Origin of the sequence: Roseivivax jejudonensis, assembly GCF_900172265.1 — a bacterium.
In the GTDB taxonomy this organism is placed as follows: Bacteria; Pseudomonadota; Alphaproteobacteria; order Rhodobacterales; family Rhodobacteraceae; genus Roseivivax; species Roseivivax jejudonensis.
In genome coordinates this window covers 54,507-110,599 of sequence record NZ_FWFK01000005.1, presented here as the reverse complement: position 1 = coordinate 110,599, position 56,093 = coordinate 54,507, and the positions used below count along the sequence as shown (strand labels likewise).

The following is a 56,093-nucleotide window of genomic DNA, read 5'->3' as shown; positions in this document are numbered from 1 at the left end:
GAAGGACAGCCCGTAGACGCAGCACGCCGAGCCCGACAGGACCGTCGCGACCCGCTTCATCCGCAGGCCCACGCGCAGCGACCCGAAGGCCGGGCACATGCTCTGCGGCTTGTCGTGCGGGCCCTGCGGATAATCTTCGGCATACCGGTCGAGGATGTCCGACGCGCCGGCCCGGCGCGCCGCCGCGTCCATCTCCGCGCCCGCGTGACAGCCGTGCCCGTCGACGGGGGCCGCGTCCTGGCTCTCCGTCCGTCCGGTCTCGTCGTCTCTCGCTTCGTCGGTCACGTCGACCCCATCTTCTTCTTGGTCCAAATCCTCCGGGGGTCCGGGGGCAGCGCCCCCGGTCCGGCGGCGTCTCTCACGCCTCGTCGTAGATCACCTCGAGCGACGGCTTCGGCTCGGCGTACTTGCCGCGCATGTCGGCGTCGGTCGCCGGCTCGAGAACCACGCCGGCGCCGGTGTCGGAACCGTCGAAGAGGTCGAGAAGGCCGTCCTGGTCGAGCGGCGTCGGTCGCACCGGCGGGGCCAGCGACACCGCCTCGGCGAGTCCCGCGAACAGCGATCCCCAGCGCGACTCCGCCGTGCCGACGATCTGGTAGTTCGCCGATTTCTTGCGCAGGTCGTCGTCCTGCGGAATCGCGGCGAGAACGGGAATGTCGACCGCTTCGGCAAAGGCCTGCGCCTCGCCCGAGCCGTCGTCCTTGTTCACCACCAGCCCCGCAACGCCGACATTGCCGCCGAGCTTGCGGAAGTACTCCACTGCCGAACAGACGTTGTTCGCCACGTAGAGGGATTGCAGGTCGTTCGAGCCGACCAGGATCACCTTCTGCGCCATGTCGCGCGCGATCGGCAGTCCGAAGCCGCCGCAGACCACGTCGCCGAGGAAGTCGAGCAGGACGTAGTCGAAGTCCCAGTCGTGGAAGCCGAGCTTCTCCAGAAGCTCGAACCCGTGGATGATGCCCCGACCGCCACAGCCGCGGCCGACCTCGGGACCGCCGAGTTCCATCGCGAAGACGCCGCCGCGCTTGAAGCAGACGTCGCCGATCGCGACCTCCTCGCCGGCAAGCTTCTTCTTGGTCGAGGTCTCGATGATCGTCGGACAGGCCTTGCCGCCGAACAGCAGCGACGTGGTGTCCGATTTCGGATCGCAGCCGATGAGCAGCACGCGCTTGCCCTGCTCGGCCATCATGTGGCTCAGGTTGGCCAGCGTGAAGGACTTGCCGATACCGCCCTTTCCGTAGATCGCGATGATCTGCGTTTCCTTGGTGGCTTCCTGCGGAATCACGTCGGCGAGATCCTCGTTGGCCTCGTCGCGCAGCCGCTGGTCGAAGTCCTTCAGGTTGGGAACTTCGTCCTTCATGCCGTGTCCTTCCAGTCGAGTATCATCTTGAGGCAGGCGGGGTCGTCGAACGCGGTGGTATAGGCGGTCGCGGCGTCTGTCGCCGGCCGCCGGTGCGTCACGAGCCCGCCGAGCGACAGGGTGCCGCTCTCGATCAGCGCTCGGGTGGCGCCGAGGTCGTCCGCGGTCCATTCCGCGGCGATCCGCAGCCGCGCCTCCTTCATGAAGGCGGGCGCGAAGGCAAAGCTCGGGCGGTCCTTGTAGAACCCCGCGAGCACCAGCTCGCCGCCCTTGGCGAGCCGTCCGATCAACGTGTCGATAAGGGCCGCATCGCCCGACGCGTCGTAGATTGCGCGATAATCGCGGCGCGGGTCGTCTTCCGGCGCGATCACCGGGTACCCGGTGGCGCCGTCGCGCCGGCCGGCATCGGTGTCCCAGACGACCGGGGCGGGCGCGCCGGCGGCCAGCGTCAGCCGCGCCAGCAGCCGGCCGAGGACGCCGTGACCGACGATCAGCTCCGGCAGCTCGGTGCGCAGGCCCGCCAGTGCGTGGCGTGCAGTGGCGGCGAGCGCGAGAAGCGCGCCCTCGGGCCCGTGGCCGCGTTCGATGCGCGTCACCCGAGCCGCGTCGGCGACGATATGCGCGGCTGCGCCGCCGAACAGGCCGTGCGCGCCATCATAGCAATTGGCGCCGGGAACGAAGACGTGGTCGCCAGCCGTGAACCCGCTTTCGGGCCCCGCCTCCACGACTTCGCCTGCTGCCTCGTAGCCGGGCACCAGAGGGTAGCCCATGCCCGGGAACGGCGGCATCTCACCGGTCCAGAACAGCTTCTCGGTCCCTGTCGAGATGCCCGAATGGGCAATTTCGACCACCACGTCGCGCGGGCCGGGGTCGGTGAGCGTCAGATCGGCCAGGACGAGATCGCGCGGGCGCTGAAGAAGCACGGCATTGGTCTGCATGTCACCCTCCCTCGCCTTTGGCGCTGCGTCACCCGATATCGCCGTCTCGGCGCCCCTCCCGGGTGTCTAGCGCGGTTTACAGGTTAGTGTCAGATTACTCTGACAGACTTGCATGTCAATGATTCAGAACAGTCGCGGAAACAGCGCTCAAGGACGGGTCGCGGTCACGACGCGCGTGACGAAACTGCGCAGCGGGCGCGGCGCGCTGACCCGGACGAACCCGGCATCGGTCAGAAGCCGCGCGATCCGGTCGGGCGCGCGCACCGTCCCGGTGCCCATCGCCATCGTGTAAAAGGAGTAGAACACGTCGCCGGCGCGATCGGGCCTCGCGCCGCCCGACATCGGCTCGGACACAATCACCGTGCCTCCTGGCGGCAGCGCCGCGTAGACCCGTTCAAGAAGGGCGACCACGGTATCGTCCTCGTGGTCGAAGAGCACCCGCACCAGCGAGATCGCATCCGCGCCGGTGGGCAGCGCCTCATCGCGGAACGATCCGCCGACGATGTCGATGCGATCGGACACGTCGCTGCCCGCGAGGCGCTCGCGTGCGGCCTCGGCCACCGCCGGCAATTCCATCAGCGTGACCTGCAGCTGCGGGTTGGCGCGCGCGGCCGCCTCGGCGAACACGCCGGTTCCGCCCCCCACATCGAGCAGATGAGTCACACCGGACAAAGACACCGCGCCGAGCGTATCGGCGGCCACGAGCGCCTGGCTGTCGGCCATGAGCCGCGAGTAGCGACGGGCCCGCGCGGGATCCTCCGCTGCGCCGGCGCCGAAGACGTAGGGCCAGAGCTGCGCCAGTTCTGGCTCGGTGTCGCCCCGCAGGAACGCGACCGGGTCGGCAAGATCGCGGTAGAGGATCCGGTGGTGCGCAATCATCGCCTCGAGCCCCGGAACGCCGATCAGCGCGGCGCCGGACGGCTCCAGCCCGAACCGGCCATCGCGCGTGCGCCGCAAGAGTCCCAGGGCCGCCCCGGCTTGCAGCAGGCGGGCAAGACGGTCCGCGCGCACGTCGACCACGCCGGCGAGGTCGTCGGGATGACGCGGGCCGTCGGCGAGGTGGTGACACAGCTGCAGATCGACCAGTGCGAGAAGCACCTGGCTCGAGACGAAGCCCTGAACGAGATCGAAGAGGTCCGTCCCTTTGCGCCGCACGTAGCGGCGGCTCAGCGGAAAGCGGGCGGCCCAGGCCTGGAATCCCGGGCGGGCGACCCATCGCAGGACGCGCGTGCGCCAGTCGGGCCGCGGCGCGTGCGCCGGCAGGTCCGCGGGCGCAGCCACCGGCGTCAGACCCGCGCGGCCGAGGCCGCCCAGGCCGGCGTCAGCCGTTCGGCCTGCCAGCGCACCATCTGCGCCAGAGCGGCCTCGCCGGGGCAGGACGGGATCGACGCGATGGCGCCGGCGAGAATGTCGCGCAGCCGTTCGATCGCGCCGGTCTTGCCCAGTTCCTGGACCGCATTTGGCCGGCTATGCACTGCGTCCTGGCCGGCGGGCTTGCCGAGGCTCGCCTCGCTGTCGAACGCGTCGCGCAGGTCGTCAGCCACCTGGAACGCTTCGCCGATGCGCGCGCCGAGCTCGGTCCACGGCTCCGGATCCTCGCCGGCCGCCGTGGCGCCCATCTGCGTCGCAGCGACGAAGAGCGCGCCGGTCTTGGCACGGTGATAGGCCGACAGGTCGATCTCGGTCTCGCTTTCCCAGCCCTGTCCCGCGCAGATGCCGTGCGGCATGCCGCTGGCCCGGGTCAGGATCTCGATCAGGCCGACGGCGCGCATCGGGTCATGCGCCGCCGCGCGGGCCAATGTTTCGAAGGACAGGATGATGAGCGCGTCGCCTGTCAGAACCGCGATCGGCTCGTCGTAGGCGCGATGCACCGACGGCTTGCCCCGGCGGACCGCGGCGTCGTCGAAGCAGGGCAGGTCGTCATGCGCAAGGCTCGCGCAATGCATGAGTTCGAGCGCGGCGGCCGCGCTGTCGGTCACGGCCGGTTTGGAATCGCCACAGGCGCTCGCCACGGCCGTCAGGATTCGCGGCCGGATGCGCGCCCCGCCGGGCAGGCAGGCATACCCCAGAGCGCCGGAAAGCTGGGCCGGAGCTGCCGTGTCCGGGCCACCTTGCCCGCGTGCGAGCGCGGCACGTACCGCCGTCTCAATGCGGTCTGACATCCCCATTCGGCCCTCCGATAGGCGCTTGGCGCCGAGTTGTTGTCTGAAACTGACACACGTGTGTAAATCAGACTGGACAGTGCGCCCGAGGCTGTCAAGGATTGTGACATGTCCCGACTCGACACACCCCCCTTGGCCGGGCCCGGTGGCCCGGTCGTCGTCATAGGCGCCGGAATCGGCGGGCTGACCGCCGGGCTCACGCTTGCCGCCGCCGGGCGCGACGTGACCCTGGTCGATCCGGCCGCGGCGCCGGGCGGCAAGATGCGCCGCATCGACGGGGTCGAGGCCGGGCCGACGGTCCTGACGATGCGGTGGGTCTTCGACGCGCTGTTCGAGGCCGCCGGCGCAGGGCTGGAGGACCGGCTGACCCTGGTCCGGCAGGATATACTCGCGCGGCATTTCTGGCCCGACGGATCGCGTCTCGATCTTCACGCCGACCCCGATGCCAGCGCGGCAGCCATCCGGGCCTTCGCCGGAGCGCGCGCCGAGGCGGACTTCCGCGCGTTTTCCGCACGTGCCGCGCGGCTTCACGATGCCTTTCTCGATCCGGTCATGCGGGCCTCTGCCCCGGATCCGCGCGCGCTGGCGCGCCGATTCCTGTCCGATCCGGGGCTTCTGCCCGCGATGGCGCCGGGCCGGTCGCTCGCCGGGCTGGCACGCAAGAGCTTTTTCGATCCGCGCCTCGCCCAGCTTTTTGCGCGCTACGCCACGTATGTCGGCGGCGATCCGGGGCGGACGCCTGCCCTCCTGTCGCTGGTCTGGCATGCGGAGGCCGCCGGCGTCTGGGCGATCGCAGAGGGCATGTCGGGCCTCGCGGCCGAGATCGCGCGCCTGATCGGGGAAAACGGCGGCCGCGTGATCCTCGGGCGCAGCGCGACGGCGATCCTGAGCGACAGCGACGGCGTGACCGGCGTGCGGCTCGACAACGGCCGCATCCTTCCGGCCGGATCGGTGGTCTTCAACGGCGATCCCCGCGCACTGGCCGACGGCGCGCTCGGGCCCGATGCCCGATCCGCCGCGCCCGCCGCCGCACGCGCACCACGCAGTCTGTCGGCTCGAGTCTGGTCGTTCCGCGCCCGCTGGGACGGGCCGGGGCTGGTCCACCATAACGTATTCTTCCGCGGAGACCCGGCACCGGAATTTGCCGACATCGCGCGCGGTCGCCCCGCACCCGACCCCACGCTCTACGTCTGCGCCGAGGACCGCGGCACCGGCCGCGACCCGGATGCGACAGAGCGGTTCGAAATCATCGTGAATGCGCCGCCCCTCGCGCAGAACACCGCCGCGGAGGAGGAGTTCGAGGCATGTCTGACACGCACGTTTGGAATGCTGGCCCGATTCGGAGCCAGAGTGTCGCCGATGCCGGAGCCGCGCGCACTCACGACCCCGCGGGATTTCGCGGCACGGTTTCCGGGCAGCGCCGGTTCCCTGTACGGGCCGAGCCCTCACGGGATGATGGCGGCGTTTCGCAGGCCGACGGCGCGGAGCCGGATGCGGGGCCTCTACCTCGCGGGGGGCGGAGTGCACCCGGGGGCCGGCGTGCCGATGGCGGCGCTTTCCGGACGGCACGCGGCCGCGGCGATTCTGACGGACCATGCTTCGCGCTCGCCGTCCCGCCCGACGGCTATGCCTGGTGGTATGTCGACGGGATCAGCGACGATGGCGAACGCGCCATCTCGATCATCGCCTTCATAGGGTCCGTGTTTTCGCCGTGGTACCGGTGGTCCGGGCGGCGCGATCCCGAAAACCACGTTTGCGTCAACGTTGCGACCTACGGCCGGGGCGGACGCTTTACCATGACCGATCGCGGCCGCGACGCGCTGCGACACTCGGCGCAACGATTCGAGGTCGGGCCCTCCGCCCTCGAATGGGATGGCACGTCGCTGACGGTCCGGATCGACGAGATAGCGGCGCCGCCCCTGCCGGGGCGGGTGCGCGGCACGGTGAGACTCGTCCCGGCTGCGATCACGGACGTGGAGATGCCGTTGACGCCCGACGGCGCGCATGTCTGGCGCCCGTTCGCGCCGGTCGCGCGGATCGCCGTCGACCTCGAGGCGGAGGGCTGGACATGGGATGGCCACGGCTACCTCGACGGCAATTTCGGCACCCGGGCGCTCGAGGCAGATTTTTCACACTGGACATGGGGCCGCTTCCCCGACGGCGACGGCACGCTCTGCTTCTACGACGCGGACCGGCGGGACGGCACCCATTTGGCCAGCGCGGCCCGCTTTGCACCCGACGGCCGGGTTGAGACGGTGACACCTCCACCGCTGCGCCCGATGCGCCGCACGCTGTGGCAGGTGCGGCGCACCACGCGCGGCGATGCCGGCAGCACGCCGCGACAGGTCAAGCCGATGCTGGAGGCGCCGTTCTATTCCCGTGCGATGGTCGAGACCACCCTGTCCGGACACCGCACCGTCGGCGTGCACGAGGCGCTCGACCTCGATCGCTTTGCCTCGCCATGGCTGAAGCCGATGATCGCGCTCAGGGTGCCGCGGCGGCCGCGCTGGACCTTTCGCGACTGACTTGCCCCCGTCCGGCGAACCGGGTCAGCCTTGTGCCGAACCGAAAGGGGAGCGTTCATGATCCGCACACTCGCCGTGTTGCTGGTGTTCCAGCTTGCGGGGGAAACCGTGGCCCGCGCCGCGGCGCTGTCGATCCCGGGGCCGGTCCTCGGTCTGGCCGGGCTGTTTGTCCTGTTCATGATCCGGCCCGACATCGCCGACCGGATGCGCGAGACATGCTCCGGCCTTCTGGCGCACCTGTCGCTGCTCTTCGTTCCGGCGGGTGTCGGGGTGACGGCGCACCTGTCGACCTTCGGCGCGGATGGGCCCGCGCTGGCCGCAGCCCTCATTGGGTCCACGGTCCTCGCGATCCTTGCCGGCGTCGGTGCGTTCCTCGCGCTCGCGCGCCTCACCGGCGCGGCGGAGGAGCCCGACGATGGATGAGGCGGTCGCGCTCTGGTCCTATCTCGCGCGCGATCCGCTCCTGTGGCTGACGGTCACGCTCTTGGCCTACATCGCCGCCGAACGGCTGTCGGAGATGGCGGGCCGCCATCCTTTGGCCAATCCGGTTCTGCTGGCGGTGATCCTGTTGTCAGCGGTGCTGACCGTCACGTCGACGCCCTACGGCACGTATTTCGAGGGCGCGCAGTTCGTGCATTTCATGCTCGGGCCCGCCACCGTGGCGCTGGCGCTGCCGCTTCATGACAATTTCGGGCGGGTGCGCCGGACGTTGCTGCCGATGGCTGGGGCGCTGCTGGCCGGGTCGCTGACCGCGATCCTCTCGGCCCTCGGCATCGCCTGGGCACTCGGCGTCCGGGGCGACACGCTGCTGTCGCTCGCGCCGAAATCAGCCACGGCGCCCGTGGCGCTCGGCGTGAGCGAGGCGATCGGCGGCGTGCCGTCGCTCACCGCGGTCCTTGTCATCCTGACGGGAATCACCGGCGCCGTGGTGGCGACACCGATGCTGAACGCGCTCGGCATCCGGGATTGGCGCGCGCGTGGCTTCGCCGTCGGCCTCGCGGCGCACGGCATCGGGACGGCGCACGCGTTCCGCGTCAACTCGACGGCCGGCGCGTTCTCGGGCATCGGCATGGGGCTCAACGCGGTGCTGACGGCGATCCTGGCGCCGCTTGTCGTCGCGCTGATATAAAGCGCGTCTATTGCGCGGGGACGAGCGCGCCCGGCCGACGCCGCGTGTCGAGCCACGCAAGCCCGAGGACACCGACGCCCGCGGCCGATAGTGCCGCACCGACATACCCGGTCGAGGCCCAGCCATACCCGGCCGACAGGGCCATCCCGGCAAAGAACGGGCCGAGCGCGTTGGCGAGGTTGAAGGCCGCGTGGTTCAGCGCGGCAGCCAGCGTCTGCGCGTCGCCCGCAACGTCCATCAGCCGGGTCTGCAGCGGCACGACAAGGCCCGCAGTCGACCCCAGAAGCGCCACCGACACTGCCATCAGCGGCCAGGATCCCATCACCGCCGCGTAGAGCAGCGCCGTCGCGATCATGCCGAGCAGGAGCACCAGCGCGCCCCCGATCTGCGACCATGCCGCAAGGCGGCCGGCGATGACGTTGCCGACGGTCGCGCCCACGCCGAACAGCGACAGCGACGCCGGGATGGCCCACGCGGGCGCGTTTCCGGCATCGATCAGTGCCGCGGAAAAGAACGAGTAGACGGCGAAAACGCCGCCGAACCCCACCGCGCCGACTGCCAGCGTCAGCCAGACGCCGCGATTGCCCAGCGCGCCCAGCTCGCGCAGCGGGCTGGCGCCCTCGGCCGGATCCGGGTCCGGCGCGACGCGCGCGATCATGAACGCGGAGATCACCGAGATCCCTGCCACGATCACGAAAAGGCTGCGCCATCCGACAGTCTGGCCGATCGCGCTGGCGGCGGGAACGCCGATCACGTTGGCGAGCGTCAGCCCGAGGAGGACCTGCGCCACGCCGCGCGCTCGCTGCCCGCGCGGCAGCAGATCCGCCGCGAACAGCATCGCAATGCCGAGATAGGCGCCGTGCGGCAGCCCGGCGAGGACCCGCGAACCTGTCAGCAGGCCCATCGACGGTGCAATGGCGCCAAGGAGGTTCGCCGCGCCGAAGGCGAGAATCATGGCGATGAGGACGGCGCGACGCCGCAGTCGCGCGCACAGCACGGCAAGCACCGGCGCGCCGATGACCACGCCCAGCGCGTAGGCGCTGATGGCGTGACCGGCGACAGGTTCGGTCACGCCGAAATCGGTGGCGTAGAACGGCAAGACCCCCATCGCCGCGAATTCGGACACGCCGATCGCGAACGCGCCGAGGGCCAGCGAAAGAATGGTCAGCGCATGACGCGCGCGGTCGCTGTGCATGGCGGCCTCCGGGTGCGGACGATGGACGGACGATCGACGATCTATGCTGCAATGCAGCGTTAGCGCCAATAGTGGGGCCGGGGTCGCGATGCGACAAGCGGACCGGGCGCATAGGCGCCCTGACCCAGATGCAAAGATGATCGTGGATAATGGCCGGATCGGGCCTCAGCGGATGGTGATATCCACGCGCTGGGTATCGCCGTCGGTGTTCGGAATCCGCAAATAGTACTGACCCGGTTTGATGGCGATGAACTCGATCTCCATCGTGCCGGCCTGGTCGAACTCGACCGAGTCGATGCCGTAAGGCCGGATCTCGAGCCCGTTGATGACGATTTCGTTGATCCAGATGTTGCGGAAGAACCCCGCGCCTTCCAGCGCCAACTCGGCCGAGCCGTCCGCCTCGATCTCCAGCTCGTAGAGCCGGCCCGACTCGAGCTCGATCGGCCCGTCGGAGAGCGGCTGCCCTGTGGCGAGCGTCAGTTCGGGAATCTCGTCTCCCTGGTTGGTGTTCGACAGCAGGCCGGCAAAACCGAGATCATGGGCTGCGGCCCCCCCGGCGATCAGAGCCGCGGCCGCGGCAAGCGAAAATGTCTTCATGGCAATCTCCCATTCTGGACAAGGTGTGGTGCGAGCGTCGCAGGTCGCCCGCGGAGCTCGATGACGCGCGCCTGGAGCCGGTCGGCCTCGGTGCGATCATGGGTCACGAAGAGGGTTGCCGGGCGAACCTCCGTCAGAAGCGTGGCGGTCAGATCCAGCATCGCGTCCGCCGTCGCGGGGTCGAGCGACACGAAGGGTTCGTCGAGGACCAGCATCTCGGGCTGACCGGCGACGGCGCGCGCCAGCGCGAGCCGCCGTTGCTGACCCAGCGACAGCTGCATCGGGAAGGCGTCGGCGCGGTCGCCCAGCCCGACCTTGGCAAGGATCGCGCGGGCGTCGGCCTCGCTCAGATCGGGATGGATCAGGGTGAGGTTGCGCAGCGCGCTTCGCCAGCGCAGCAGCGTCGGTTCCTGGAACACGATCGCGCGCCGCTCGGGCGCCGCGACGGTGCCCTCGAACTCGGGGTCGATGCCGGCCACGATGCGCAGGAGCGTGGTCTTGCCGATTCCCGAAGGCCCCAGCACCGCGACCGTCTCGCCCGCCGCGACCTCGAAGGCGACGTGGCTCAGGATGCGCGTGTCACCGAAGCGTTTTTCACGGATATCGACGTGGATCATGCGGTGCGCCAGCGTCTGACGCGCCGTTCCCACGGTTGCAGCACGGCCCATTCGATCGTCAGCATCACCGTGATGAAGGACAGCGCGTAGACCAGAACCATCGCCACGTCGAATAGCTGAAAGTACATGTGGATCTTGAAGCCGATGCCCGACGACCTGCCGAGGAACTCGACCACCAGCACGATCTTCCAGATCACGGCGATGCCCGACCGCGCCGCCGCGGCGATGAAGGGCGCGAGTTGCGGCAGCACGACATGCCGCAGCCGGACCTGCCACCGCATCCGGTAGACCCGCGCCATCGCGTCGAGGTCCGGGTCGAGCGCCCGCGCACCTTCGCGTATCACCGTGGCGACATTGGGCACCTTGTTCAGGGTCACCGCGATGATCGCCGCCATCTCGTTCAGGCCGATCCAGAGATAACACAGCACGATCAGCACGAGCGCGGGCAGGTTGAGAAACACCACGAGCCACGGATCGAGCCAGCGGTTCACCCGCTCCGACCGTCCCATCGCCAGGCCGAGCGCGACGCCCAGCGCCATCGCCAATGCGAATGCCCAGGCCACGCGCACAAGCGTGCGCCAGAGGTGGTAGAGCAGGTCACCGGAGGCCAGCTCGGCCACGAACGGCCCGATCAGCGCGCCGGGGGCCGGCAGGACGGACGGATCCGCCGTCAGGCCCGCCGCCACCACCCACAAGAGCAGCAACCCGGTCAGCGAGAGCGCGGTGACGGCACGCGGATCGGTCATCGCTCGCGATCACTCCAGGTCGGCGAACAGGCCCTCGGGCAGGGTCGTGGCCTCGCCGACGAGCTCTTCGCCACCGAGTTCGTGCATGACCGACAGGAACTCTTCGGCCGCGCGCGGATCGATCGGCGCCTCGTCCGGCGCCCCGGCGAGCCAATCGGCCTTGAGCGTCTCGAACTGTGCATCGCTCTGTGCGTTCATCCTCGGGCGCAGCCGCTCCCATGCTTCCGGGCTCTCGGCCAGTAGCGCTTTCGCGTCCCGGCTCGCGGCGTGGAAGTTCCGCGCGAGGTCGGGGTTCTCGGCCAGGAAGTCTTCCTTCATGTAGTAGCCGAGCAGCGGCAGGTCGGGATCGAGCCCGAGCTCCGTCGCGGCGGTTTCCACGTTCACCAGCTCGCGCATTCCACCGGCCTTCATCTTGGCCAGGAAGTGCCAGAAGTTGATCGCCCCGTCGAACTCGCCCGACAGACCGGATTTGAAGATGAGCGGCGGCGCGCCGTAGACCTGCTCGGTCTCCGCCGCGAGGTCGAATTCCTGCACGCGCGTCGCGTAGGCCCGCAGGATCAGCCAGGACTTGTCGAGCGGCCCGCCGGCGATCCCGATGCGCCCGCCGGCAAGGTCCTTCAGCGATTGCGCCGCGCTGTCGTCGGGCACGAGCAGCGCGCCGACCGCCTTGGAATACGGGATGTATACGTAGTCTTTCCCGGCCGCGCGCTGACGCGCCACCCATATCCAGTCGGCCACGGCCATGTCGGCAGCGCCACCTTCGACCGCGACACGGGTCGCGCCGTTGTCGGCGTAGGGCAGGATCTCGAGCGCGAAGCCGTGCTTTTCGTCGAGACCCTCCTCGACGATGGTGGCCAGCTCCCAGTTGACCGTGCCGATCTCCAGCACCGCGGCGCGGATCACCGGCCGCTCCTGGGCGGTGGCCGGCAGGCAAAGACAGACGACCGCCACGGCGGCGGCGACAAGGCGTTTCATGATGGTCCTCCCTCGCGCGACGCATGGCAGGCGCCGGCACTCGGACCGAGACTGATCGGCCCGGGGAGGCAAGTCGATTAGACGTATGTCGGAGGGATGATGCCGCCCGCGCGGCGCCCGTCACGGCGGCGGCGCGAACGCTCCGGACGCGTCGGGCGACCGGAGCGGTTCGGGGCGCCGCGGTGGCCGCGGCGCCCGAATTCGATCAGGAGCCTTCGCCGCCCGCACCCTCTTCGGAGTACTGCTGCAGGTAGGCGATCACGTCCGCGCGCTCTTCTTCCTTGCGCAGACCGGCGAACGACATCTTGGTGCCTTCGACGTAGCCGCGCGGGTTCTCGAGATAGGGCTGGAGCGTTTCCGCGTTCCAGACGAGACCTTCCTCGCCCTTCGCGACCATAGCGTCGGAATAGTTGAACCCGTCGAGCGTGCCGGCCGTGCGGCCGATGACGTCGTTCAGCTGCGGGCCAACGCGATTCTGCGCGTCGTCGCCGACCATGTGACAGGCCTGGCACTTGCGGAACACGCGTTCGCCAGCCTCGGGATCGCCTGCGTCCTGCGCCAAGGCGGCTCCGGCTGGCAGTGCCACGGCGAACGTGGCGGCGAGCAGTTTGTTGAGCATGGTCTTCCTTCCTTGCGACATCGTCGTTTCAGCCGTTTCGGCCGTGCCACGCGGGGTGGTCACGGTCAAAAGTGTTAGCGGAACTGGGCGAAACGTCACATCCTTTCTCACACCTTGTTCCGCAAGCACGATCGTGCGCGTCGATGCGATGGGGGCTCACCACGCTCCGCAGATCAGAACCAGCGGCCCTCCGCGATGACGTCGCACTCGGGTGTCACCGCCTCGCTGCCGCCGAGGTCGAAGCTGCGGATTTCGGTCGAGGTGGCGCTGCGCGCGGCGGTCGTCGCGATCCGCGGCACCGTGCCGGAGCGGCAGGTGACAATCACCGCCGGCGGCGCAACGAACGGGGCGGGGTAGGTCCAGAGCGCGGCATCGCCCGAGACCGTGGCAAGGCCCGAGATGCGACAGACCTGCGTGCCATCGGCGAATCGGGTGTAGCTGCCGGAAGATGTCGATCCGGTCTCGATCGCCGCGCCTGTGGGCTGGCCGCCCGCCTCGCTCACGGTGCCGACGAGCGTGGCGCGGCCGTAGCCCCAGTCTGCCCGCATCAGCTTGCCGGGCGCCGCATCTTCGGGGGCGGATTGCACAGCCGCACCCGTGGCCCGACCCGTCACCGCGTCGACGACGAGCGCTTCGGTCCACGCGGTGCCGTCGGGCGACACCTTGAGAGACCAGTTGTCAGTCCCGGCAAGCCCCATTTCGGCCCGCCCGGAATAACCGCTCTGGAACAGCAGGGACGCGGTATCGCCCGCGGCGCCCTTGTTCACGGTGATCCGGTGATCGCCATCGGCATGCGTGAAGAGCACCCCCGGGCCACGCACGGACAACGGGTTCGCCGCATCCGCGGAGGTGCCCACCCCGAGGGTGTCGGGCGTGCCGGACCCGATATCGGCGGCGCGCCACGCGGTGCCGTCCCAGACCCGGATCTCGGGTCCCGTCCGCAGCGCGGCCGCCCAGCCGGGCCGGGGCGGCAGAAACAGCCACGCGCCATCTGCAAACGCCGCGAGCGTGCCCTCCGCCTGCCCGGCCCAGTCGCCGCTCGGCGCGGGCCCGAGGGCCCAGACCTCACCCTCTTCGGGCATCGGCGGCGGCGTTTCCGCCGCGAACCCGAGGACGCTGAGCCGGGCGAGGATGTCGAGCAGTGTCAACGCTTCGTTCACCGTGACGTGCTTCTGCGCCTGCGCGGGGGCGAGGTAGGGCAGCGCGAGATTGGGCGAGGTATCCGACATGGCAGGCCTTTCAGGAAACCGGAAGGATTGGCCCGAGGCTTCGCCGAGACGCACCAAGGTGGGCCTAACCGGCCGCGCGTTGCGCCAGCGCCGAGCCTCCCGATGACCCGCCGCCGCGGGCTTTCCGCGCGCGCCGAAGCCGGGTAAGGGAGAGCCGGACCCGATAGTTCGACCAAACAGGACGGCGCCCGCACCATGATCGAGATCGAGAAGACCGCCCTGCCCGGTGTGCTCATCCTGACGCCGCGCCGCTTCGGCGACGCGCGCGGCTTCTTCAGCGAAAGCTGGAACCGCAAGCGGCTGTCGGAGAACGGGATCGACATCGATTTCGTGCAGGACAACCACTCGCTGTCGGAGCAGGTGGGCACGGTGCGCGGACTGCACTTCCAGGCGCCGCCGATGGCGCAGGACAAGCTCGTTCGGTGCGGGCGCGGCGCGCTCTACGACGTGGCGGTGGATATCCGGCGCGGATCGCCGACCTTCGGCCAGTGGATCGGCGTGGAGCTGTCGTTCGAGAATGGAAAGCAACTCCTTGTCCCCAAAGGATTCCTGCACGGCTTCGTGACCCGCGCGCCGGAGACGGAGATCGTCTACAAGTGTTCGGATTACTATTCGCCGGAGCACGATGGCGCGGTGCGCTGGGACGATCCGGAGATCGGCATCGACTGGGGGATCGCTCCGGAGGATGCGGTGCTGTCGGACAAGGACCGAGCGGCGCCGACGCTGGCGGAGTTTAACACGCCCTTCGATTATCACGAGGCCCCCGCGTGATACTCAACGTATTGATTTCAAATATTGAACGCCAGGCGGAGTGCTCTGAATGAAACTTCTGGTGACCGGGGGCGCCGGGTTCATCGGCTCGGCGGTGGTGCGGCAGGCGATCCGCGACGGGCACGCGGTCGTCAACGTCGATGCGCTGACCTACGCGGCGTGCCTCGACAACGTCGCCGAGGTCGCCGACGATCCGAACTACATGTTTGAAAAGGCTGACATTCGGGATCGAGCGGCGCTCGACGGGATCTTCGCACGCCACGATCCCGACGCGGTGATGCACCTTGCCGCCGAAAGCCATGTCGACCGCTCGATCGACGGTCCGGGCACGTTCGTCGAAACCAATGTGATGGGCACCTTCCATCTGCTCGAGGCGGCGCGAAGCCATTGGACTCGCAAGGGAAAACCCGACGGCTTCCGGTTTCACCACATCTCGACCGACGAAGTGTTCGGCTCGCTCGGGCCGGATCCGGAGACCGATGGACAATTCACCGAGGCCACGCCCTATGACCCGCGCTCGCCCTACTCGGCGTCCAAGGCGAGCTCCGACCACCTCGTGCGGGCATGGCACGAGACCTACGGCCTGCCGATTGTCCTGACCAATTGTTCCAACAATTACGGGCCCTTCCACTTTCCCGAGAAGCTGATTCCGGTGGTCATCCTGAACGCGCTGGCCGGGGCGCCGATCCCGGTCTACGGCGCGGGCGATAACGTGCGCGACTGGCTCTTCGTGGAGGATCACGCGGATGCGCTGCTGACCGTGGTGCAGCGCGGAGAGGTCGGGCGCAGCTACAATATCGGGGGCGAAAACGAGGTCCGGAACATCGACCTGGTTCGTAAGATTTGTACCATCCTCGACGAAAAACGTCCGGGAAACCGCGAATACGCGGAACAGATCGTCTTCGTGTCCGATCGGCCCGGCCACGACCTGCGCTACGCGATCGATCCGACCCGGATCCGCGACGAGCTCGGTTGGCGCCCGTCGGTGACGCTGGAGCAGGGGCTCGCGCGGACCGTGGACTGGTACCTCGAGAACGAGGAGTGGTGGCGTGCGTTGCAGGACCGCGACGGCGTCGGCCAACGGCTTGGTACCGGCGGTTGAACCGCGCGCACCGAGGGGCAAGGAAAGGCACGCATCCATGACCATTCTCGTCTTCGGCCGGACCGGGCAGGTGGCGACGGAACTCTCGCGCCACGGCGGCGACCGCGTGCGGTGCCTCGGGCGCGACGAGGCCGACCTGACCGATCCCGGCACCTGCGCCGCGGCGATCGCGGGCGGCACGTGGGAGGCTGTCATCAACGCTGCCGCCTGGACCGCCGTGGACGCCGCGGAGGAGCAGGAAGGCGACGCGCTGAAGATCAACGCCGGCGCGCCCGAAGCGATGGCGCGCGCGGCGTCCGCCGCGGGCATTCCGCTCGTGCACATCTCGACCGACTACGTGTTCGACGGCAGCGGCACGGCGCCGTTCGCGCCCGACGCGGCGACCGCGCCGCTTGGCGCCTACGGGCGCACGAAGCTCGCCGGAGAGCAGGCGGTGCGCGACGCCGGTGGGACGCACGCGATCCTGCGGACATCATGGGTGGTGTCGGCGCATGGCAAGAACTTCGTAAAGACGATGCTGCGGCTCGGCGCGGAGCGCGACCGGCTGACCATCGTCGCCGACCAGGTTGGCGGGCCGACGCCGGCGGCCGACATCGCGCGCGCCTGCCTCGGCATTGCGGACCAGCTGATCGCCGATCCGGGCAAGACCGGCATCTACCATTTCGCCGGCGGCCCCGACGTCAGCTGGGCCGACTTCGCGCGCGAGATCTTCGCGCAGGCCGGACTGTCGCCCGAGGTTGCCGACATCCCCTCGTCGGAGTTTCCGACACCCGCAGCGCGGCCGGCCAATTCCCGCATGGACATGGGCACGACGACCGCGACTTTCGGCATCGCGCGGCCCGACTGGCGCGCGGGCCTCTCCGACATCCTGACCGAGCTGGGAGCGAAGGCATGACGCAGCGCAAGGGTATCATTCTGGCGGGCGGCTCCGGAACGCGGCTGTATCCGATCACGATGGGCGTGTCGAAGCAGCTTCTGCCGATCTACGACAAGCCGATGATATACTACCCGCTCTCGGTGCTGATGCTCGCGGGGATCCGAGAGATCTGTGTCATCACCACCCCGGAGGACCAGGAGCAGTTTCGCCGCGTCCTCGGCGACGGATCGCAATGGGGCGTGTCTCTGACCTACGTGGTCCAGCCGTCACCGGACGGGCTGGCGCAGGCCTTCATCCTGGCGGAGTCGTTCCTTGCCGGGGCGCCGTCGGCGCTGGTCCTCGGCGATAACATCTTCTACGGGCACTCGCTGCCCGAACTTCTGGCCGAGGCCGATCGGCGGGAGACCGGCGGGACGGTCTTCGGTTATCACGTCGCGGATCCGGAGCGGTACGGCGTGGTCGATTTCGACGCCGACATGAACGCCACCTCGATCGTCGAAAAGCCCGAAGTGCCGCCGTCGAACTACGCGGTGACGGGGCTCTACTTCCTCGACGGCACGGCGCCCGATCGCGCCAGGCAGGTCACACCCTCCGCGCGGGGCGAGCTCGAGATCACCACCCTGCTGGAGATGTACCTGCACGAGGGGCAGCTTGACGTGAAGCGGATGGGCCGGGGCTATGCCTGGCTCGATACCGGCACGCACGAGAGCCTTCTGGACGCGGGCAACTTCGTGCGGACGCTGGAGAAGCGACAGGGGCAGCAGACCGGCTGTCTCGAGGAGATCGCCTTTCATGCCGGGTGGATCGACCGGGCCGCGCTGAAGGAGCGCGCCGAGATGTTCCGCAAGAACGATTACGGCCGCTACCTGCAGCGAATCGTCTGAAGACCGCGCGCGCTCCGATGACCGACCGTCCCGATCCGCCCGAGGTCGCGATCCTGATGGCCGTCTACAATGGCGGCGCGCATCTGGCGGAACAACTCGACAGCATCGCCGGGCAGACGCATGCGCGCTGGCGGCTCTTCGCGGCGGACGACGGATCGAGCGACAACAGCCGCGCGGTTCTGCAGACGTTCGGAGAGTCGCACCCGGTCACGCTGTCGGACGGGCCGCGCCGGGGCGCGGCGGCGAACTTCATGTCGCTTCTCACGCATCTGCCGCAAGACGCGCCGCGCTGGGTCGCCTTTGCCGACCAGGACGACATCTGGCTTCCCGACCGGCTCGAACGTGGGGTCGCGGCCCTCGCACAGGTGCCGGAGGATCACCCCGCACTGTTCTGCTCGCGCAGCTGGATCGCCGATCCGGACGGCCAGCCGCTGCGGCGGTCGCCGCCGCGGCCGCGGCCGCTCGGCTTCGCGAACGCGCTGGTGCAGAACGTCGTCGCGGGCAACACGCTCTTGATGAACCCGGCGGCTCGGACTCTCCTGCAGGCCGCAGCGCAAGAGCCGGACGCGGTGATCGTGCACGACTGGTGGTGCTACCAGATTATCGCGGGCGCCGGCGGGACGATCGTGCACGACGATGCGCCGACGCTTCTCTACCGGCAGCACGGCGGCAACCAGATCGGCGCCAACGACAGCGCGCTGGAGCGGATGAAGAGGGTGCGCATGATCCTCGACGGGACGTTCCACGAATGGAACAGCACGAACATCGCGGCGCTGCGCGCCTCGTCCGGGCGTCTGACGCCCGAGGCGCGCCGCCTTGTCGAAGAGTTCGCTGCAATGCGGGCGGCGCCGCTGGTGCAACGGCTGATCGCGCTGCGGCGGCTGGGTCTCTACCGGCAGAGCCTGCTGGCGACGCTGGCACTCTGGATCGCGGCGGTCCTGAACCGCCTGTGACACGCGCGAGCGGAGCTTTGCGCGCGCCACGTTGACCTTGACGCCCGGCTCGGCCAAACCCGGCGGCGCATCGAACGGGATCGAAGGACCGGCCATGAAAATCGCGATGATCGGCACCGGCTATGTTGGCCTCGTCTCGGGGGTCTGCTTCTCCGACTTCGGGCACGAGGTCGCGTGCGTCGACAGCAACCCCGAGAAGGTCGCCAAGCTCGAGCGCGGCGAGGTCCCGATCTTCGAGCCGGGGCTCGACGTGCTGATGGCCAAGAACGTGGAGTCCGGGCGCCTCACCTTCACCGGCGATCTGTCCAAGGCGATCAACGGCGCCGGCGCGGTGTTCATCGCCGTGGGCACGCCGACGCGGCGCGGCGACGGCCATGCGGACCTCACCTACGTGATGGCGGCGGCCGAGCAGATCGCCAGGGCGGCGACCGACTACGTGGTGATCGTCACCAAGTCGACGGTCCCGGTCGGCACCAACGCGAAGGTGCGCGAGGTGGTCGCCGCGGCGAACCCCGAGCTCGACTTCGACGTGGCCTCCAACCCCGAGTTTCTGCGCGAGGGCGCGGCGATCGACGACTTCATGAAGCCCGACCGCGTGGTCGTCGGCGTGGAGACCGAGCGCGCCGGCAAGGTGATGGAGGAGATCTATCGCCCGCTCTATCTGCGCGAGTTCCCGATCGTGACCACGGACCTCGAATCGGCGGAGATGATCAAGTACGCCGCGAACGCCTTTTTGGCGACGAAGATCACCTTCATCAACGAGATCGCCGCCCTGTGCGAAAAGGTCGGCGCGAACGTGAAGGAAGTGTCGAAGGGCATGGGCCTCGACGGGCGCATCGGCAAGACCTTCCTGCACGCGGGCCCGGGCTACGGCGGGTCGTGCTTTCCCAAGGATACGAAGGCGCTCGCCCGGATCGGTCAGGAGCATGCCAGCCCGATGCAGATCACCGAGACCGTGATCAAGGTCAACGAGGAGACAAAGCGGCGGATGGTCGACAAGCTTCTCGATCTCTGCGGCGGCAGCTTCAACGGCAAGACGATCGCGGTGCTGGGCGTGACCTTCAAGCCGAACACCGACGACATGCGCGATGCGCCGTCGCTGACGATCGTGCCGGCAATGGTGGGCGGCGGCGCAACGGTGCGCGTGACCGATCCGCAGGGCCGCCGCGAGGGCGAGGCGCTGCTGCCGGGGGTCGCGTGGCACGACGATCCCTACACCGCCGCGGCGGAAGCGGACCTGTTGGTCGTGCTGACCGAGTGGAACGAGTTCCGCGCGCTCGATCTGTCGCGGATCGCGCAATCCATGCGTGGCAAGCGTATGGCGGATCTGCGCAACGTGTATACGCTCGAGGATGCGCGCGCCGCCGGCTTTACCGCCTACGACAGCGTCGGGCGCGTGGCCGGCGCCGCGATGTGAGCCGGCCGGTCGTCGAAACCCCGCGCACGGTCCGGTCACGCCGCATCCGCGCATCAGGAACGGGACAAATGCAATGAGCGCACCGGTGCTCGTCGTCATGGCGGTGTTCCGGCCCGATCCGGAGCATCTGGAGGCGCAGGTCGCCTCGATCGCGCGCCAGCGCGACGTGACGGTACGCCTGATCGCGGTGATCGCCGACACTGTCTCGCGGTCGCTCGTGGCCGAGGTCGCGGGGCGGCACGGCCTGAACCCCGTGCTGGTCGATGTGGATTCGGAGCTCGACGCCGTGCGCGCCTTCGAGGCGGGGCTCGGCGCGGCGGTCGAGTTGGCGCGGACGCTCGACGACGAGCCGCTGATCGCGCTGGCCGACCAGGATGACATCTGGCACGAGGACCGGCTGTCGCGTGGCGCGGCGGCGTTGTCCGGCACCGATCTGCAGATGGTGCATTCCGACGCCCGGCTCGTGGCGGCCGATGGCACGACCGAGATCGCGCCGTCGATGTTCCGCTTCGAACGGCGGCAGAAGCGGCCGGGATTGCGCGGGCTGCTCTACCGCAACGTCATCACGGGCATGACGTCGATGATGCGGCTGCGGGTGGCGGAACTGTCGCTGCCGTTTCCGCCGCAATCGGGCGTGCATTTCTATCACGACCTGTGGCTCGGGCTGATCGCGGCGGCGACCGGCGGAGTCGGGTTCGTGGACGCCCCGCTGGTCGAGTATCGCCAGCACGGCAAGAATGCACACGGCGCCATCGACCGAACACGCGGCTGGCTGCGCGGCGCGGCCGGCAAGCCCAAGCTGCCGGACATGATGTCGCTGCGCCGCGAGGCCGCGGCCTACGCGCTCGCCCGCTATCTCGCCCATGCGACGCACAATCGTATCGTGGACGCGGTTGCCGACGGGCGCCTTCCGGCCGGCACCGCGCGGCTGCGCCCGCTGCGCCCGTACCTGCGGCGCACCTTCGGCGCGGGCATGCACTTATGGGACGCGGCGAAGCTGGCGGCGCGGGGTCATCTGGGGCTCGCCCGGATCGCGTCGGGGTTCTGGGTGGCGAGCACCGGCCGCACGGTCTGGACCATGCGCGAGGCGCTCGGCCCGGGCCGCGACGCGGCCATCCGGGGCTTTGACACCCGGCTTTACAGCCTCGCGCCCGGCATGCCGCCGCCGGCTCCGAAGAGCCTGGCCGGCCAGCGCAAGGCGCCGGAGCCGTACGAGGCGCAGATCGACGAGCGCAAGCTGCCGCGCTGGGTGCCCGCGTTCGACGCGCCCGAGCCGGCGTTTACCGTCCTCGTGCCGACGCTCAACCCGTCGGAGGTCTTCGCGGGGATCGTAACGGCGCTCGATTTCGGGCTCGGGCTGGCCGCGCGGGGAATGCGCGTGCGGTTCGTCGCGACCGACCTGCCGATCTCCTCGCCGGCGGCGTCGCGCGCCTTCGTGCTGCGCCGATTGGCGCGGGAGGCCGCCGCGTCGGGCGCGGGCGACCGCGTGTCGCTGCATTGCGGGGTCCAGTCGGACACCCTGCCCGCCCATGCCGGCGACGTGTTCATGGCCACGGCGTGGTGGACCGCCCACATCTCCGACACGCTCATCCGCCGGCACGGCTATTCGGTGCCGCGGTTCGTCTACCTGATCCAGGACTACGAGCCGAACTTTTATCCGTGGGGCCCGGAATACGCGGACGCGGCCGAAAGCTACGGCTTCGACTTCGAGCCGGTGTTCAACACCACGCTCCTGAGGGACTATTTCGCGCAGCAGGGCTTCGAATTTGCCGAATCGGGCGCACTGGCCTTCCGTCCGTCGATCGACATCTCGCGCTACGCGGACAGCCCGCGCAGCGGCGGCAGCCAACCCCGGCGCCTGGCGCTTTACGGGCGGCCGGAAGTGCCGCGCAACATGTACGCGACATCGGTCGAGGCCCTCGCGCGGTTCCTGCGCGACCGGGAGCTCGGCCCGGACGATATCGAGCTGGTGTCGATCGGCCTGCCGCATGCGCCGCTCGAGATGCCGAACGGCGTGACGCTCGAAAGCCTCGGCAAACTTCCCTACGAAGATTACCCTGCCTACCTGGCGGGATCCGACCTTGGGCTGTCGCTGATGTATTCGCCGCATCCCTCGCACCCGCCGATCGAGATGGCGGCCTCGGGGATGCGCGTGGTGACGAACGGGTTCGGACCGAAAGACCTGTCGCGGCTGACGCCGGCGATCCTGTCGGCGGATCCCGAGCCGCGCGCGCTGGCCGCCGCACTGTCGCGCGCGTGGGACATGCCGCCGGTCACGGCGGACGAGCGGCGGATCGACCTCGGGCCGCTCGGCCTGTCGGTCGACGAAGCGATCGATCGGCTGGCCGCGCGGGTGGCGCCGATGCTCCTGCGGAACGCGGCATGACGCGGCGGATCGTGCTGCATATCGGCTCTCCGAAGTGCGGCTCGACCTACCTGCAGCGGGTTATGCTGAAGAACGCGTCGGTGCTGACCGAGCACGGCGTGCGCTACCCTGACCCCGGCGACGGGCACCCGGGCAATGCCGGTGCGCTGCCCGAAGTGTCGCGCGCCGAGATCGACGGCTGGTTCGCCGACGGCGTCGAGACCGTGGTCCTGAGCCACGAAGACCTGTTCTCGAAGGCGCGGACGGCGCAGCGACTGATGAAGATCGCCGGCAAGACCGGTACCGAGGTACAGGTGATCGCGTTCCTGCGCCCGTTCTCGGACTTCCTGTTCGGCGACTATTCACAGTTCATGAAGCAGCACTTTCCGCGCTACCTCGCCTCGCGCAATCCCTACGACGGACGCAGCTTTCGCGACCTGATCGTGCGGCGGGTCGACAAGCTCAATGCCGCGCGGTTCCTGACGAACTGGCAGCGGATCGCCGGCGACGCGCCGATCCGGGTCGCCGGACATCGCGAGATCAAGCCGGTGGTGGAAGAGCTGATCGGCGCGCTTCCCCTCGACTGGAGCGTCGAGCGACACGAGACGAACCCGTCGCTCCGGATGGAGGACTGCGACCGGATCGCCGCGGCGCTGCGCCGGCCGCACGTGCCCAACTCGGTCATCGAACAGATGTACCACGCCGCATTCTTCAAGGTCGACCGGCCCGATTCGGGTCGCAACGCCGCACGCCGCGCGGTGATCGAAGAGATGTTTGCCGAGGAGAACGCGCAGATCCTCGAGGCCTTCGGCTACGACAACCGCCTGAAGCCGGACTAGTCAGCCGGCCTTGGCCTTGTGGGCGCGGACCAGCTCGGAATGGTCGTGGATCGCGGCCTCCACGTCCTCGTAGAAGGTGAATTGGCCGTCTTCGAGAATCGCGGCGTGGTCCGCGAGCTGGCGCACCTTGGGCATCGAGTGCGAGACCATGATCGCGCCCGAAGTCTTCATCCGCTCCTTGAACACGGCGTCGGACTTGGCGTTGAAGCTGGCGTCGCCCACGGCGGTGACCTCATCGACGAGGTAGGTGTCGAAGTGGATGCCCATCGACACGCCGAAGGCGAGGCGCGAGCGCATCCCCGAGGAATAGGTGCGCACGGGCAGGTTGAAGTGATCGCCAAGCTCGGCGAATTCCTCCACGAAGGCGGCGAGCTCATCGGTGTCGACGCCGTAAACCCGGGCGATGAACCGCGTGTTCTGAAGCCCCGAGAGTTCCCCGTGGAACGACCCCGCGAAGCCGACCGGCCATGACACCGTCCCCTGAGCGACGATACGGCCGGAGTCGGGATCCATCGAGCCCGACAGCATCCGCAGCAGCGTGGACTTGCCCGCGCCGTTCCGGCCGAGGATCGCCACGGTGCGGTTCGTGGGAAAGACCGCGTTGATATGGTCCGCCACGACCTTGCGCCGGCCGTGGAGGATGAAGGTCTTGCAGAGATCGCGAAGCTCGATCATCGCCGCCTGTCGCCCGGATCCCGCGCCCGCTCAGCGGCGGTCGCGCAGGGAATAATAGATCATGGTGCCGATCGACCACGTCAGGAACAGCGAGCCCGCGACGAGACTGAGCAGCACCCAGCGTCGCGGGAACTCGGCGGTTTCGGCGAGCGTGGGCGCGACGTAGCTGGCGAGGTAGCGCGACTGTCGCTGCGCCTCGGCCAGGGCGCTGTCGCGCGCGGCGCGTGACGAGACGTAGGCCTCCTCGGCGAATTCCTGGTCGGCGCGCAGCGCCTCGTATTCCTCGAGAAGCCGGGAATAGGAGCGGCCGTTGGGGCCGGTTTCCTCGGAGCCGCCGACATCCTCGGCCATTTGCGAGCGTTCGCTGGAGATCTGGCCGCGGATGGAGCGGATGCGCCTGTCGATATCGGCGATCCGCGGATCCGACGGGTTGCTTTCGAGGATCGTCCCACGCTCCACCAGCGCCTCGGCCAGCTGTTGCTGCAGCGCATTGACCACGCCCATCTGGCCCTGGATATCCGCCAGCGGGTCGATGATGCCGGTGCGGTTGCGGAACGCGGTGGTGGCCTGCCGCGCTTCGCGCAGGCGATCCTCGGCCCGGGCGAGTTCGTCCTCGGCATAGCGCATCGCGTCCTCGCGGGCGATCTGGGAGAGCTGATTGATCATCTGGCTGCTCTCGTCGAAGATCACCTCGGAGATGCGCTGTGCCTGGTCGGGTTCGAAGGCGAGCACGCGCACCTCGATCAGACCCGAGCCGCGGTCGTAGAAGACCTTGACCATGCGCTGCCAGTAGGACCAGAGCGCCTCGATCCGCGCATCATCGCCGAGCGTGAACACCGGGTCGCCGTCGATCGCGTAGAATTCGCGAAGCGGCAGGCGGTCGGACACGGCGCGCACCATCTGCTGGCTGCCGATGAATTCGTAGAGGATGTCGGTGTCCGACGAGGACGATCCCGACAGCTCGGTGATGCCGCCCAGAAGCTCCACCGCCGAGCCGATCTCCTCGGTGCGGACGGAAAAGCCGACGCGGCTGGCGTATTGGTCGTGCGCCACGGAGAAGAGGTAGTACGCCGCCACGAGCGCCGGGACGACGACCCACAGGATGAAGGACAGCCCGAGAAGCCAGTGACGCCGGCGGGGTTCCGCCGGGCGCGCGGGCGGACGCACCGGCGCATCGCCCTGGGGCGGGACACCGGCCTGGTCAGGGCGGCGGCCGGTCTTCATCGGGGTGGGCTGGCCCTTCAGCCAGCCGGGCACCTCCTGGGTCCCGGCGCGGCTCGTCTCCTGTGGACGATTGGCGGCTCCGGCTGTGGGTGTGGGCTTCTGCACGTGGGGATCATCCTTCCCTGATGCCATGCGGCGCCGGCTCGGGCGTCGGCCGCGCCTTCCTCTAGCAAAGGCGATGCCGCTATGCCAGAGAGCGCTCATGTCAGATGTCTCGCTTCCGCCGCTGCCCCGCGACCGCGCCCGCCCGCCGGCGCGGCGCTTTGCGACGGGCCGGGTGATCGCGGCGCTGATGCTGCGCGAGATGTCGACGACCTATGGCCGCTCGCCGATGGGCTATCTCTGGGCGATCCTGGAGCCGGTGGCGGGCATCGGGCTTCTGACGTTGGTCTTTGCGACGGGGTTCCGCTCTCCGGCGATCGGCACGAATTTCGCGATCTTCTTCGCCTCCGGCGTCCTGCCGTTTTTTGCCTACATGGATCTGCAGAACAAGATCGCGATGGCGCAGCGCTTCTCCAAGCCGCTGCTGGCCTATCCGGGCGTGACCTTCATGGACACGATCATCGCGCGCGCGATCCTGAACGCGATCACCCAGACGCTGATCGGGATCTGCCTCTTCACGGGCATCATCGTGCTCTACGATCTCGACATGATCCTCGACGTACCGGACATGGCGATGAGCTACGCGATGGCGTTCGCGCTCGGGATCTCGGTCGGCACGCTCAATTCGTACTTCCTGACCATCTACCCGATCTGGGAACGGGTGTGGGCGATTCTGAACCGGCCTCTGTTCCTGATCTCGTGCATCATCTTTCTCTACGACCAGATCCCGATGCCCTATCGCGACTGGCTGTGGTGGAACCCGATCGTGCACATCGTCGGCGTGTCGCGCGACGGGGTCTACGCCACCTACGATGCCAGCTATGTCTCGAAGCTGTACGTGTTCGCCATCTGCGCGGTCTGTTTCGCCGTGGGCCTCGTGCTGCTGCGTCGCTACAACCGCGACATGATCAACATCTGAGGCGTGGGACATGGGCTGGCGCGGATATGCCGACCACCAGCGCAAGGCGGTCTTCTTCTGGTCGCAGAAGGCAGCGTGCACGACGCTCTGGCGCGTTCTGGCCGACAACATGGCCGAGCCGCCGGCGCAGAAGAAATACTTCCACCAGACCTCGCAGCCGCTGGCCGACCTGCGACCGCTGATCGACCGGGACGGCTATGCCGCGGTGATCGTGGTGCGGCATCCGACGATCCGGGCGATCAGCGCCTACTTCAACAAGTTCTGCGTCTACCAGGGGCGGCCGCTGTCGACGCGCCGGCAGCTCGAACCCTTCGCGCGCGATCTGCACGATGCCTACGTGGCGCGGACCGGGGCCTATCCCGACGCCAACACCATGAGCTTCGAGGATTTCCTGACCGAGATCGAGGCGCTGTTCGCCGACCGGCCGGGGCCGGACGTGCCGGTGAACGGGCACTGGGACACGCAGATTCCGCCGACACTCGCCCGCGATCGCAGCTTTCGATACGATCACGTGGTCCATGTCGAGCGGCTGGAGACCGAGATGGCCGCGCTCGGGCGGACGCTGGGCCTGCGCTATACCCCGCAGGTCGAGAACCGGACGCCGGTCGCCGAGAGCGATGCGCATGACGGCTATCTCGGCCGGGTCGCGGCGCAAGAGGTGTCAGGCTATGCCTTCGGCTACGCGAATTTCCTGTCGGAGGAGACGATCGCGCGGATCGCGCGGCTCTACGACGTGGATTTCGCGACCTTCGCCTACCGGCCGGATCCACGGTTACGCGGCGGCCCGCTGGGGCCGCCCGCGCTGTCGGACGCGTTGCGCGCGCGGGTCGGGGGGATCTTTGCCCGCGCGCGCTGAGCGGTCCGGTCAGAGGAAAACGAAGTCCTCGATGGTCAGGTCCGCGGCGGACACGCCGAGCAGCACGACGGTATCGCCGTTGTAGCTGAGCACTGCCGCCGTTTCGCCGCCGGCGAGTTCGTCACGAACATCCAGCGAATCGAGTCGGCCCTGAAGGCCGCTGCCCGGCACGAAGGGCACGTTGTCGAAGCGCAGTTGATCGACGCCGTCCTCGAAGTCGGTGACGAAATCTACCGATCCGTTGCCCGGCTCGGCATCGCTCCAGACGAAGAGGTCCGCACCTTCGCCGCCCGAAATCGTGTCATTGCCGACGCCGCCGTTGATGGTGTCGTCGCCAGCACCGCCGGTGATCGCGTCGTCGCGTCCGCCGCCGGCGAGGAAATCGTCGCCGTCGCCGCCGAAGACGACGTCGTTGCCCTCGCCGCCGCCGATGGAGTCGTCGCCTTCACCGCCGACGAGCGTGTCCTGGCCGAAACCTCCGCCGAGGCTGTCGTTGCCCACGCCGCCGAACACGAGGTCGGTGCCCTGGCTGCCGCCGGCAGTGTCGTCGCCCTCGCCGCCGACGGCGGTGTCGTTGCCGGCGCCAAGCGCGAGAACGTCGTTGCCGAGGCCGCCCTCGGCGTAGTCGTCGCCGAAGCCGCCGCCGAGCGTGTCGTTGCCGGCCTCGCCCTCGAGCTGGTCGTTGCCGAGACCGCCGCCGATCGAATCGTTGCCGTCACCGCCGAAGACGAAATCGTTCCCGTCGGAGGCCGCGATCTCGTCGTCGCCGGCACCACCCAGCAGGACGTCGTCGTTTTCGCGCCCGCCGAGCGTGTCGTCGCCGGCGCCGGCCTCGATCCGCTCGGACGCAGTGCCGCCGATGATCTGTTCGGCCTCGTCGGTTCCGGACAGCGTGGTCTCGGTTGCCGGCTGGGTGTCGTAGGGAGTGTCGGGCACCTCCGGCGCATCCTCGAACGCGGCCGGCAGGCCGAAGTCGACGGGCGCGGACTCGCCGATCTCAACCCCGAAGAAGTCCGTCGCCGCGACGGTGTCGCCCGGAGCGATGGGCGCGTCCTCGATCGCGATGGTGTCGGTCGCGAAGAGTGCGGTCTGCAGGTCCTGCGCCGACGGAACGCCGGTCACGATGGGCTCGCCCGCGAGCGTGAAGATGTATCCGCTGACCGACAGTTGCTGTGCGTTGGCGCTGTCGGCGTCGATGACGAAGGCGAGCGTCGAGTTCACGCCGTCGAGGACATAGGGCGTGAGGTAGAGCTCGTAGCGATCATCGAGCAGATCGATCGGCGCGCCGTCGAGGCTGACGCGGTCGAGCCGGCCGGCGCCGACGTCGAGAAAGGCGCGAAGCTCGTCTTCGGCATCCGGCGAGAAGGTGATCGCAAGGTTGTCGCTGCCCTCGAGCACGAAGTCCGCCGCGCGCGGGGTGGAGATAACCTCGCCCCGGACGTTGGAGACGAACTGGATACCGGAAATCGTAAAGGTGGCCATGAGTGTAACCTTTATGGATAGATTCGAAATTACTTGAGCTTAGCGCACAAAAGCGGTGCGCGGAGAATAGCAAATCTTCGTCCCCGCGGAAGTAATTTTCCGCGAGAGGCATGGTTTGCGCAGGATCGGAAGTGTGTTGTTCGCCCGGGCGCAATAATCTGCGCCCGGGCGGAGGTCTGGATCAGACGAAGAGGAAGTCGTCGACGCCCAGGGCATCGGCCGATACGCCGAGGAGAACGACGGTTTGTCCTTCGTACTCGATCTCGGCCGCGGCCTGTCCGTTGAAGGTCGTGTCGTCGATCGACAGGGTCTCGACCCGGCCGGCGAGGCCCGAGCCCGGCGCGTTGGCGACCCCGGCGAAGAGGAGTGTATCGACCCCGTCCTCGAAGTCGGTCACCACGTCGACGTCACCGGCGATGTTGTCGGTCGAGATCCAGTTGAACTGGTCCGCGCCGCTGCCGCCGGTGAGCGTGTCGTTGCCCGAGCCGCCATTGATGGTGTCGTTGCCTTCGCCGCCATCGACGATGTCGTTGCGGCCGCCGCCGGCGAGGAAGTCGTCATCGTCGTCGCCGCGCACGGTATCGTTGCCCTCGCCGCCGCCGATCGAGTCGTTGCCGTCGCCGCCCTCGACGAGATCCATGCCAAAGCCGCCGCCGAGACTGTCGTCGCCGGAACCGCCGCCGACGCTGTCGCTGCCGTACGAACCGCCGATCGTGTCGTTGCCTGCGCCGCCGATGATGCCGTCGTCGCCGGCCCCGGCCGCGAGCACGTCGTCGCCGGCACCGCCGTCGATCCGGTCGTCACCGACACCGCCGCCGATGGTGTCGTCGCCGGTTTCACCGGCAATCGAATCGTTGCCTTCGCCGCCGCCGATGGAGTCGCGGCCGCTGCCACCGGTGATGGCGTCGTTTCCGACCGAACCGGCGATGTTGTCGTTCCCGCGGCCGCCGTCGAGCACGTCGTCACCGTCCTGGCCGAAGACGCCATCGTCGCCGAAATCACCGTCGATGGTGTCATTGCCGCCGCCGCCGGTCACGGTGTCATCGTTCACGGTGGCCGTCAGCGTGTCATCGCCGTCGGTGCCCTGCACGCTGTCGCCCGGGACGCCGCCGCTGCCGCCGGCCTCCAGCAGGTCGTCGACGTCGAGCCGGACGTCATCGAAGATGAAGGTCTCGATATTGACGTAGGTGTCGGTGCCCGCCGCGGAGGCGATCACGATGGACCCGTCTGCGTTCTCGGTCACCTCGGCGTTCTCGAGTGTCGCGCCGACGACCACGCGGTCGTCGCCCTCGCCGCCGTCGATCAGGTCGTCGCCGAGATCGCCCTCGAGCCGGTCGTCGCCGTCGTTGCCGTTCAGCGTATCGTTGCCGGCATCGCCCTCGATCGTGTCGTCGCCACCGCGGCCGGACACCACGTCGTCGCCTTGGCGGCCCTCGAGCCGGTCGTCATCCGACGAACCGCGGATCGTGTCGTTCACGCGGCTGCCGCGCGCTTCCTCGATGTTGCGGAGCGTGTCGACGAAGGCGACCCCGTCCCGGCTGCCCTCGGCGCGGCCGAGTTCGAGGTCGATGACCATCTCTTCCATGCGCGAGCGATCGTAGCGGATGCGGTCGATGCCGCCGCCGCCGTCGATCGTGTCGTTTCCGCCGTTGGAGATGAAGCTTTCGCGGCGCGCGCTGCCGGTGATCTCGTCGGCGAAGTCGGTGCCGCCGAATTCCAGCCGGCCGTCGCCCGACACGTTGATCGTGTCCTCGCCGCCGAAGGCATCCTCGACGATACCGGTCGCGAGGTTCGCGGTCACGCCGGTTTCGGCCCGTTCGCCGCCATCCCAGCTGTTGTAGATGCGGACGGTGCCGCCGTCCTCGATCTGAAGGTTGAAGGTGTCGTCGCCGTCGCCGCCGGACAGCGCCATCCAGTTGCGGTCGGCCTGCCGGATCGTGAACGTGTCGTCGCGGCCGGTGCCTGCGATCTCGATGCCGTCGCCGCTGTCCTCGAAGGTGGCGGTGCGGATGTTCAGGATACGGTCGGTGAAGTCGCCGTCGGTGATCGTGGCGGTACCGAGGACGGTGTTGATCGAGACGGTGATCGGGCCGTCGATCTCGTTGTATTCCAGCGCGTAGTAGCTGCCCGGCGTGCCCGCGCCGAGGTCGTAGGTGTCCGAACCCTCCGAGCCCTTGAGCACGTCATAGCCGTCGTTTTCACCGGGATCGAAGGTGTCGTTCTGCGGCGTGCCGACGAGGTAGTCGTCGAACCTGCTGCCGGTGACCTGCACGGGTTCGGTCACCAGGCGGAACGCCTCGGTGAAGTCGAACATGTCGAGCCAGAGCGTGGCTGCGGACGCGTCGAAGACGATCGGCCCGTCCTGCGAGAACAGGTCCGCGACCGCGTCGAGATCGCCATCCTCGATCGCGTCGTCGAACGCCTCGACGAAATCGACGAGGGTCCAGGTGATGCCGTCAATCACGGCCACGGTGACAAGGTCGTCCGGCCCGTCGACGGTGTCGAAGAATTCGATGGAGGTGATCACGCCGCCGTTCGGCTCACCGTTCCCTGCGAGCGAGAACCCGGACCCGGTGAGCGTGGTGATCGCGCCGGTGTCGGAGTTTTCGAGAACGATTTCGGTGCTGCCGAAGCTTATCGGTTCAGGTTCGAAGCGGTCGTCCGCGGAAGAGAATGCTTCGCTGAGGAAGAACTGGTCGTCGCCGAAGTATGTGATCTGCATGGCCGTCTCAATATTATTCCGGGAATGCGGCAACGCGCTTTGCCGCTCATCCGGAATACAGCGACCAATCCGTTAAGGAAGTCTTTCCACCGGATTGGACACATCTTGGATCCAATACGTGACTCGAAAGACTCATTGCGGAATTCGAAGAGGTTTGGCGGGGCCCGGCCTGCGCCCCGCCGCTGTCAGAGCAGTCCGAAATCGCTCGCGTCGATTTCGGAGGCGGCGACCGAGTCGAACCAGATCTGCAGGTCGCCGAATTCGGCGACCGCGTAGAGCGTGCCGCCCAGCACGGTCTCGGTGACCTCGAGGTCGTCCGCCGTCGCGCCGAAAACGCGGAGCACGTCGATCCCGTCCTCGTAGTCGGTGAGGATGTCGATGTCGCCCGCATCGCGCGCGTTCCACACGAAGAAATCCGCGCCCGCGCCGCCGGTCAGGATGTCGCTGCCGCTGCCGCCGTTGAGGGTGTCGTTGCCCTCTCCGCCGTCGAGCAGGTCGTCGCGACCGCCGCCGGCGAGGAAGTCGTCGCCATCGCCGCCGCGCACCGTATCGTCGCCGAGACCGGCACCCATCGTGTCGTTGCCGAGCCCGCCGACAAGCGTGTCACGGCCGCTGCCGCCGCCGAGGTCGTCGTCGCCCCGCCCGCCGATCACGAGGTCGTCGCCGTAGCTGCCGGCGACCATGTCATCGTCGAATTCGCCGTCGAGTTCGTCGTTGCCGGCGCCGCCGGCGATCCGGTCGGCGCCGCCGTCGCCGACGACGAAATCATCGCCCTCGCCCGCGCCGATCGTGTCGCTTCCGTCGCCGCCGCGGATGCGGTCGGCGCCGAAGCCGCCACCGATGAAATCGTTGCCCGACCCGCCGAAGATGCGGTCACCGCCGTCGCTGCCGCCGATCGTATCGTTGCCGGCGCCGCCGGAAATCGTGTCGTCGCCCGCCTCGCCATACAGCGAGTCGTTGTCGCCGCCGCCGTTGATGTCGTCGTCGCCAGAGCCGCCAAGGATGGTGTCGGCGTCATCGTTGCCCTGAAGGCGGTCGTTGCCGGCGCCGCCGAGGATCGTGTCGCGCCCGGCGGAGCCGAGAATCTCGTCGTTGCCGGCGCCACCGGCCAGCCGGTCGTCGCCCTCGTCCGCGGCGATGCTGTCGTTGCCGGCGCCACCGTCGATGTCGTCGTCTCCGGTGTCGCCGAACAGACGTTCGTTGCCGTTGCCGCCTTGACGCACGACCGGCGCGGCCGGCCGCACGCCGACGCTGCTGATCTCGACGCCGCTGTCGGTGTCGGTGACGATGATGTCGGCTGCGAAGAAGTCACCGGCGACGGTGAAGGTGGATTCCGGCGTGCCGTTCTCGTTGGCGTCGATGCCGATCTCGATCCCGTCGGCCGTGAGCGTGGTGAGGATCGACGCGGCGCTCAGGTTGCCGTTCAGGACAAGCCGGTCGTTGTCGCTCCAGCCGCGGATGATGTCAGAGCCGAAGTTGGCGGCGCGCCCCGTCACGGTGTCGGCGCCGCCGTTGAGCGATACGATCTGCGGGGCTGCGTTGACGCTCAAATCGTCGGACAGGCCGGTGCCGATCACGTTCACGAAGGTGCCGGTGGCGTCGATCGTCGTGGCCTCGGCGTTGCCGATGAAAAGGCCGGAATCGAGGATCGAGTCGCCCGAGTCGGCAATACCGATGACCACCTCGTTGATGCCGGGCTCGATCGGGACGAGCACCGTCAGCAGGGTCGAGAACCCGTCATACTCGGTATCGAAGGTGTCGTCGGTGTTGTCGAAGAAGTTGCCCGGCGTGTTGATCGCGTCGCCGACGATCGACAGCGGCTGGCTCGGATCGTTGCCGAAGAGCGCGTAGTTCGTGCCGTTGACGTAGACCGCCGCGATGTCGACGAACGCGCTGTCGGCAAACTCCGGATACTCGTCGGAGCCGAAGAAGAGCTCGAACGCGAGCGTGCCGGTGGAGACCTGGTCGCCGTCGATGGTCAGGGTGACGACCGCCGCGTCGTTGGTCTGATCGGCCTCGGGGAACGCGCTGGAGGCGGTGACCGTCAGGCGGGGATCGCCCGGTTCGTTGAGGTTTTCCGAGAAGTCGTTCTCGGTATTCTCGGTGCCGGGGCCGCCGCCCGTCGTCAGGAAGATGCCGCGCTCGATGAAGATCGAGGTCGCACCGTCGGTGATGGTGTAGCCTTCGGGCAGGAGCGCGATGGCATTCGGCGCGCCCACGTAGTCGATGCTGTCGGGCGTGATGCCGGAGGTGCCGAACAGCACCGCGGCGATCGCCGGGTCACCGCGCGAGGTGATCGCCTCGCCCACGGGCGGGAAGGCATCGACGGGCTGACCGAGCCCGTCGCGATCGTCGTCATCGTCGTCGGGGCGGCCGCCGTCATCGTCGTCGCCGCCATCGTCACCCAGCGCAGGCTCGGCGATCAGGCGCACGTCGTCGAGGGTCAGCGTGGCGTCGGAAAAGGTGAACGTCTCGATGTCGCGCAGCAGGTCGGTGCCGAGACCGGGGGCCGAGACCTGATAGTCGCCGGCTTCGGTCACGAAGAACTGCGCCTCGACCGAGCGCGCGTCGAAGAGCGCCTCGTCGGTGCCGCCGCCGCCGTCGATCGTGTCGTTGCCTGCCGCGCCCTCGAGGATGTCGTCGCTTTCGGACCCGAGAATGGTGTCGTTCGACGCGCCGCCGGTGATGATCTCGAAGCCGGAGAAGTCGCTGTCCATGCCGCCGGCGGTGATCGTGCCGCGGCCGGCCGCGTCGAGCGTGATGCGCATCGGCCCGCCGACGCCTTCGCCCGAGAGCGCGTCGATACCGCCGCCGCCGGAATAGCTGCCGGCCCCGGCGCCCACGGTCACGGTATCGTCCCCGGCGCCGGCGGTGATGTCGGCGCCGCCCGCCCCGGCGGAGAGCACGTCGTCGCCGCCGCCGCCGATGATCGTCTCGAACCCGGCGCCGCCCGCGATGTCGTCGTCACGCTCGGTTCCTCGGATCCGCTCGATGCCGGTGAATGTGGCGCTGCCGCCCTCGCTATCGCCGCCGTGGCTGAGGCTGCCGGCGCCGTCGGCCGAAAAGGTCAGCGAAAGGCCGGCCGTGCCGCTGCCGGCGAAGGCGAGCGCCGAGGCATCGATCTCGTCGGCGGAGCCCTCAGGCTCGGTGCCCGTGGGCGTGAAGCCGTGGATCACGTCGTCACCGGAGCCGAGGATGAAGACGTCGTCGCCGGCGTCGCCCTGCAGGAAATCCCCGCCAGCGCCGCCGATCAGCGTATCGTCGCCCGAGCCCCCGAAGAGGAAATCGGTCAGCTCCGCGCCGACGAGCCTGTCGTTGCCGCCGAGGCCGCTCAGGACGTTGCTTTCGCCCGCGATGCCGGGAATGACATCGGCTCCGGCGGAGCCGTCGATGGTCGCGTTACGGGTCGCGGACCCGACGGGACGGGACTGGATAATGGCCATTCTGTCCTACCGCTCTGCCTCTTGCCCGCATCGGTCCCGGCGGGTGTTCGCCGGGCCGGACTTGTCTGTCGTGCGGGCCCTCGAGCAGACGCTAGGCACCGGCGCGTCACGCTGTCAAAGCCGGAGCGCCCTGCCCCTGCAACTGCGCCGCGAACCGACGCGCGCCCGCCACAGGCGGACGCGCGCGTAAGTCACACGAAGACGAAGTCTCCGAGATCGAGGTCATCGGCGTCGACCCCGGCAAGGAGGATTTCATGTCCGTTGAAGCTCAGGACCGCGCCGTCAGCCGTGTCGCGCGGATCGAGCGCGTCGAGATACCCGGCCAGGCCCGAGCCCGGCGCGTTCTCGACCCCGCTGATGCGCATGCTGTCGAAGCCGAGCTCGAAATCGGTGATGATGTCGCGCTCTCCCTCGATCATGTCGTTGAACAGGAACATGTCGGCGCCGTTGCCGCCGGTGAGGGTGTCGTTGCCTTCGCCCCCGTTCAAACGGTCGTTGCCGTCGCCGCCGCGCACGACGTCGTGGCGACCGCCCCCGGCGACGAAGTCGTTGCCGGACCCGCCGTCGATGACGTCGTTGCCCTCACCGCCGCCGATATCGTCGTTGCCGCCATCGCCGTTGATGGTGTCGCGGCCGAAGCCGCCGCCGAGGCTGTCGTCACCCGCGTTGCCGTAGAGTTCGTCGTGGCCGTAGCTGGCGCCGGCCGTGTCGTCGCCGGTGCCGCCGCGGAGGATGTCCTCTCCGGCGCCGCCAGCGAGCACGTCGTGACCGTGGCCGCCGAAGATGCTGTCCTCGTCGAAGCCGCCGCCGACGGTATCGTTGCCGTCGCCGGCATCGATGCTGTCGCGGCCGGTGCCGCCGCCGATGTTGTCGTTTCCGGCGCCTGCGCGGATCGTGTCGTTCCCGTCGGAGCCGGCGATCTGGTCATGGCCGCCACCGGCGATCAGCGAGTCCGACCCCTCGCCGCCGGCCAGCGTGTCGTCGTTGCCGGTGCCGGTCAGCGTGTCGTTGCCCTCGGTTCCGGCAACGAGCGAGCCGGGGCGGCTCGGCGTCGGTTCGGGCTCGGGTTCCGGCTTCGGCTGTGGCTGTGGCTCCGGTTCGGGCTGGCTCTGCTCTAGGAGCTGCGCGCGGGTGACCGTGCCGTCGGTGAAGGCAAAGCGTTCCACGCCTTCGAGGTAGTCGTTGCCCGCATCGGAGGTGATGCGAACCCCCTGCCCCTCGGCCACCGCGGTGGCAGAGGCCAGCGTGACGCCGAATATCGCGGTATCGGTGCCTAGCCCGCCGTAGATCGTGTCGTTGCCGCGGCCGCCCTGAAGCTGGTTGTTCGCATTGTTGCCGACGATCAGGTCGTTGCCGGCGCCGGTTGCCGCGTTCTCGATCACGGTGCCGGCCGCGATGGCGAGGCCGCCCTTGATGCCGCCGACATCCGACACGCTACCGGCGCCGAGGTGCAGCTCCTGAGAGACGCCGACCGTCGAGAGGTCGATCTTGTCGATGCCGCCGGTGTCGAAGATCGTGTAGGTGACCTTGCCGTCGTCCCAGAACCCGCCGGGCGCGGAGGCGCCGTCGTAGAGGATCGCGAAGGCGGTGCCGAGCGCGCCGCCGACATTGGAGTTCGCACCCCAGGTGGTGTTGCCGGTATGGGCCGTGGTCCCGCCGTAGAGCTTCTGGATGGCGGCGATGTCGGCCAGCATCGGGGTCAGCGCGGTCACGTCGTCCGCGGGGACGTTCGGGTTCTCGTCCGGCTCGAAGTAGCTCATTACCGACAGGAGCGTGGAATCGTTGGCGAAGAGCGCGTCGGTATCGAAGTCGATGCTGCCCGAATACGGGCCGAGGTGCCCGAGGCCGAGCGCATGGCCGATCTCGTGCACGAAGGTTTCGAAACTGTAGCTGTCCCGGCTGGTGCCGTATTGATCCGTCCAGCTGGTCGAGACGTTGACGTTCGACTTCTCGTTGATGCCGCTGTCGAGGTAGTAGTAGCTCGGGCCGGCAAACGCGCCGCTGGAGTTGTCGTCGAAGACGATGTCGGCCGAACGCGTCGTCTCGGTGAAGCGCAGCGGGCTCACCTCTTCCCAGGCGTCGAGGGCCCAGCGCGCGAGCTGTTGCGCCTGGCTCGTCAGGCCCGAGAGGTCGACGCTGATATTCGTGTTCTCGAAGCGGATCGGCGTGGGCGCACCCCACTCGATCTCGCTCAGGTAGATCGCCGCGGTCTCGATGCTGGCCTCGGCCGGCGAGGCGATGACCTTGTACTCGCCGCGCTCTCCGCTCGCGCCGGAAACGTCGACGTAATACGTGCCGGAGCTCTGAGCGGTGTACTCGATCGCCGAGAACAGGTTGCCGCCACCCATGTCGTCGTTGGACGCGATCTCCGACCCGCCGCCGTTGCGCAGCGTCAGCATGGTGTCGTCGAGGCCGTCCGAGGATCCGCCCGTGCCCCATGCGAGGAAGACGTAGCTTTCGCCCGCTTCCAGATCGACGGCCATCCAGTCGCTCGCATCGTTGCGGTCGATCTCGCCCTGGAAGATCTCGCCCACGTCGAGCGAGGCGCTGGTGCCGCGACCCGAAGCGGCATCGCCTTGCTCGGTGGTCGTCCCGACCGCTTCGTCCGAGGCGAGGATGCCGGCGGTGCCGCCGATGGTGGGGTAGGTCACGGCCGCGCCCGTGGCGGCGTCGCGCATGACGGAGTCAAGCGACTGGCAAATGTTGCACATTGGCTTATTCGTCCATTTTTCTGCTCGACTGCCGCTTTGCGCGGCTTGGGCCGAGAATAGCGATTCGGGTTCCGTTCAGACAATCCACATTCAATCGGGCTGATTCGTGGTGTTGCCGGGGCGCTCACTTGCCCATTTCCGGGTACCACTCAGAGGAAAAGGAATTCTTGCGGCAGCATCGTGTCGGGCGTGACACCGTTCAGAACGATGGCATGCCCGTCGATGACGACCCTGGCGCCGCCGTCCGCCGCCTCGATCGTGAGCGCCGCCATCTTGCCGGCGAGGCCTTCGCCCGGAACGCCGCGCAGCGCGAGGCGGTCGACACCGGGTTCGAAATCCACGATCACGTCGCGCTCTCCGTCGACGAAGGTATTGAAAACGAAGCGATCCGCGCCGGGCCCGCCCTCGAGCACGTCGTTGCCGGCCCCGCCGTTCAGACGGTCTGCGCCGGGGCCACCCTCGACCCGGTCGTCGCGGCCACCGCCGGCGAGAAAGTCGTCGCCCGCACCGCCCTTGACGGTATCGTCGCCCTCTCCGCCGCCGATGGCGTCGTCGCCGTCATGGCCCGCGAGCATGTCGCGCCCGGTGCCGCCGCCGATCGAATCGGCGCCGCCATTCCCCTGAACGGTGTCGTGCTGGTAGCCCGCGCCCATCGTGTCGTCGCCCGGCCCGCCGATGAGAAGGTCGGCGCCGGGGCCGGCGGCCATGACATCGTGGTCCCATCCGCCCTCCAGCCTGTCGTCGCCGTAGCCACCGCCGAGGGTGTCGCGCCCGCCCTGCCCGAGCAGCGTGTCGTCGCCGGTGCCGCCGCCGATATTGTCGCGGCCTTCGCCGCCCTCGACCCTGTCATCGCCGTCAGACGCGGCGATCACGTCGTTGCCGCCCGCGCCGATCAGGGTATCCGGCCCGGACAAACCGGCGAGGGTGTCGGCCCAGGCGGTGCCGACGATACGATCGGCGCCATCGGTGCCGCGCAGGACGCTGGCGCCCGCGCCGCCGTCGCCGGGCCCGCCGGAAGGGCCGGACGGACCCGCGGGATCGTCAGGCATGACGGGGCGCGGCACGCTGTCGGGGAACGGATCGGGCGTCGGCTCCGGCGTGGCGATCGTGATCGGCCCGGACGTCACCGACACGTGGTGGGTGTCGAGTGTGACGAGCGCTGCGACATGTGCCGCAGTCAGCGTCGTGCCATCGGCGGAGTAAAGGCGAAGATCCTCGCCGCCGACGCGCAGCACTGCGCCGGTCGGCGTGGGCGCGACGGCCATGCGGTCGACCTCGTAGAGGAACGGAAACGCCGAGAGGTCGATCAGGTCGTGGCCCACGCGCACATCGGCGATGGTGTCCGGCCGGCCGTCCGGCGTCAGGACGAAGGTGTCGTGCCCGGCCCCGCCGCGCAACGTGTCAGACCCGGCGCCGTCGCTCAGCACGTCGTCGCCGGCCCCGCCGGCGAGCGTGCCGGACCCGGCCCCGAGCGACAGCAGATCGGCCCCGGGCGTTCCCGACAGCGTGCCGGACGCCACCCGCGCCACGCTGCCCGGCGTGCCGATATCGAGGGTGAAGAGGTGCACGCCCGGCGCGCCCTCTGCGCGCGTGGCGACAATCGCACCGGTCGCTGTCGGCAGAGCCGCGAGCGCCACGATGTCGTCGAGCCGGCCGCTGCCGTCCTCGATCAGCGTGGCGACATGCACGAGCCGGCCCTCGGCGGTCAGGCGAAAGAGCGTCAGCCCCTCGTCCATGCCCGCCGCGGTGACGAAGACCTGGCCGGCGACGGTGACCGTCTCGACGAGCGTGGCCCCCTGAAACCGGCTGTCGCGCGTGTCGATCACCTGGTCGGTGGCGGTAAGGCGCCCGTTCGGGGCGACCGACAGGACCGACAGGCTGGACGATCCGGACGCGGCGACGATCAGGAAATCCCGGCCGCCGGTCGACGCCGGTGCGAGCGCGGACACGGTGGTGATCGGAAGGCCGTCCATCATGCCGAGGTGATCGGCGTCCTGCAGCGCGCCCGAAGCGGTCACGCGGAAGCCGCTGATCCCGTGTTCGGTGGCCGACCCGGCGTAGAGAAAGGTGCCCTGCCCCGTCTCGATCAGTGCGAGGTCCGCCACCGCATCGACATTGCGCGCGCCGGTGTCGGTCAGCATCCGCGTGCTCGTCGGACGGCCCGACGACGACAGCGTGACCGCTGCGATGCCAGAGCCATCGGCCAGGGCGACGAAGAGGACCGAGCCGCTCTCGGTATGGGCCGCGACCACGGTGGCGCGGTCCGCGGCGCGGCCGCCGGGGGCAAGATACGTTGCCTGCCCGGTGCCGCCGCCCGCGTCGAGATGCGCCAACGCGGTGTCGATCACCGCCTGCGGCAGACGCTCCGTCGTGCCGCCGAGATCGACTGGCCGCAGCGTTCCGCCGCCGTGGCCGTCGATACCCGGCGCGCGTACCAGCCCGCCGCTCTCGCGGTTCAACGTGATCGTACCGCCGAAGACGTGATCGGCCACGGCGATCGCCGTGGCGCCGCCGCTCTCCACGACGCTGAGCGCCACCGGCCCGGCAGGCGTGCCAAGCCCTTCTCCGGACACGCGGCCCGAAGCCCAGAAGGCGATCGGCATGACCGTCCCTCACCCCAGATGTTTCCCACGCGGAGACAATCGGGGCGCACGCGTGCGCGGTCGGGGACGGATTGTGGCGGCGCGGCGGAGGTTCGATCCGATGCGCCTAAAATCGAGCCGGCCGGCGCTCCTCGATCAGGGCAGCAGTCCGGCCTCACGCGCGCGGAAGGCCGCGATCTGCTCCATCCGGTCGGGAGCGTGACAATCGTAGGCCGGCAGGCGCAGCGCCGCGAGGCGCGCGCGGATCGCGGGCAGCTTTTCGGGCGGCAGGCCGCCATCGATCGTCGAAGCGCAGAACGTGGCGCAGGTCGGCGGTGGCCAGCCCGGCGTCTCGAAGAGCTCGGGGTGGATGAGCGCCTCGCCCGCAAAGGGATGACGCTTGGGCTCCACCTCGCCGTACATGTGCGTTTCGCAGTGAACGCAGGTGTAGCGATGGATCGGCACGGAGGGATCGACGATTTCGAGCTTTCCGCCCTCGGCAATCACCTCGATCGCGTCAGCGGGCACGGTCGCGGCGAGCGCGAAGAGCGTGCCTTCGGTCCGCCAGCATCGGGTGCAACCGCAGAGCCGCACGTGAATGGGCCGCGCGCGAACCGCCACCAGGACCGGCGCTTCGGGACAGCGACACCGCAGCGTGCCGCCGTCGAACCCGCGCGTCGCGGACCGGCGTCCGGCATCGACCGCCGGGTGCAGCGACACGTCGCCGGGCCCGGTCCTCAAGACGGCGCGGAGCCTTTGTCTCACCCCCAAAACGACTTCCCCGTGTCCTGGCGCCCGTCGCGCCGCCCTGTTTCGAGCGCACCCTTATCCCGGCCTGCGCCGGCTTTGAAGCCGCCGCACGCGGTTGACCATCGCCTCCGGCGGGCGTTCTCTGATCGAACGACCCAAGCGGAGGACCCGAGCCGGTGCGCACCTTTCACGCCACAGAAACCGATGCGCACGACCCGGCGTTCCGGCTGACCTTCGGCCGGGTGCAGGCCAACGCGGAGAGGCCGGAGCGCGCGCGCCTGCTGCTGGCCGCCGCCGCGCGCGCCGGGCTAAGCGCGGAGGCGCCGCCGGAGCACGATCGCAGCGCGCTCGAGGCCGTGCACACCGCGCGGTTTCTGGACTACCTCGAAACCGCGTGGGACGCGTGGCATCAGCTTCCGAACGCGGCCGAAGAAATCATCCCCAACACATTTCCGCGGCTCGGGACGCAGAGATACCCCGACAGCATCGTCGGTCGCGCGGGCTGGCACGCCGGCGACGTGTCGGCGCCGATCGGGCCCGGCAGCTGGCGGGCCACGCGCCGCGCGGCCGATTGCGCCCTCGCCGCCGCGGACACGGTCATCGCGGGCGCGCGGTCGTCCTACGCGCTCTGCCGGCCGCCGGGACATCACACGAGTGCCGAGGTGGCGGCAGGTCATTGCCTTCTGAACGTGTCGGCGATCGCGGCGGCGCGGATGCGCACCGCGCACGAGAGGGTGGCAATTCTCGATATCGACACTCATCACGGCAATGGCACGCAGGACATCTTCTACGAGCGTGGGGACGTCCTCTTCGTGTCGGTGCACACCGAGACCGACAACTACTACCCGTTCTTCACCGGCTACGCCGATGAGACCGGGCACGGTGACGGCGACGGCGCGACGCTCAACCTGCCGCTGCCCCAGAGCACGGAAGACGAGGCATGGTGCCGTGCCATCGCGACGGGGCTCGAGCGTATCGCCGCGTTCGCGCCGGGTGCTCTGATCCTCAGCCTCGGGCTCGATTCGCACCGGGACGATCCCCTGAAGGGCATGCGCGTCGGGGATGCCGGGTTCACGCGCGCGGCGGGATTGATCGCCGATCTCGGGCTGCCGACGGTCCTGGTGCAGGAGGGCGGCTACCTGTCGGACAGCCTTGGCGCGGCGCTGTCCGCGTTCCTTGATGGCTGGCTTCCGGCCGCCGGCTGAGCCTCACTCCGCCGGTTGCGCCCCGGCGTCGGGGTTGCGGCGCATGACCGAAAAGTTGAGCGCGCCGGCGACGCTGACCCAGACGAGATAGGGCACGAAAAGAAGGCCTGCGAGCACGTCGAGCTGCCAGAGCGCGACCATGCAGCTCGCAACGGCAATCCAGAGCGCCACGAGCACGATCATGCCGCCGCGCATGTTGCGCAGCCCGAAGAAGACCGGGGTCCAGAGCCCGTTGAGCGCGATCTGAAGCGACCAGAGCGCCATCGCGATGGCGTTGCCATCCATGACCGCGACACGCGCGCCTGCCGTCGCCATGCAGATATAGAGCGTGGTCCACGCGACCGGGAACAGCCAGTCCGGCGGCGTCCAGGACGGTTTCGACAGGTCGCGGTACCATTGCCCCGGCGGGAAGATCGCCCCGGTGGTGCCAGCCGCGAAGCACGCGGCGAGGAAGATGCCGAAAGCGATCCAAACCATGACGGATCAGCTAGAGCGGGCAGAGGACCGTATCAAGGCGGCACGTGCGGCGCGCTGCGTTTCGGCGGCGCGGGCCAGACCCTCGAACACCGGTTCGCGCCGTTGCCAGACCGGCGCGCGGCGCGCCGCGGCATCCACGAGAAAGGCGCATTCGGGCAGGGGCCGCGCATACAGAACCGCCGAGCGCGGCATCACCGTGGTGATCGCGGCGCGCGTGGCCGACAGGCAGAGCCAGCCGAGTTTCTGGCGACCGCGCGTGCGGGCGCGGTGCGTGATCGAATCCCAATCGGCGTTCGCGACAGCATCGCCGATCCCGGCGTAGATGAAGCGCGCGGCGTAGATGCCCGGGCGGCTCTGTGCGGGCAGCGCGGCCACCCCGGCCTCGGCCCGCCAGTAGAGCCGGTTGGACTGGAAGACCAGCTCGCGCACCATCGCACGCACCTGCGGTGTCGGGTGCGGGGCCGCCAGGAAATCGTCGGGCACGATCCCGGCACGGTCGAACCAGTCGGTCGGCAGGTAGAGGCGGCCGGCGCGCGCGTCCTCGCCCACGTCGCGCGCGATGTTGGTGAACTGCATCGCGACGCCGAGGTCGCAGGCGCGGGCCAGCGCATCGGCATCACGGACGCGCATCAGAACGCACATCATCGCCCCCACGGCGGCGGCCACCCGCGCGGAATAGGCTGTCAGATCGGACAGCGTGGCATAGCGGTTGCCGGTTGCATCCCAGGCCAGTCCCTCGAGCAACGCCTCGGGCAGGGCGCGCGGCATCTCGAACGTCTCGACGACGGCGGCGAAGGCGCGGTCCGGCGGCGCGTTGTCCGGCCGGCCGGCATAGACCCGGTCGAGCCGCTCGGCGAGGCGCAGAACCGCCGCGGCCTTCTCGTCCTGCAGGTCGACAGCGTCGTCGGCCAGCCTGCAGAACGCATAGAGCGCCATCGCGGGATCGCGCACCGATGCCGGCAACAGATGCGAGGCCGCATGAAAGGACCGCGAGCCATGGCGGATCGCCTCTCGGCAGGCGGTCAGGTCGTCGGGCGCGATCATCGCGACACCTCCGCGGGATCCGGAACGAGCTGGGCCAGCACCTCGGCGGACGAGATGACACCGGGCAGGCCCGCGCCGGGATGCGTTCCCGCACCGGTCAGGAACAGCCCGTCGATCTCCTCGCTCACGTTGTGGGGGCGGAACCACGCGCTTTGCAGGATGCGCGGCTCGATGGAAAATCCTGTGCCGTGCGGCGCCAGGTAGCGACTGCCGAACTCGACCGGGGTCAGCACGTGCTGCGGGCCGAGCCTGTCGGCGAAGCCCGGGATCACGCTCTCCAGCACCTTTTCGACCTTTTGGCGGTAGACCTCGCGCTCGGTGTCCCACACCACCGGGTCGTCATGACCGAGATGCGGAACCGGCGAGAGCACGTAGAACGTGTCGTCGCCCTCGGGCGCGGCGGACGGGTCGGTGACGCTGGGCCGATGGATATACAGCGACATGTCGTCGGACAGCCGGCCCTTGCGGAAGATGTCGCGGACGAGCCCACCGTAGCGCGGTCCGTTGAGGATCGTGTGGTGGCCCACGTCGGGCCACATCTCGCGCGTTCCCTTGGTGCCGAAATACCAGACATAAAGACCCATCGACCAGCGCGCGCGGCCGAGCTTGCGGTCCGACCAGCGGCGGCGCTCCGTGCGGCGCAGCAGCCGCGAGTAGGTGTGCCCAGAATCGGCGTTTGACACGACGATATCGGCGTCGATGACCTCTCCGCTCGTCAGGCGCACGCCGCTGGCGCGGCCCCCGGAGGTGACGATCTCGTCCACCTCCGTCTCGAGCCGGACGAGTCCGCCCTGACGCGCGACGATCGCGGCCATGACGCGCGCGATCTCGGCGACGCCGCCCATCGCGTAATGGACACCGAATTCCTTCTCGAGATAGCTGACGAGGATGTACATCGACGTGACGCGGAACGGGTCGCCGCCGATGAACAGCGGATGGAACGACAGCGCCATGCGCAACCGTTCGTCGCGCACCCGCCGCGCGGCATGGCCGTAGACCGACCGGTCGGCGCGCAGCCGCGCGAAGATCGGCAGCACCGCCAGAAGGTCGCGGAAACGGTGCATGGACCGGCGGCCGATATCCTCGAACCCGATCCAGTAGCGGCGCTCCGCGTCTTCGAGAAAACGGTCGTAGCCGGCGAGGTCGCCGGGCGACAGGCGGCGGACCTCTTCGCGCATCGCCTCGGTGTCCTGCCGCGCCGAAAAGCGCGAGCCGTCGGGCCAGCGGATTTCGTAGAACGGGTCGAGCGGGCGAAGGTCGACATCCTCGTGGAAGTCCCGTCCGCAGACCGCCCAGAGTTCCTTGAACAATTGCGGGACGGTGACGATCGTCGGCCCGAGATCGAAGCGGTGCCCGTCCTTCCAGATCGCGGAGCCCCGACCGCCCGGCACGTCGAGCCGGTCGATCACGGTCACGCGGTAGCCCATCGCGCCGAGCCGCATCGCGGCGGCCAGCCCGCCGATGCCTGCGCCGACGACGGCCGCGTGCGGGCGGGTGGCGGCCTCGGCCATCGAAAGGCTGCGATCGAGCTCTGTCATGACTCGGAGCCTACACGTGTCAATCTGACCTGACAATCGCGGCTGACAACTTGCCGCAAGGGTTCCCATGCCTCTGGAAACGTGTCAGTGTTGATTGACATGAGCGCTTCGAGACCCGCGATGCAGACCGTCAGCCTGAGCCTTTTCCGCTACCGCTCGGTCCTGTCGCGACTCTGGGCGCTGTGGATGATGGGCGAGGCGCGCTGGTTCCTCTCGCGCCATCCCGACCTGCAATTCTGGAAGCTCTGCGGATCCGGCACCGGGGAGGGGTTCACGCCCGTGCCCAATACCGGCATCTACGCCATCCTCGCGGTCTGGCCGGACGCGGATACCGCGCGGCGCCACGTGACCACGTCGCGGCTCTGGGCGCGCTACCGCCGCCGGGCGACGGAGCACTGGACGCTGTTCCTCGACCCGATCGAGTCGCGCGGACGCTGGAGCGGAGAGGTGCCGTTTTCGCCGCGTCGCGACGACGGCGCCGGGCCGGTCGCCGCTCTGACCCGCGCCACGCTCCGGCCGAGCCGTGCGGCCCGGTTCTGGCGACAACAACCGGACGTGTCGCGCCTGATCGGCGCCAACCGCGACGTCCTGTTCAAGATCGGTATCGGCGAAGTGCCGCTGCTGCAGCAAATCACCTTTTCGGTCTGGCCCGACACCGATGCGATGGCGCGCTTCGCCCGCGCCTCGGGCCCCCATGCCGCGGCGATCGCGGCGGTGCGCGAAGGCGGCTGGTTCCGCGAGGAACTGTATGCCCGCTTCCGCATCTCCGGCGAAACCGGCAGCTGGGACGGCCAAAGCCCGCGTATTCCGATGGAGAGCTCCGCATGACACGCCCGTTTCCGTTTTCCGCCCTCGTGGGGCAACAGGAGATGAAGACCGCGATGCTCTTGACCGCGGTCGACCCGGGGATCGGTGGGGTTCTCGTCTTCGGCGACCGCGGGACCGGGAAATCGACCGCGGTGCGCGCGCTCGCCGCGCTGCTGCCGCCGATCACCGTGGTGGCGGGCAGCCTGACCAATGCGGAATCGCCCGAGCGTCTGGCCGAATGGGAACGGCAGGGCGGCGACCTGCGCGAGGTGCCGACGCCGGTGGTGGACCTGCCGCTCGGCGCGACCGAGGACCGGGTGCTCGGCGCGCTGGACATCGAGCGCGCGCTGACCCGCGGGGAAAAGGCGTTCGAGCCCGGGCTGCTGGCGCGCGCCAACCGCGGATACCTCTATATCGACGAGGTGAACCTGCTCGAGGATCACTTGGTCGACCTGCTTCTGGACGTGGCCCAGTCCGGCGAGAACGTGATCGAGCGCGAGGGCCTGTCGGTCCGCCACGACGCACGGTTCGTTCTCGTGGGTTCGGGCAACCCCGAAGAGGGCGAACTTCGTCCGCAGCTTCTCGACAGGTTCGGGCTGTCGGTGGAGGTCGGGTCGCCGACAGACATGGAGGAGCGGATCGAGGTGATCCGCCGGCGCGTCGCCTACGAGACCGATCCCGAGGGCTTCGTCGCCGCGTGGGCGCCGCGCGACCTTGCGATCCGCGAAGCGATCCTGGCGGCGCGGGCGCGCTTGACCGCAACCGAGATGCCGGACGCCGCGCTGCGCGATTGCGCGCAGCTCTGCGTCACGCTCGGGTCCGACGGCTTGCGTGGAGAGCTGACACTGATGCGCGCGGCCCGCGCAAAGGCCGCCTATGATGGCGCGTCGGCGGTGGCGCGCGACCATATCCGGGCGATCGCGCCGATGGCGCTCGGCCATCGTCTGCGCCGCGATCCGCTGGACGAGGCCGGATCCTCGGCCCGCGTCGCGCGCGCGGTGGAGGACGTGCTCGCATGAAGGACGAGCCGGGGGAGGTCTGGGTCGCCGGACAGCTTGCGGCGACACTCCTGACGATCGACCCGGCCCGGCTGGGCGGAATGCACCTGCGCGCGCGGGTCGGGCCCGCCCGAACGGCGTTCCTCGACGCGCTGCCGCCCGACCTGGCGGCCGCGCCACGTATCGCGCCCGGGATCGCGGACGAGACGCTCTACGGCGGCACCGACATCGCCGCGAGTCTCGCGGCGGGTCGCAAGATCACGGCCGACGGAGTGCTGGCACGGGGCGGCGCGCTGACGCTGACATCGGCCGAGCGAACCGGGCCCGGGCTCGCCGCGCGGCTGGCCCTGGCACTCGACGCCGGAGCGGTCGGTCCGCTCCTGATCCTCGACGAAGGCACCGAGGACGAACGCGCGCCCGAGCGGTTGATCGAGCGCGCCGCCTTCGCCTGCGACCTCGACGGTTTGCGGCCCGAAACTATGGCCGAGATCGCGCTGTCGAGCGCGGAGCGCGATGCGGCGCGGGCGCGCTTGTGCGACGTCACGCTGCCCGACGATGCGCTGACGACGCTGGTGTCGACGGCGGCCGCGCTCGGCATCGACAGCCTGCGGGCACCGCTCTTCGCCACGGCGGCAGCCCGGGCGCATGCGGCGCTTTCGGGCCGGAACAGTGTCACATCCGACGACCTGGAGATCGCGGTATCGTTGGTCTTCGCGCACCGTGCGACCCGGTTGCCGTCCGAGGAACCGGACGAGGAGACCTCCGATCCGCCGCCGGATCCCGAGACAACGGACGACGGTGACAGCGACCCCGCCGAAGGCGACACGATCCCGCAGGAGATGCTGATCGAGGCGGTGCGCGCGATGCTCCCGGCCGGCCTGCTGGCGCAGCGCCGCGCGCGGAAAGCCAATGCGCCGTCCGGCGCCGGGCAGGGCGCGCGCCGCCGCGGGGCGCAGAGAGGCCGGCCCTTGCCTGCCCGGCCCGGCACGCCATCGGCGACCGCGCGGATCGACGTGGTTGCGACGCTGCGCGCGGCGGCGCCGTGGCAGGGGCTGCGCCGCGCAGCCGATCCGGACCGCCCGGGCCTCATCATCCGCAAGTCCGACCTGCGGCTGCGCCGGTTCCAGGACCGGTCGGAGCGGCTGGTGATCTTTTGCGTCGACGCGTCGGGATCGGCGGCGATGGCGCGACTCGCCGAGGCCAAGGGCGCGGTCGAACTCATGTTGGCAGAGGCATATTCCCGCCGGGACAGGGTCGCTCTCGTGACCTTTCGCGGAGAGGGGGCGGAGGTTTCGCTGCCACCGACGCGATCTCTGGTTCAAGCCAAGCGGCGCCTCGCCGGGCTTCCGGGCGGCGGCGGCACGCCGCTGGCGGCCGGGCTGCGCGCGGTGCATGCGTTGGCCGAGCGGGCCCGGCGGGCGGGCCAGTCGCCGGCGCTGGCCCTCTTGACGGACGGGCGGGCAAATGTCGCGCTGCCCGGGGGATCCGGACGTGCCCAGGCCATGGCCGATGCCGAGGCGATGGCGGGGCATCTGCGGGCCTGCGGCCTTGACGGGGTGGTCATCGACACCGGCGCGCGGCCACGGCCGGAGCTCGAGACGCTGGCCGGCCGGATGGACCTCGGCTACCTCGCGTTGCCGCGTGCGGACGCCGCGGCGATGAAGCGCGGCGTCGACGCGGCGCTGGGGGTCTGACGCGTGGATTTTTCGCGCGACCTGGCCGGCTGGCCGCATGCGGAAAGCTCGCGGCAGATCCCGGTGCGCCCGCATCGCTGGCACGTGCAGGTCATGGGCGAAGGGCCGGACCTCTTGTTTCTCCACGGCGCCGGCGGATCGACACATAGCTGGCGCGACGTGATGCCCCGGCTGGCGGACCGATACCGCTGCATCGCGGTCGATCTGCCCGGGCATGGCTTTACCCGGATCGCCACCCGGTTCCGGTCGTCGCTGCCGTTCATGGCCGAGGACCTCGGACGATTGATGGCGCATGAAGGCTGGCAGCCGGCGGGCATCGTCGCGCATTCCGCCGGGGCAGCGGTGGCGCTGCGGCTCGCCGCGGCGATGGACACGCCGCCGCGGATCGTCGCGTTCAACCCGGCGCTGGAGCCGTTTCGCGGGATGGCGGGGCTGCTGTTTCCGATGGCCGCGCGGATGATCGCGATGACGCCCTTTGCAACCAGCCTCGTGCGCGGGGCGCTGGTCGCACCAGAACGCGCGGCGGCGCTTCTGGCCGGAACGGGGTCGCGGCTCGATGCCGAGGGCGTCGGATATTACCGGCGACTTCTGCGCGACCGCGCGCATGTGGAGGGCGCGCTGCTGATGATGTCGCAATGGTCGCTGACCGGGCTCCTCGAGGATCTTCCCGGGATTCACGCGCCGACGCTGATCCTCCTGGGCGAAACCGACCGCACCGTGCCGCCGGACGGCGCGCGCGCGGCGGCGGCGCGTCTGCCCGATGCACGGTGCGAGACGCTGCCCGGTCTCGGACATCTCGCGCACGAGGAGGCACCCGACGCGGCGGCCGAGCGGATCGAGCGGTTCATGGCGGAGACGGTTTCCGCTTGAACCCGGCCGCGCCGCGGCGGAGATCTGTAGCATGACGCTGATCCGTTTCCTGCGCGACAACGCGCGCTGGCTCTGTGCCGGCGGGCTGCTGACATTCCTGTCGAGCTTTGGCCAGACCTTCTTCATCGCCGTCTATGCCGGCGACATCCGCGCGGAATTCGGACTGAGCCACGGTGCGTGGGGCGGGATCTATTCGCTCGCCACCGCGGTGTCGGCGGCGCTGATGGTGAGCGCGGGCGGCCTGACCGACAGGTTCCGCAGCCGGGGGCTTGGCGCTGTGGGCCTTGTCTGCCTCGCGCTCGCCTGCCTCGGGATGGCGATCGTGTCGAGCGCGTGGTTGCTGCCGGCGGCGATCCTCGGGCTGCGCTTTTTCGGGCAGGGCATGATGGGCCTGATCGCGATGGTGTCGATGTCGCGTTGGTTCGTCGCGGCGCGCGGGCGCGCGCTGTCGGTCGCGGGTCTCGGCGTCACGGCCGGACAGGCGATCCTGCCGGTGATCTTCGTCGCTCTGCTGCCGGTGCTGGACTGGCGCTGGCACTGGGTCCTGGCCGCGGGCCTCGCGCTATGCGGCGTGCCGCTTCTGCTCTGGCTTCTGCGGGAGGAACGGACACCGCAAAGCCATACGGAAACGAGCGAGACCGCGGGCATGGACGGGCGCCACTGGCGGCGCGCCGAAGTCCTTCGCCATCCGCTGTTCTGGGCGATCGCGCCCGGACTCCTGGGGCCGCCGGCCTTCGGAACGGCACTGTTTTTCCAGCAGGTGCATTTCGTCGAGGTGAAAGGCTGGCGGCTGATCGACTTCGTCGCGTTCATGCCGGTGTTCACCGTGGTGACAGTGGCCGCGATGATGGGCTCCGGCGCGGCGATCGACCGGTTCGGGACGGCGCGGATCCTGCCGGTCTACCTGCTGCCGGCGGCGCTGGCCTTCGTCGCGTTCGGCACGGGCGGGGCGATCTGGACGGCCGGTGTCGGCCTGGGGCTGATGGCGCTGACGCAAGGGATGCAGGCGACGCTGCCGAACGCGCTCTGGGCCGAGTTCTTCGGCACGCGGCACCTTGGCGCGATCAAGTCGATGGGCACGGCGATCATGGTTCTGGGCACCGCCATCGGCCCGGGCCTGACCGGTGCGCTGATCGATCTCGGCGTCGGGATCGAGGCGCAGTATCTCGGGGTCGCGGTCTATTTCCTTGCGGCGACGGCCGCGATCCTGGCCGGGCTGGCGCTGGTGCGGCGGCGGAGCGGGTTGCCGCGCGTGGGCGCGGCGGGTTGACCCGCAATCAACCGCGGCGCCGCAGGTAGACGTAATAGGCGCCGGTTCCACCGTGGCGGATATGCGCCTCGGCCACCTGCAGGACGACCGGGCCGAGCGGCGGCATCTTGAGCCATGCGGGAACCTGTGTCTTGAGCACGCCGCGCCGACGCGGCATCGGATCGTAGGGGTCCTCGCGCTGGCCCTTGCCGGTGATGACGAGGACGAGCCGCAGGCCGCGCGCGTGGGACGACAGGATGAACCCGACCAGCGCGGGATGCGCCTCGTCGAGCGTCATGCCGTGCAGGTCGATCCGGGCCTCGGGCGCGAGCTTACCCCGCTTCAGACGGCCAAAGGCCTTGGCATCCATCGATACCGGGTCGGATCCGAGGCGTTCGGTCGTCGACCGCGGCAGGGATACCGAGGAGGCATCGCGGGACCGTTCTCCGATGCGAAAGCGTGGCAGGTCCGCCGGAACCTCGCGGTTCGGCGCGGGCTTGGAGAACGGTTGATCAGGGGGCTTGCGGCTCGATGCGTCGGACTCCGGCGCCTGTCTCGGGCGGCCGGGAAGCCGCTCGGCGGAGCGCGCGACCTGGGACCAAAGCTCGAGTTCGTCGCGGCGCGGGCGACGCCCCTTCATTGAACGAGATCCGGCAGCAGAGCGTAGGCGCGCTGGATCGGCAGCAGAACGACCATGCGGCCGGGATCGCGGAAGGTGCCGGCGCGGTCCCCCGCCGCGGCGCCGGTGCCGACGAAGATGTCGGCCCGCTGGGCGCCCTTGATGGCGGAGCCGGTATCCTGCGCGATCATCAGGCGGCGCATCGGGTCCGCGCCGTCCTTTTCGATCCAGACGGGCGCGCCGAGAGGCGTGTACTCCGGATCGACCGCGACGGTGCGCAGCGGCGTGACAGAGCGGTTCATCGCGCCGAGCGGCCCGCGTTCGGCCGGCACTTCGCTGACCTCGCGAAAGAAGACGTAGGCCGGGTTGTGCATCAGGAGCTCTTCGCCCTCGACCGGGTTTCGGCGCACCCAGTTCTTGATGACCTCGGCCGAGACCTGGTGCGGCTCGTAGACGCCGCGGCGGACGAGCTCCTGCCCGATCGAGCGGTAGTCGTGACCGTTGGCCCCGCCGTAGCCAACACGCACGACGCGCCCGTCGGGAAAGCGGATGCGACCGGACCCCTGGATCTGCAGGAAAAAGAGCTCGACCGGGTCGTCGACCCACGCGATCTCGAGGCCCCGGCCGGCCATGACGTCAGTGCTCAGAATCTCCCGGCGCGACAGCCAGGGGCCGTCGCCGGTAACCTCGGGCGGCAGGCTGTAGACGGGCCAGCGGAAGCGGGGCGAGGCGTGGGGCGCCCCGTCCAGTTCGGGCTCGAAATACCCGGTGAACAGCGCCTCGGTGCGGTGGTGGGTGATCTCGACCGGACGAAAGAAAAGCTCGAAAAACTGGCGCGCGACATCGCGATGATCCGCGGCCGCGGCGCAGAGCGCCGTCCAGTCGGGATCGCGCAAGTCGCCGCAGGTGACGAGAAAGGCGTCCAGCGCGGCCGCGTGATCGTCCTCGGCCCAGCCATCGAGGTCGGCAAAGTCGAGGATGCGGTGATGCGGCGGCACGGGTGGCTCAGGCTCCGACGCGGAGAGGGACGGTGCGGACATCGCCCAAAGCCCGGCGAGGAGTGCTGCGCCGAGCCGAAACGTCATTCGCCCGTGGCGACCAGTTGCCAGTTCGGATCGTCGGCGCCCATCGTTCGGGCGAAGGTCCAGACATCCTTCTGCCGCTTCACCTGGCTCGCGCTGCCCTCGACCACATTGCCCTCGGCGTCTTTGACGACCTGCGTCAGCTCACCCACGTAGCGCACGGTGATTTCGGCCATGCGGGTGGTGGTGTCGAAGGTGGCTTCGGTCAGCGTGAGTTCGCGCACGCCGACGAATTCGGCCTCGATGGTCAGGCCCTGCGCCTCGCGCGCCTCGACGACTTCGGCGAAGCTGTCGTAGACGTCGGGGGCGAGGAACGGCTCGATCTCGTCGAGCTTGCCGCGCTCGAATGCCATCAGGATCATCTCGTAGGCGCCGCGGGCGCCCGACAGGAAGTCGGCCACGCCGAAGGATGGTTCGGCCTGCTTCATCTGCGACAGGGCACGTGCGCTGTCGCTGCCTTCGGGCACGTGATCGATGATATCTCGATCGGGCCCGCCCTCGATGACCTCGAAGCCGCGCCGTTCGGTCGTCTGGCGGCCCTGCGGCGGCGCCGGGGGCTTCTCGTATCCCTCGCGCGTGCCGAGGACGTTCTTCAGGCGCAGGATGAGGAAGACGGCAATCCCCGCCAGGACAAGAAGCTGTAACATCGGGGAATTCATCACTGCCTCGATTGGGTGCATGGAAAGCGTCGTCGCTCGGACTTATGTAAGTCTTGCCCGCCGGCAAGTCTACCGGGGCGCCGAGGCGAAGGAGGCCGTTCCGCATGTGGCTATTCGTAGCGTTTCTCACCGTTCCGCTGCTCGAGATCGCGTTGTTCATCCAGATCGGTGGTGTAATCGGTCTGTGGCCGACACTCGGGATCGTGATCCTGACGGCGGCGCTCGGCACGTGGCTCGTGCGGTCTCAGGGCGCGATGGCGATGAACGATATCCGCCGCTCCTTCAACGACCTGTCAGACCCGACGGAGCCGATCGCCCACGGTGCGATGATCCTGATCGCCGGGGCACTTCTTCTGACGCCAGGCTTCTTTACCGACGCGGTGGGCTTCGCGCTCCTGATGCCGCCGGTGCGGAAGGCGGTCATGCAGCGCGCGTCCAAGCACGTGAAGATGCGGCGCTTCGAGATGGGCACCGGGCCGCGGCCCGGGCCGGGTCCCGGACGCCGGCCACAGGGCCCGCACGAGCGGCGTCGGCACGGCGACCCTGACGTGATCGATGGCGATTACACGGACGTGTCACCGGCCGAAGGGTCTCAGGCATCGCAGCGTAGCAAGGATGAAGCGCCCCACGGCAAGCGGCCGACCCATCCGGGATCGGGCTGGACCAAGCACTGAAATCCGGGGTTGGGCGCGGGGATGGGCCCGCGCCGACACGCCTCGCGGCGGAAATATGCCCCCCACTCAGGAGGATTGAGCCGGGGGTCACCGCTTGGTAAGGCTCGCGCTGACTGTATTCAGGGAGCCTCAGATGAGCGACACCAGCACCAACCCGCCCGAGAACGGCGCCGCCGGCGCGCAGCAGCAAGCGCCGCAGGTCAAGATGAACGTCCTCGCGCAGTACATTCGCGACATGTCCTTCGAGAACATTCTCGCGCAGAAGGGCAGCACCGGCAACGCGCAGCCCGACGTGCAGGTTCAGGTCAATCTCGACGCGAAGAAGCGGCAGACCGAAAACCAGTACGAAGTGGTGATGAAGCTCAAGGTCGACAGCAAGGCCAAGGAGTCGCAGGATCAGCTGTTCCTGATGGAGATCGACTACGCCGGGATCTTCCAGATCGAGAACGTGCCGGAAAACCAGCTGCACCCGTTCCTTCTGATCGAATGCCCGCGGATGCTGTTTCCGTTCGTGCGCCGGATCGTCGCCGACGTATCGCGCGACGGTGGCTTCCCGCCGCTGAACCTCGAGACCATCGATTTCGTGCAGCTCTATCGCGCGGAGCTTCAGCGCCGCCAGAAGGCGCAGGCCGCCCAGGGCACGGAAACGCAGGGCCAGGCCTGAACCGTCAGGCCCGCCGCCACAGCGCGTTTTCCCCGAGACCCTCGACAAAGGCGGCGTGAGCCGCCTTTTCGCTGTCCGACAGACGGGATGGCAGCGGGGTCGGGCGCGGACGCGGGCGCCAGTCGTCGGCCGGCCCGGCCGACAGGCCCGCTCCGCCCTGCGCCAGCCCGAAATCGGGCTGCTTGCCGCCGATCAGCTCGAGGTACACTTCGGCCAGGATCTCGCTGTCGAGCAGCGCGCCGTGCAGGGTGCGCGATGAATTGTCGATTCCGAAGCGACGGCAGAGCGCATCGAGCGACGCCGGCGAGCCCGGAAATTTCGACCGCGCGATGGCCAGCGTGTCGACGGCCCGTTCCCACGGCAGCAGGGGCTTCTTCACCCACCTGAGTTCCGCGTTCAGAAACTTCATGTCGAACGCGGCATTATGGATGACAAGCTTGGCGTCACCGACGAAGGCGATGAAGGCCTCCGCGATGTCGGCGAACACGGGCTTGTCGCGCAGGAAGTCATCGCCGAGGCCATGAACCTCGAACGCCTCCTGCGGCATCGCGCGCTCCGGATTGATGTACTGATGATATGTCTTGCCCGTGGCGACGTGGTTCCACAACTCGACCGCGCCGATCTCCACGATGCGGTCGCCCTGCTCCGGATCGAAGCCCGTTGTCTCGGTGTCGAGGACGATTTCACGCATTGTCAGAGCCTGCTTCGGATGTCGTTGAGCACAGAGTGCACGTCGCGCGCGGCACTCTCAAGCGTGGTCGTATCGATGACGTACTCGGCTCGCGCGACCTTGTCATCGATCGGCATCTGCTTGGCGAGGATCACCTCGAACTGATCGCGTGTCATGGTGCCGCGCGCAAGGACGCGGTCGGCCTGGGTTTCACGTGAAACCCGCACGCAGGCGACGGCGTCCATCTCGGCCTCCGCGCCCGTCTCGAACAAAAGCGGGATGTCGAAGACAGCGATATCGGCGGATGTCTGTCGGGCAAAGTCCGCGCGGTCGGCCTGGACGAGCGGGTGCACGATCGCCTCGATCCGTCCGAGCGCGGCTGGATCGGCATTGATCGCGGCCCGGAGCGCGGCGCGATCCACCGCGCCGTCGACGACGGCGGCGGGGAAGGCCGAGGCAAGCGGCGCAACTGCCGCGCCGCCGGGGCCGTACAGGCGGTGCACCGTGGCATCGGCATCCCAGACGGCACAGCCCTCGCGCGCGAACATCTCGGCCGTGGTCGACTTGCCCATGCCGATGGATCCCGTGAGACCGAGCCGGAACGTCATCGCAGAACGGCGGCGCGCGTGGCCTCGTCGACCTCTGGCCGATGGCCGAACCAGCGTTCGAAGCCCGGCACTGCCTGGTGAAGCAGCATGCCGAGCCCGTCGACGGCCGTCGCGCCCTGTTCGGCGGCAATTCGCAGCAAACGGGTTTCGAGCGGCGCATAGACGAGATCGTTGACGACCGTCCCGGGGCGCAGACCGTCGAGCGGCACGCGAAGCTCGGGCTTGCCGACCATGCCGAGCGACGTCGTGTTCACCACGAGAGTCGCGTCATCGATGGCGTTTCCGGCCTGCACCCAATCGATGACGCGGATGCGGTGGCCAAACGCGTCGCGCAGGCGATCGGCCCGAAGGCGGGTGCGATTGGTCAGCACGATTTCCGGAACGCCGGTTTCGAGCAGAGCGGCGATCACCGCGCGTGCAGCGCCGCCGGCGCCGAGCACTAGAGCAGGGCCCGCCTCGGGCCGCCACT

At 69.1% G+C, this 56,093-nt stretch carries 51 protein-coding genes (2 of these 51 cut by a window edge); 22 read left to right on the top strand and 29 right to left on the bottom strand.

Going from position 1 to position 56,093, the window contains the following annotated elements; all coding sequences use genetic code 11:
- The 5 genes from bchY to ROJ8625_RS14090 form a co-directional block, all read right to left on the bottom strand.
- On the bottom strand, positions 1–285 hold the beginning of the coding sequence (gene bchY, locus ROJ8625_RS14110; RefSeq protein ID WP_234984274.1) for a chlorophyllide a reductase subunit Y. 1,251 nt of this gene lie to the left of the window's left edge; 285 of the gene's 1,536 nt are visible here — the first part of the coding sequence; the start codon lies at positions 283–285; the stop codon falls past the left edge of the window.
- A 73-nt stretch (positions 286–358) separates the two neighbouring features.
- A complete protein-coding gene (locus ROJ8625_RS14105) occupies positions 359–1,360 on the bottom strand; it encodes a chlorophyllide a reductase iron protein subunit X (protein ID WP_085792551.1) in 1,002 nt (333 codons plus the stop codon).
- Positions 1,357–2,298, bottom strand: coding sequence for a chlorophyll synthesis pathway protein BchC (gene bchC, locus ROJ8625_RS14100; RefSeq protein WP_085792550.1), 942 nt, complete (start codon positions 2,296–2,298; stop codon positions 1,357–1,359). The genes ROJ8625_RS14105 and bchC overlap by 4 nt, the downstream gene beginning before the upstream one ends.
- Positions 2,299–2,445: 147 nt before the next feature.
- On the bottom strand, positions 2,446–3,579 hold the full coding sequence (locus ROJ8625_RS14095) for a methyltransferase (protein WP_143535133.1): 1,134 nt from the start codon (positions 3,577–3,579) through the stop codon (positions 2,446–2,448).
- 5 nt (positions 3,580–3,584) lie between these two features.
- A complete protein-coding gene (locus ROJ8625_RS14090; RefSeq protein WP_085792548.1) occupies positions 3,585–4,466 on the bottom strand; it encodes a polyprenyl synthetase family protein in 882 nt (293 codons plus the stop codon).
- Positions 4,467–4,568: 102 nt separating this feature from the next.
- Here ROJ8625_RS14090 and crtD point away from each other — a divergent pair, with 102 nt between their 5' ends.
- The 4 genes from crtD to ROJ8625_RS14070 are packed head-to-tail and all read left to right on the top strand — an operon-like array spanning position 4,569 to position 8,114.
- Positions 4,569–6,155, top strand: coding sequence for a 1-hydroxycarotenoid 3,4-desaturase CrtD (gene crtD, locus ROJ8625_RS14085; RefSeq protein ID WP_085792547.1), 1,587 nt, complete (start codon positions 4,569–4,571; stop codon positions 6,153–6,155).
- 5 nt (positions 6,156–6,160) lie between these two features.
- Positions 6,161–6,985, top strand: a complete 825-nt coding sequence (crtC, locus tag ROJ8625_RS14080; RefSeq protein WP_503128379.1) for a carotenoid 1,2-hydratase — start codon at positions 6,161–6,163, stop codon at positions 6,983–6,985.
- Positions 6,986–7,042: 57 nt separating this feature from the next.
- On the top strand, positions 7,043–7,408 hold the full coding sequence (locus ROJ8625_RS14075) for a CidA/LrgA family protein (protein WP_085792546.1): 366 nt from the start codon (positions 7,043–7,045) through the stop codon (positions 7,406–7,408).
- On the top strand, positions 7,401–8,114 hold the full coding sequence (locus ROJ8625_RS14070; RefSeq protein ID WP_085792545.1) for an LrgB family protein: 714 nt from the start codon (positions 7,401–7,403) through the stop codon (positions 8,112–8,114). Before ROJ8625_RS14075 ends, ROJ8625_RS14070 begins: the two co-directional genes overlap by 8 nt.
- Before the next feature lie 7 nt (positions 8,115–8,121).
- On the opposite strand, the gene ROJ8625_RS14065 is transcribed toward ROJ8625_RS14070, so the two are convergent.
- From ROJ8625_RS14065 to ROJ8625_RS14035, 7 genes are all read right to left on the bottom strand, one after another.
- On the bottom strand, positions 8,122–9,309 hold the full coding sequence (locus ROJ8625_RS14065) for an MFS transporter (RefSeq protein ID WP_085792544.1): 1,188 nt from the start codon (positions 9,307–9,309) through the stop codon (positions 8,122–8,124).
- A 165-nt stretch (positions 9,310–9,474) separates the two neighbouring features.
- Complete coding sequence (locus ROJ8625_RS14060; protein WP_085792543.1) at positions 9,475–9,906, bottom strand: cupredoxin domain-containing protein; 432 nt, start codon at positions 9,904–9,906, stop codon at positions 9,475–9,477.
- Positions 9,903–10,523 (bottom strand): ABC transporter ATP-binding protein, encoded by a 621-nt coding sequence (locus tag ROJ8625_RS14055; protein ID WP_085792810.1) that lies wholly within the window; start codon positions 10,521–10,523, stop codon positions 9,903–9,905. The genes ROJ8625_RS14060 and ROJ8625_RS14055 overlap by 4 nt, the downstream gene beginning before the upstream one ends.
- Entirely contained in the window at positions 10,520–11,269 is a 750-nt protein-coding gene (locus ROJ8625_RS14050; protein WP_085792542.1) for an ABC transporter permease, read from the bottom strand. Before ROJ8625_RS14050 ends, ROJ8625_RS14055 begins: the two co-directional genes overlap by 4 nt.
- A gap of 9 nt (positions 11,270–11,278) precedes the next feature.
- Positions 11,279–12,244: an ABC transporter substrate-binding protein gene (locus ROJ8625_RS14045; RefSeq protein WP_085792541.1), complete on the bottom strand. Its 966-nt coding sequence runs from the start codon at positions 12,242–12,244 to the stop codon at positions 11,279–11,281.
- 205 nt (positions 12,245–12,449) lie between these two features.
- On the bottom strand, positions 12,450–12,863 hold the full coding sequence (locus ROJ8625_RS14040; protein WP_143535132.1) for a c-type cytochrome: 414 nt from the start codon (positions 12,861–12,863) through the stop codon (positions 12,450–12,452).
- Between the two features lie 173 nt (positions 12,864–13,036).
- The gene (locus tag ROJ8625_RS14035) at positions 13,037–14,092 is read right to left on the bottom strand and encodes a DUF2793 domain-containing protein (RefSeq protein ID WP_085792540.1); all 1,056 of its coding nucleotides are present in this window, start codon (positions 14,090–14,092) and stop codon (positions 13,037–13,039) included.
- A gap of 198 nt (positions 14,093–14,290) precedes the next feature.
- Between ROJ8625_RS14035 and rfbC the strand changes: the two genes are divergently transcribed.
- The 8 genes from rfbC (at position 14,291) to ROJ8625_RS13995 (ending at position 23,300) form a co-directional block, all read left to right on the top strand.
- Positions 14,291–14,863, top strand: a complete 573-nt coding sequence (gene rfbC, locus ROJ8625_RS14030) for a dTDP-4-dehydrorhamnose 3,5-epimerase (protein ID WP_306372294.1) — start codon at positions 14,291–14,293, stop codon at positions 14,861–14,863.
- Between the two features lie 49 nt (positions 14,864–14,912).
- Entirely contained in the window at positions 14,913–15,965 is a 1,053-nt protein-coding gene (gene rfbB / locus ROJ8625_RS14025) for a dTDP-glucose 4,6-dehydratase (RefSeq protein ID WP_085792538.1), read from the top strand.
- Positions 15,966–16,002: 37 nt separating this feature from the next.
- Positions 16,003–16,860 carry a dTDP-4-dehydrorhamnose reductase gene (gene rfbD, locus ROJ8625_RS14020; protein ID WP_085792537.1) on the top strand — a complete coding sequence of 286 codons (858 nt, stop codon included), beginning with the start codon at positions 16,003–16,005 and terminating at the stop codon, positions 16,858–16,860.
- Positions 16,857–17,726 carry a glucose-1-phosphate thymidylyltransferase RfbA gene (rfbA, locus tag ROJ8625_RS14015; protein ID WP_085792536.1) on the top strand — a complete coding sequence of 290 codons (870 nt, stop codon included), beginning with the start codon at positions 16,857–16,859 and terminating at the stop codon, positions 17,724–17,726. The genes rfbD and rfbA overlap by 4 nt, the downstream gene beginning before the upstream one ends.
- Positions 17,727–17,743: 17 nt before the next feature.
- The gene (locus ROJ8625_RS14010) at positions 17,744–18,679 is read left to right on the top strand and encodes a glycosyltransferase family 2 protein (RefSeq protein WP_085792535.1); all 936 of its coding nucleotides are present in this window, start codon (positions 17,744–17,746) and stop codon (positions 18,677–18,679) included.
- 94 nt (positions 18,680–18,773) lie between these two features.
- Positions 18,774–20,096 (top strand): UDP-glucose dehydrogenase family protein, encoded by a 1,323-nt coding sequence (locus ROJ8625_RS14005; protein ID WP_085792534.1) that lies wholly within the window; start codon positions 18,774–18,776, stop codon positions 20,094–20,096.
- A gap of 73 nt (positions 20,097–20,169) precedes the next feature.
- Positions 20,170–22,482, top strand: a complete 2,313-nt coding sequence (locus tag ROJ8625_RS14000) for a rhamnosyltransferase WsaF family glycosyltransferase (RefSeq protein ID WP_234984273.1) — start codon at positions 20,170–20,172, stop codon at positions 22,480–22,482.
- Positions 22,479–23,300 carry a hypothetical protein gene (locus ROJ8625_RS13995; protein WP_085792533.1) on the top strand — a complete coding sequence of 274 codons (822 nt, stop codon included), beginning with the start codon at positions 22,479–22,481 and terminating at the stop codon, positions 23,298–23,300. Before ROJ8625_RS14000 ends, ROJ8625_RS13995 begins: the two co-directional genes overlap by 4 nt.
- Here ROJ8625_RS13995 and ROJ8625_RS13990 read toward each other — a convergent pair whose 3' ends face one another.
- Positions 23,301–23,975 (bottom strand): ABC transporter ATP-binding protein, encoded by a 675-nt coding sequence (locus ROJ8625_RS13990; protein WP_085792532.1) that lies wholly within the window; start codon positions 23,973–23,975, stop codon positions 23,301–23,303.
- Between the two features lie 30 nt (positions 23,976–24,005).
- Positions 24,006–25,304 carry a KpsE/RkpR family capsule polysaccharide export protein gene (locus ROJ8625_RS13985; protein WP_234984272.1) on the bottom strand — a complete coding sequence of 433 codons (1,299 nt, stop codon included), beginning with the start codon at positions 25,302–25,304 and terminating at the stop codon, positions 24,006–24,008.
- 97 nt (positions 25,305–25,401) lie between these two features.
- Between ROJ8625_RS13985 and ROJ8625_RS13980 the strand changes: the two genes are divergently transcribed.
- Both ROJ8625_RS13980 and ROJ8625_RS13975 read left to right on the top strand, forming a co-directional pair.
- On the top strand, positions 25,402–26,220 hold the full coding sequence (locus ROJ8625_RS13980) for an ABC transporter permease (RefSeq protein ID WP_085792531.1): 819 nt from the start codon (positions 25,402–25,404) through the stop codon (positions 26,218–26,220).
- A gap of 10 nt (positions 26,221–26,230) precedes the next feature.
- Complete coding sequence (locus ROJ8625_RS13975) at positions 26,231–27,076, top strand: sulfotransferase family 2 domain-containing protein (protein WP_085792530.1); 846 nt, start codon at positions 26,231–26,233, stop codon at positions 27,074–27,076.
- A 9-nt stretch (positions 27,077–27,085) separates the two neighbouring features.
- On the opposite strand, the gene ROJ8625_RS21495 is transcribed toward ROJ8625_RS13975, so the two are convergent.
- From ROJ8625_RS21495 to ROJ8625_RS13945, 6 genes are all read right to left on the bottom strand, one after another.
- Positions 27,086–28,558 carry a calcium-binding protein gene (locus tag ROJ8625_RS21495; protein WP_085792529.1) on the bottom strand — a complete coding sequence of 491 codons (1,473 nt, stop codon included), beginning with the start codon at positions 28,556–28,558 and terminating at the stop codon, positions 27,086–27,088.
- A 181-nt stretch (positions 28,559–28,739) separates the two neighbouring features.
- On the bottom strand, positions 28,740–31,280 hold the full coding sequence (locus ROJ8625_RS21490; RefSeq protein ID WP_085792528.1) for a calcium-binding protein: 2,541 nt from the start codon (positions 31,278–31,280) through the stop codon (positions 28,740–28,742).
- Between the two features lie 185 nt (positions 31,281–31,465).
- Entirely contained in the window at positions 31,466–34,723 is a 3,258-nt protein-coding gene (locus tag ROJ8625_RS13960; protein WP_085792527.1) for a choice-of-anchor L domain-containing protein, read from the bottom strand.
- Positions 34,724–34,914: 191 nt separating this feature from the next.
- Entirely contained in the window at positions 34,915–37,401 is a 2,487-nt protein-coding gene (locus ROJ8625_RS13955) for a M10 family metallopeptidase (protein WP_159456776.1), read from the bottom strand.
- 182 nt (positions 37,402–37,583) lie between these two features.
- Entirely contained in the window at positions 37,584–40,037 is a 2,454-nt protein-coding gene (locus tag ROJ8625_RS13950) for a calcium-binding protein (protein WP_085792525.1), read from the bottom strand.
- Between the two features lie 135 nt (positions 40,038–40,172).
- A complete protein-coding gene (locus ROJ8625_RS13945; RefSeq protein WP_159456775.1) occupies positions 40,173–40,757 on the bottom strand; it encodes a GFA family protein in 585 nt (194 codons plus the stop codon).
- Positions 40,758–40,942: 185 nt separating this feature from the next.
- On the opposite strand from ROJ8625_RS13945, the gene ROJ8625_RS13940 reads away from it, so the two are divergent.
- Positions 40,943–41,971 (top strand): histone deacetylase family protein, encoded by a 1,029-nt coding sequence (locus ROJ8625_RS13940; RefSeq protein WP_085792523.1) that lies wholly within the window; start codon positions 40,943–40,945, stop codon positions 41,969–41,971.
- Between the two features lie 3 nt (positions 41,972–41,974).
- Here the strand turns inward: ROJ8625_RS13940 and tspO are convergent, their stop codons facing one another.
- Genes tspO through ROJ8625_RS13925 form a run of 3 tightly spaced genes read right to left on the bottom strand, consistent with a single transcriptional unit; the run spans position 41,975 to position 45,003 of the window.
- Positions 41,975–42,448 carry a tryptophan-rich sensory protein TspO gene (gene tspO / locus ROJ8625_RS13935; RefSeq protein ID WP_085792522.1) on the bottom strand — a complete coding sequence of 158 codons (474 nt, stop codon included), beginning with the start codon at positions 42,446–42,448 and terminating at the stop codon, positions 41,975–41,977.
- A 6-nt stretch (positions 42,449–42,454) separates the two neighbouring features.
- Positions 42,455–43,492: a 15-cis-phytoene synthase gene (gene crtB / locus ROJ8625_RS13930; RefSeq protein ID WP_085792521.1), complete on the bottom strand. Its 1,038-nt coding sequence runs from the start codon at positions 43,490–43,492 to the stop codon at positions 42,455–42,457.
- Complete coding sequence (locus ROJ8625_RS13925; protein ID WP_143535141.1) at positions 43,489–45,003, bottom strand: phytoene desaturase; 1,515 nt, start codon at positions 45,001–45,003, stop codon at positions 43,489–43,491. Before ROJ8625_RS13925 ends, crtB begins: the two co-directional genes overlap by 4 nt.
- 147 nt (positions 45,004–45,150) lie before the next feature.
- On the opposite strand from ROJ8625_RS13925, the gene crtA reads away from it, so the two are divergent.
- From crtA to ROJ8625_RS13900, 5 genes are read left to right on the top strand one after another with little or no spacing between them, the layout of a single operon-like run.
- Positions 45,151–45,858, top strand: coding sequence for a spheroidene monooxygenase (gene crtA / locus ROJ8625_RS13920; protein ID WP_085792519.1), 708 nt, complete (start codon positions 45,151–45,153; stop codon positions 45,856–45,858).
- Complete coding sequence (gene bchI, locus ROJ8625_RS13915; protein WP_085792518.1) at positions 45,855–46,856, top strand: magnesium chelatase ATPase subunit I; 1,002 nt, start codon at positions 45,855–45,857, stop codon at positions 46,854–46,856. The genes crtA and bchI overlap by 4 nt, the downstream gene beginning before the upstream one ends.
- Positions 46,853–48,529 (top strand): magnesium chelatase subunit D, encoded by a 1,677-nt coding sequence (locus tag ROJ8625_RS13910; protein WP_085792517.1) that lies wholly within the window; start codon positions 46,853–46,855, stop codon positions 48,527–48,529. Before bchI ends, ROJ8625_RS13910 begins: the two co-directional genes overlap by 4 nt.
- Positions 48,530–48,532: 3 nt before the next feature.
- Positions 48,533–49,399 (top strand): alpha/beta fold hydrolase BchO, encoded by an 867-nt coding sequence (bchO, locus tag ROJ8625_RS13905; RefSeq protein WP_085792516.1) that lies wholly within the window; start codon positions 48,533–48,535, stop codon positions 49,397–49,399.
- Positions 49,400–49,430: 31 nt separating this feature from the next.
- Positions 49,431–50,669 carry an MFS transporter gene (locus ROJ8625_RS13900; RefSeq protein WP_085792515.1) on the top strand — a complete coding sequence of 413 codons (1,239 nt, stop codon included), beginning with the start codon at positions 49,431–49,433 and terminating at the stop codon, positions 50,667–50,669.
- A 7-nt stretch (positions 50,670–50,676) separates the two neighbouring features.
- On the opposite strand, the gene ROJ8625_RS13895 is transcribed toward ROJ8625_RS13900, so the two are convergent.
- From ROJ8625_RS13895 to ROJ8625_RS13885, 3 genes are read right to left on the bottom strand one after another with little or no spacing between them, the layout of a single operon-like run.
- Positions 50,677–51,288, bottom strand: a complete 612-nt coding sequence (locus ROJ8625_RS13895; RefSeq protein ID WP_085792514.1) for a Smr/MutS family protein — start codon at positions 51,286–51,288, stop codon at positions 50,677–50,679.
- A complete protein-coding gene (gene mltA / locus ROJ8625_RS13890) occupies positions 51,285–52,352 on the bottom strand; it encodes a murein transglycosylase A (RefSeq protein ID WP_085792513.1) in 1,068 nt (355 codons plus the stop codon). Before mltA ends, ROJ8625_RS13895 begins: the two co-directional genes overlap by 4 nt.
- Positions 52,349–53,008 (bottom strand): Tim44/TimA family putative adaptor protein, encoded by a 660-nt coding sequence (locus ROJ8625_RS13885; RefSeq protein WP_085792512.1) that lies wholly within the window; start codon positions 53,006–53,008, stop codon positions 52,349–52,351. Before ROJ8625_RS13885 ends, mltA begins: the two co-directional genes overlap by 4 nt.
- Positions 53,009–53,112: 104 nt before the next feature.
- Between ROJ8625_RS13885 and ROJ8625_RS13880 the strand changes: the two genes are divergently transcribed.
- Together ROJ8625_RS13880 and secB are read left to right on the top strand one after the other, a co-directional pair.
- Positions 53,113–53,682, top strand: a complete 570-nt coding sequence (locus ROJ8625_RS13880) for an FxsA family protein (RefSeq protein WP_085792511.1) — start codon at positions 53,113–53,115, stop codon at positions 53,680–53,682.
- A 133-nt stretch (positions 53,683–53,815) separates the two neighbouring features.
- Entirely contained in the window at positions 53,816–54,346 is a 531-nt protein-coding gene (gene secB, locus ROJ8625_RS13875) for a protein-export chaperone SecB (protein ID WP_085792510.1), read from the top strand.
- A 4-nt stretch (positions 54,347–54,350) separates the two neighbouring features.
- On the opposite strand, the gene dnaQ is transcribed toward secB, so the two are convergent.
- The 3 genes in view from dnaQ to ROJ8625_RS13860 are tightly spaced (at most 2 nt apart) and all read right to left on the bottom strand, a layout consistent with a single transcriptional unit that may run on beyond the window.
- Entirely contained in the window at positions 54,351–55,037 is a 687-nt protein-coding gene (gene dnaQ, locus ROJ8625_RS13870; RefSeq protein WP_085792509.1) for a DNA polymerase III subunit epsilon, read from the bottom strand.
- Positions 55,038–55,039: 2 nt separating this feature from the next.
- Positions 55,040–55,624, bottom strand: coding sequence for a dephospho-CoA kinase (gene coaE, locus ROJ8625_RS13865; RefSeq protein WP_085792508.1), 585 nt, complete (start codon positions 55,622–55,624; stop codon positions 55,040–55,042).
- On the bottom strand, positions 55,621–56,093 hold the 3' portion of the coding sequence (locus tag ROJ8625_RS13860) for a shikimate dehydrogenase (protein ID WP_085792507.1). 370 nt of this gene lie beyond the right edge of the window; the window shows 473 of its 843 coding nt (coding positions 371–843); its start codon lies beyond the right edge, outside the window; its stop codon occupies positions 55,621–55,623. Before ROJ8625_RS13860 ends, coaE begins: the two co-directional genes overlap by 4 nt.

What these genes read in the sequence shown, in the direction of transcription:
- ROJ8625_RS14105 (WP_085792551.1), bottom strand. Translation starts at nt 1,360, where the DNA reads ATGAAGGACGAAGTTCCCAACCTGAAGGACTTCGACCAGCGGCTGCGC.
- bchC (WP_085792550.1), bottom strand. Translation starts at nt 2,298, where the DNA reads ATGCAGACCAATGCCGTGCTTCTTCAGCGCCCGCGCGATCTCGTCCTG.
- ROJ8625_RS14090 (WP_085792548.1), bottom strand. Translation starts at nt 4,466, where the DNA reads ATGGGGATGTCAGACCGCATTGAGACGGCGGTACGTGCCGCGCTCGCA.
- crtD (WP_085792547.1), top strand. Translation starts at nt 4,569, where the DNA reads ATGTCCCGACTCGACACACCCCCCTTGGCCGGGCCCGGTGGCCCGGTC.
- ROJ8625_RS14075 (WP_085792546.1), top strand. Translation starts at nt 7,043, where the DNA reads ATGATCCGCACACTCGCCGTGTTGCTGGTGTTCCAGCTTGCGGGGGAA.
- ROJ8625_RS14070 (WP_085792545.1), top strand. Translation starts at nt 7,401, where the DNA reads ATGGATGAGGCGGTCGCGCTCTGGTCCTATCTCGCGCGCGATCCGCTC.
- ROJ8625_RS14065 (WP_085792544.1), bottom strand. Translation starts at nt 9,309, where the DNA reads ATGCACAGCGACCGCGCGCGTCATGCGCTGACCATTCTTTCGCTGGCC.
- ROJ8625_RS14060 (WP_085792543.1), bottom strand. Translation starts at nt 9,906, where the DNA reads ATGAAGACATTTTCGCTTGCCGCGGCCGCGGCTCTGATCGCCGGGGGG.
- ROJ8625_RS14055 (WP_085792810.1), bottom strand. Translation starts at nt 10,523, where the DNA reads ATGATCCACGTCGATATCCGTGAAAAACGCTTCGGTGACACGCGCATC.
- ROJ8625_RS14050 (WP_085792542.1), bottom strand. Translation starts at nt 11,269, where the DNA reads ATGACCGATCCGCGTGCCGTCACCGCGCTCTCGCTGACCGGGTTGCTG.
- ROJ8625_RS14045 (WP_085792541.1), bottom strand. Translation starts at nt 12,244, where the DNA reads ATGAAACGCCTTGTCGCCGCCGCCGTGGCGGTCGTCTGTCTTTGCCTG.
- ROJ8625_RS14040 (WP_143535132.1), bottom strand. Translation starts at nt 12,863, where the DNA reads ATGCTCAACAAACTGCTCGCCGCCACGTTCGCCGTGGCACTGCCAGCC.
- ROJ8625_RS14035 (WP_085792540.1), bottom strand. Translation starts at nt 14,092, where the DNA reads ATGTCGGATACCTCGCCCAATCTCGCGCTGCCCTACCTCGCCCCCGCG.
- rfbB (WP_085792538.1), top strand. Translation starts at nt 14,913, where the DNA reads ATGAAACTTCTGGTGACCGGGGGCGCCGGGTTCATCGGCTCGGCGGTG.
- rfbD (WP_085792537.1), top strand. Translation starts at nt 16,003, where the DNA reads ATGACCATTCTCGTCTTCGGCCGGACCGGGCAGGTGGCGACGGAACTC.
- rfbA (WP_085792536.1), top strand. Translation starts at nt 16,857, where the DNA reads ATGACGCAGCGCAAGGGTATCATTCTGGCGGGCGGCTCCGGAACGCGG.
- ROJ8625_RS14010 (WP_085792535.1), top strand. Translation starts at nt 17,744, where the DNA reads ATGACCGACCGTCCCGATCCGCCCGAGGTCGCGATCCTGATGGCCGTC.
- ROJ8625_RS14005 (WP_085792534.1), top strand. Translation starts at nt 18,774, where the DNA reads ATGAAAATCGCGATGATCGGCACCGGCTATGTTGGCCTCGTCTCGGGG.
- ROJ8625_RS14000 (WP_234984273.1), top strand. Translation starts at nt 20,170, where the DNA reads ATGAGCGCACCGGTGCTCGTCGTCATGGCGGTGTTCCGGCCCGATCCG.
- ROJ8625_RS13995 (WP_085792533.1), top strand. Translation starts at nt 22,479, where the DNA reads ATGACGCGGCGGATCGTGCTGCATATCGGCTCTCCGAAGTGCGGCTCG.
- ROJ8625_RS13990 (WP_085792532.1), bottom strand. Translation starts at nt 23,975, where the DNA reads ATGATCGAGCTTCGCGATCTCTGCAAGACCTTCATCCTCCACGGCCGG.
- ROJ8625_RS13980 (WP_085792531.1), top strand. Translation starts at nt 25,402, where the DNA reads ATGTCAGATGTCTCGCTTCCGCCGCTGCCCCGCGACCGCGCCCGCCCG.
- ROJ8625_RS13975 (WP_085792530.1), top strand. Translation starts at nt 26,231, where the DNA reads ATGGGCTGGCGCGGATATGCCGACCACCAGCGCAAGGCGGTCTTCTTC.
- ROJ8625_RS21495 (WP_085792529.1), bottom strand. Translation starts at nt 28,558, where the DNA reads ATGGCCACCTTTACGATTTCCGGTATCCAGTTCGTCTCCAACGTCCGG.
- ROJ8625_RS21490 (WP_085792528.1), bottom strand. Translation starts at nt 31,280, where the DNA reads ATGCAGATCACATACTTCGGCGACGACCAGTTCTTCCTCAGCGAAGCA.
- ROJ8625_RS13960 (WP_085792527.1), bottom strand. Translation starts at nt 34,723, where the DNA reads ATGGCCATTATCCAGTCCCGTCCCGTCGGGTCCGCGACCCGTAACGCG.
- ROJ8625_RS13955 (WP_159456776.1), bottom strand. Translation starts at nt 37,401, where the DNA reads ATGCGCGACGCCGCCACGGGCGCGGCCGTGACCTACCCCACCATCGGC.
- ROJ8625_RS13950 (WP_085792525.1), bottom strand. Translation starts at nt 40,037, where the DNA reads ATGCCGATCGCCTTCTGGGCTTCGGGCCGCGTGTCCGGAGAAGGGCTT.
- tspO (WP_085792522.1), bottom strand. Translation starts at nt 42,448, where the DNA reads ATGGTTTGGATCGCTTTCGGCATCTTCCTCGCCGCGTGCTTCGCGGCT.
- crtB (WP_085792521.1), bottom strand. Translation starts at nt 43,492, where the DNA reads ATGATCGCGCCCGACGACCTGACCGCCTGCCGAGAGGCGATCCGCCAT.
- ROJ8625_RS13925 (WP_143535141.1), bottom strand. Translation starts at nt 45,003, where the DNA reads ATGGCCGAGGCCGCCACCCGCCCGCACGCGGCCGTCGTCGGCGCAGGC.
- crtA (WP_085792519.1), top strand. Translation starts at nt 45,151, where the DNA reads ATGCAGACCGTCAGCCTGAGCCTTTTCCGCTACCGCTCGGTCCTGTCG.
- bchI (WP_085792518.1), top strand. Translation starts at nt 45,855, where the DNA reads ATGACACGCCCGTTTCCGTTTTCCGCCCTCGTGGGGCAACAGGAGATG.
- ROJ8625_RS13910 (WP_085792517.1), top strand. Translation starts at nt 46,853, where the DNA reads ATGAAGGACGAGCCGGGGGAGGTCTGGGTCGCCGGACAGCTTGCGGCG.
- ROJ8625_RS13900 (WP_085792515.1), top strand. Translation starts at nt 49,431, where the DNA reads ATGACGCTGATCCGTTTCCTGCGCGACAACGCGCGCTGGCTCTGTGCC.
- ROJ8625_RS13895 (WP_085792514.1), bottom strand. Translation starts at nt 51,288, where the DNA reads ATGAAGGGGCGTCGCCCGCGCCGCGACGAACTCGAGCTTTGGTCCCAG.
- mltA (WP_085792513.1), bottom strand. Translation starts at nt 52,352, where the DNA reads ATGACGTTTCGGCTCGGCGCAGCACTCCTCGCCGGGCTTTGGGCGATG.
- ROJ8625_RS13885 (WP_085792512.1), bottom strand. Translation starts at nt 53,008, where the DNA reads ATGAATTCCCCGATGTTACAGCTTCTTGTCCTGGCGGGGATTGCCGTC.
- ROJ8625_RS13880 (WP_085792511.1), top strand. Translation starts at nt 53,113, where the DNA reads ATGTGGCTATTCGTAGCGTTTCTCACCGTTCCGCTGCTCGAGATCGCG.
- secB (WP_085792510.1), top strand. Translation starts at nt 53,816, where the DNA reads ATGAGCGACACCAGCACCAACCCGCCCGAGAACGGCGCCGCCGGCGCG.
- dnaQ (WP_085792509.1), bottom strand. Translation starts at nt 55,037, where the DNA reads ATGCGTGAAATCGTCCTCGACACCGAGACAACGGGCTTCGATCCGGAG.
- coaE (WP_085792508.1), bottom strand. Translation starts at nt 55,624, where the DNA reads ATGACGTTCCGGCTCGGTCTCACGGGATCCATCGGCATGGGCAAGTCG.